Consider the following 57,671-nt stretch of genomic DNA (forward strand, 5'->3'; position numbering starts at 1 on the left):
GATACCAAGATTGACCAAGATGGCGACGGCAACACCGTGGCGATCACCAGCATTACCGATGACACCGGCGCCTCGGGCAGCGACTTCATCACCAACGACAACACCTTAGTGTTCAACGGCACGGTCGATTTGGGTGACAACAGCACCTTGGCCGTCACCATCAATGGCGTGATCTACACCACCGCCAACGGCTTGGTGATTGATGCCAGCGGTAACTGGAGCATCGACTTAACCGGCACCACCTTGGCCGATGGCACTTACCCTGTCAGCGCCACGGTCACCGACCTAGCCGGCAACAGCAAAACCGTCACCCAGGACGTGGTGATTGATACTACCGCCCCAGCGGTCAGCATCAGCATCACCGAAGACACCAACAATGACGGCCTGCTCAGTAGTGCTGAGCTCGACGGGCAAGTAAACTACGTCGTTACCCTCGGCGCCGGCACTGCCCTGGGCGATACCTTAGTGATTGTCGATCAAGACGGGAGCGAGCTGTTTAACGGCCCTGTCACCCAAGCCATGCTCGACAGCGGTCTGGCGCTGGCAGTGAATGCTCCAGCAGACGGAGCTACCCTAACCCTAACGGCCACTGTCACCGACCCTGCGGGCAACAGCTATTCCGCCCACGACAGTGTCACGATTGATACCACCGCCCCTAATCCTCCAACAGTATTAATCGTTGATGACGGTATACCTGGTGATGGTGTACTTACTCAATCTGAGATTAGTAATAATGGTGCTGGTGTTCAGATCGAAGTTAATATTGATGCCACTGACTTTTTAGCTGGAGGGCATGTTAATTTAACGATCAATAACAGTGCAGTCATAACCTCAATTGAGCTTAAAATAGTCGATGTTGGTAACGGGGTTATCGAACTACAATTTGCTGATGGCACTCCCGCAACAAACTTCAGCTACAGTAATGGTATCATTAGCTGGACAGAGTCAACCCCTGAAGCAGGTCAAGATATTACAATCTATGCGACCCAAACGGATGCGGCGGGCAACACTTCAAGTCAGGGCTCAGATACTGCAACGGTCAATTCAGTACCAACGATTAACGTACTTAATAACGTAATTGTTTCAGAGGAAGGTTTGCCCCTAGGTCTACCTGATAGCACTGGAGATACCGATTCGACTAATAGTCCTGACGCCTCTGGGACAGTAAGCATACAAGATAGTAATAATGATAATCTGACCGTTTCACTTTCTGGCCCATCAGGATTATTCTCTGGTGGCCAAGCAATTCAATGGAGTTGGGACCCTGTCACGCAAACTTTAACGGGTTATATTGGTACTGCAGGTGAGGCTTCATATACCGAAATTATGACTGCAACACTGACGCCACCGGTTAATGGTAGTTCAGGAAATTGGACCTATGATGTCACGCTTAAAGGTCCCGTCGATCATCCAGATACTGAGACTGAAGACACCTTGTCAGTCAATATCGGTATCAATGTTGATGATGGTCATGGTGGAACATCAACTGGAAGTTTCAATGTCACCATTGAAGATGATGCGCCAGTCATATCACCAATTGCAGCAGTGCAAACCACAACGACAAGTATTCCTGATTCATTGGTGGGTTCATTCTCACTCACAGGTTACAGCGGCAACAATAATTCATTAGATTTCAATGGGTTTACAATCAGTGCAAGAGGATTCACTTCATCAACCAACTCAAATTTAATTGGCGCAGCTATTTTTGGTAGCGAGAGTGGAATAGGCGTTAGTAGTGTTGGCGCTCCTTACCATAATCTAGAGAATGAGGTCGATTTCCGTAAATTTGCCGATGGCAGTTCTGCATCAGAGGAAATCATCATTACCCTAGATCCAGGGACTATTGCCTACGGCGTGAATATTCAATTTGCCAAAATGTTTGGTGGCGAGCTAGAGGTCGGCGTTGTCGAATTTTGGCGAGACGGTCATTTAGTGGCAACTCAAACATTTAGCTCGGATGCTGATAGCGGTAACTATGCTGCTAATTTCGAAGCCTTGCAAGGCGGCTTTGACACTATGATAATCAAGGCCACTGATAATGGTCAGGGTAAAAATAGTAACGATAATAGTGATTTCACAGTTACAGCTATTGAGTTTTTAGGCACAGCAACCCCACCAGCAATCGCCTTTGCCTCAGGAACTGTAAGTCCTGATTGGGGCGCAGATGGTAAAGGTTCACTCACCTTACAAGGTAGTAATGAAACCAATTTATTCACGGCAACAGGTAGTGCAATCACTATAAGCCAAACTGCCAATACCTTAATAGGGGTAGATGCAGCTGGCCACTTGGTATTCAAACTAGAATTCACCCCAGGAACGGGTCAATGGGACTTCCATCAATACCAAGAGATGCTACAACCAAGCGATGGCAATATTGACTTTAACGTAAGAGCAACAGATGGGGATGGCGATCATACAGATGGTACTTTCTCTGTTATTCCACAATTTTATGTTGATACAACGCCACCTTCTGCACCTGAAGTACGCATCATCGATGATGTAAATGATGACGCGTATTTGACGAGTACTGAGATAGGTAGTAATGGCGTTCAAATACAGGTCAAAATTAATGCTAGTGACTTTAATACTGGCGGCAGCGTACATCTAGAAATCGATAATGCAGGTAATAGCAGTACAGTAGACCTCATTCTTGACAATGGCGTGCTGAAATTTAGTAATGGTGCTCTAGCAACAGGTTACACCTATACAAATGGTGTTATTACTTGGACTGAATCAGCTCCTTCTGCTGGCCAAGCAATCTCTGTCATCGCGACTCAAATTGATAACTCTAATAATGAATCGGCTGAAGGCACGGATAATGCTACTGTTATTGATGCGACTGACGATCGCTATACCATCGACGAAGATCAGCGACTAACGGGTAATGTTCTTACTAATGATCAAGTCGGCAATCTGAATATCACTAGCTTCAGAGTCAACGGTATACAAACCAGTTTTAACGCTGGCCAAACTGCGACACTGGCGGTTGGTAGCTTATTAATGCAAGCCAATGGTGAATTTCAGTTTATACCAAATGAAAACTGGGCCGGTGGTATGCCAAGTGTCACTTACACCACAAATACAGGTTCCACTGCAGCACTTGATATCACTGTTTTACCTATAGCAGATAAGCCTGTCGTTAACGTTATTCTGACTGATAATGGCATACCGCTATACAGTAACTTTAAGACTTCAGGAATCACTACCGAACAATTCCGTACGGGCGATTTTACTACCGCACCATTTAATACTGGTACGCGTACTATTGATAATACTTCCGGACAAGATCAGTTGCTCGGTACTGGGGGTAACGATCATCTTGTCAGCGCAAATGGCGGCGGTGATCTACTCTACGGTATGGATGGTGATGACATACTCGTCGGCAGTGATGCCGTTCAAGGTGACTCTCTCTATGGCGGAACAGGAAATGATGTTCTTGTTGCTGGTCTAGGTAATGACGGGCTCTACGGTGGTGCAGGAACAGATATCGCCGTACTTCTTGGCAACCGAGCCGACTACATAATAGAGAAAGGCACAGGCTACTCTAGCAATGATCGTTGGTTCAACTTCTTTGTAACTGAAAATGGCATCGGTGTTACTAAGGCCCTGCATGATGTTGAGTATGTGCAATTCAAGGATGGCATATACGCGATCAATCAAATCACAGGTGAACTCACATTAGAACAGCCTACAGCAGTAGACTATCCAATCGAAATTAATGTGTCACTTACAGATCGAGACGGTAGCGAAAGCATCGATAGCATTCAGCTCAGTGGTTTACCCGAAGGCACCTTACTCTACAGCAGTAACGGTACATTGATGGGGACTGCAGATGCAGACGGTAATATTCTTCTAAATCATGGCAGCGTATGGAACAGTGCATCCTTAGATGTCAATCTGACAGGATTAACATTAAGGGTTCCTGGTGAATATGCAGGTCAAGTCAACCTCGTTGTCGAAGCAGTATCAAGAGAGTCAGGTACAGACCTGACCAATACTGCAACAGATGCAGATAGCGTCATTCTTAGCTACTTCAGTGGTCATGAAGGAGAGCCTGGCGATCAAAATCTTAACTTTGGTAATGAGCACAACATTGTGGTCGGCGATTTAGACGGTAGCGTTATTTTGCCAGGTCAAAACTACAATATCGCCTTTATGGTTGATAGTTCTGGCAGTATAAATAGCGCCACGTTGAGTACTATGACTGATCAATTAGCGCAGGTATTTGAAACACTTAAAGCCAGCGCAGGTTCAAATGGTGCTGGGGTTGTAAAATTATTCCTTGTCGACTTTGACTCCCATGGCAACAAGAGTATTAGCGTAGACTTAAGTTCGCCAAATGCTCTGTCCCAACTGCAAACTATATTACAAAGCATGGTTTCAGGTGGTAACACTAACTATGAAGACGTATTTAAAACTACGGCAAATTGGTTTAATAGTGCAGATGCAACAGGAAATGCGGGAGCAACGAACCTGGCTTACTTCATTACTGATGGACAAGCAAATAGATACAATACGAATGAGGGATCAAATCCATTGATAGATGATTGGATTAATAACTCTAAAGATGTTTATCTCAATACTCTATTACAAAATGGTTATATACCAGGACAAGTATATAAGTCTAATAACTACACGATTATTAATGCAGCTGGTGAAGTGTTTAAAATAGATACGCAAGGAAAATCTAGCCTGATTGGTTATATGCGCCCTAATGGTACTGGTACCTATGAATACTCAAGTCTAGGAAACAATAGTGGTAGCATTGATAGCCAATCTCAAAGTGGTTTCGCATTCTTATCAGCCCTTGGCGTCACAGTAGCTGCAATCGGAATGGGTTCAAGCTTAAACAATAGTGACTTACTTCCTTACGATTCGGACGGACATATCCAAACGGGTGTCAACGCTGAGGATTTAGCTGATGCGATCATTGGTACTCCAATTACCCAACTGCCAGGATCTGATACCATCAACGGTGGTAACGGCGACGATATACTCTTTGGTGATGCCATCAACTTTAACGGTATCAGTGGCCAAGGTTATGTTGCCATCAAAGATTATGTTGCTGATCAGCTAGGGGTAGCTGCAGTAACCGATGCCCAAGTACATAGATATATTACTGAGCATGCATCTGATTTTGACCAATCTGGTGCCAGCGATAAGGCAGATGTTCTTATCGGCGGACAAGGTAATGACATACTTTATGGGCAAGGTGGGAATGATCAGCTTTACGGCGGTAATGGTAATGATCTTATATTTGGTGGTGCTGGTAACGATACTATTATTGGTGGCCTAGGAAACGATAAACTAACGGGTGGGACTGGTACTGATACTTTCGTCTGGCAGGCTGGCGAGTCAGGAACAGACCATATCACTGACTTTAATATCCATGAAGATAAATTGGATTTACGCGATCTACTTCAAGGTGAAAATACCAACACGCTAGACAGCTATTTGAATTTCAGCCTTAACAGTAGTGGCTCTACAGTGATCGATATTGATGCCAATCAAGACGGTGTCTTTGAACAACATATCATCCTTGATGGTGTTAATTTGTTCGACGAATATGGCAGCACTAACGATGCTGGTATAATTAATGGCTTACTGGGTAGTAATAATAATGGTCCGCTAATCATTGACTCTCAGCCTGTCACACCAGAACCTGCACAAGGAATCGCGCCACTGGATACTAATCCACACCATAATATTATTCCTTAAATAAAATCAGTTCAGATGGCCTATAGAAATATAGGCCATCATGACCGATACTTGCCATAACCATATAAAAATCCAAAGGATAAGTAATTAGGTGTCAGCTGCAGCTTCTGAAAAAATTGACCAATGGACCATTTCGGCCTCGCAAAGAGTCTTAGTGGATCCGCTGCTGGATTGTTTAGTGTTACTCACTGAGCATTTTGGCAACCCGTGCTCAAGCGACTCGCTTGCGGCAGGTTTACCTTTGTCAGGTGCGGTATTAACACCCGATTTATTACCTCAGGCCGCGTCGAGGGCTGGCCTAGCGGCGAAGTTATCCCGAAAAGGCTTAAACGAAGTATCACCCATATTGCTTCCTTGCATTTTGTTATTAAAAGACAAGAAAGCCTGCATATTGCGTGAACTCGATGTTGAGTCCGATAAAGCGATTATTCAATTACCTGAGACAGGTGGTGAAGAGACGCTGACAATTGAGTCGCTCGAAGCCTTATATGTAGGATATTTATTCTTAGTTAAACAAGAATACCGTGGTGACATGGGCTTTGATGTTTATCTACACGATAATAAAACCCACTGGCTAGTCCAAACCTTAAAAGATTCTGCACCCATTTATCGCGATGCATTAATCGCTTCTGTATTAGTGAATTTGTTCGCCTTAGTTTCACCTTTATTTATCATGAATGTGTATGACAAAGTCGTGCCCAATCTTGCCTTTGAATCCCTGTGGGTGTTAGCGATTGGCGCTTCTATTGCTTATCTGTTTGATCTTGTCATGCGGCAGCTCAGAAGCTACCTGATTGATGTAGCAGGTAAAAAAGTAGACATCATAGTATCTTCTCGCCTCTTCGCAAAAGCGATTGGTATCCCCTTAGAAAAACGCTCCCCCAGTATTGGCGGTATGGCAAAACAATTAGGCGAATTCGATAACATCCGTGAAATTTTAACCTCGGCGACGATCACAACCTTAGTCGATCTCCCCTTTGCACTATTTTTCGTCATCATTATCTATATTGTTGCTGGAGATCTCGCTGTTGTACCCGTAATTGGTGGCATGATCATTATTGCTTTTACACTGTTTATTCAACCTAAGCTCAAAGCGGCCATTGAAGAAGGTAATAAATTCTCTAGCTTAAAACATGGCCATTTAATTGAAAGTTTATCTGCATTAGAGTCAATTAAGGCTAATGGCGCTGAAGGCATAGTACAAAAAAGCTGGCAACAAATGATTGGCCATAGTGCTAACTGGCAATTAAGGTCAAAAAAACTCTCTAACGCAGTATCGAATGTAGCTAACTTTACCGTGCAATTTACGGTTGTGTGCGTGGTGATTTTAGGTGTGTATCGCGTAGCGGATAATGCGATATCTATGGGCGGTATTATTGCTGCGGTCATGTTGTCGAGTCGAGCGATCTCCCCCATGGCACAACTTGCAGGATTAATGACAAGAGCGAACCATACCGCTAGTGCATTGCGCCAACTGAATGAAATAATGACTCAGGAGGATGAGTTTGAAAACAAAGGACACTTAGTCAGCAAGTTGAGGTTACTTGGTAAGATTAATGCTGATCATGTCGGATTTAGCTATCCTGGCTCCGAAAAACCCGTGTTACATCCTATGTCATTGACGATTAATCCAGGTGAACGTGTTGCGATTATCGGCCGTAATGGTTCAGGAAAAAGCACATTAGCAAAACTACTTGTCGGGCTATTCCAACCAACAAACGGCAGTTTGCGCTACGACGGTTTAGATTCGGCGCAAATCCACCCGAGTGATTTACGTCGTAACTTTGGCTATTTACCACAAGATGTCACCTTATTCCACGGCACAATTCGCGATAATATTTTATTTGGTACACGCCAAGTCACTGAACATCAGCTAATTCGTGCTGTGCAACTGTCTGGTGTCAGTCAATTCACCAATCTCGAAGCCGAAGGTTTAGATCAACAGGTTGGCGAAGGCGGCATGTCACTCAGTCGTGGTCAAAGGCAAACCGTTGCCCTTGCACGTGCCACACTCAATGATCCTCCAGTACTACTGATGGATGAACCCACTGCTAGTTTAGATGCAAGAGCGGAGCAGCAGTTTATTCGTTCAATGCAAAATGTCAGTAAAGATAGAACCTTAATTCTTATTACCCATAAAATGCACCTATTACAGCTTGTTGACCGCATTATCGTACTCGAACGGGGTCATGTGGTTGCCGACGGACCCAAAGCTGAAGTGTTAGAAAAACTCAATTTTGGCCTTGTGAATGGTGAGGCTAAAAGATGAGTAAAAATTTAACAGCAAACGATTTAGACATGGTTGATGACGTCTATGGCGCCATGATGACCGACGCGCCTAGCGGTCACAGATTAATTATTTGGGCACTTGCTGCCATGGTGGTATGTTTTTTACTCTGGGCTGGGTTTGCGCAACTAGATAAAGTCACCACGGGCACGGGGAAAGTCATCCCTTCATCACAAGTGCAAGTCATTCAAAGCCTCGATGGCGGCATAATGCAAGAGCTCTACGTTCGAGAAGGAGAGATTGTGACTAAAGGGCAACCTTTAGTCCGTATTGATGACACACGTTTTCGCTCAGACTTTGCGCAGCAAGAGCAAGAGGTTTTTGGCTTACAAACCAATGTGATTCGGATGCGTACCGAGCTTGACAGCATTCTAATATCTGACATGACTGCTGATTGGCGTGAACAAGTGCTTATCACAAAAAAAGCGCTTATATTTCCTGATAATATCATTGATGTTGAGCCAGCTTTAGTAAAAAGACAGCAGGAGGAATATAACGGACGCTTAGATAACTTAAGTAATCAACTTGAAATACTCGTGCGTCAAATTCAACAAAGACAGCAAGAAATTGATGATCTTGCGTCGAAAATCACAACCTTAACAACGAGTATGCAACTGATTTCCCGCGAACTTGAACTTACTCGTCCTTTAGCCAAAAAAGGAATTGTACCTGAAGTTGAACTGCTCAAACTCGAGCGGACAGTTAACGACCTACAAGGCGAACTCAATTCAATGCGTCTACTTCGCCCTAAGGTCAAAGCGGCAATGGATGAAGCCATCCTCAAACGTCGCGAAGCCGTATTCATCTATGCTGCCGATCTACGTGCGCAGCTCAATGATACCCAGACTCGCCTCTCTAGGATGAATGAGGCGCAGGTAGGTGCACAAGATAAAGTCAGTAAAGCCATTATCACCTCTCCAGTTAATGGCACTATAAAAACTACACATATCAATACACTCGGTGGTGTGGTGCAGCCCGGCGTCGATATTATTGAGATAGTGCCGTCAGAAGATCAATTACTAATTGAAACCAAAATTTTGCCTAAAGATATTGCCTTCTTACATCCTGGCTTACCGGCCGTAGTTAAGATTACCGCCTATGACTTTACGCGTTATGGCGGCCTAAAAGGCACCGTTGAACATATCAGTGCAGATACATCTCAAGATGAGGAAGGTAATAGCTATTACCTCATCAGAGTTAGGACCGTAGAGTCCAGTTTAACCAAAAACGATGGCACACAGATGCCAATTATCCCGGGGATGTTGACTTCTGTCGACGTGATTACGGGACAAAGATCTATACTTGAGTACATCTTAAATCCAATTTTAAGAGCAAAGGACACTGCGCTCAGAGAGCACTAAGCTTTTTATAAACCGGGAGGTTGGTCATGAAGATTCCAGCAAAACAACAATTTCAATATTCAAAGATAGCCGTTGTACTGTCATTTATACTATTACCGTTATCGGCTCAAAGTCAGACGCTAGAACAAGCTGTGGCACATACGCTCGATACCAACCCTGATTTACGTGTTGCCTTCAATCGCTTTAAAGCGCGAGAAGAGCAAGTTAATCAAGCGATAGCAGGTTATATGCCGACTATTGATATCAATGGTGGTTATGGTTATGAACAGACTGATGGCGTATCGACCCGTAGACGACCAAATGTAGGTGATGTCGATAGTGATGGCGTGGCCGAATTAAACCGCGGAGAGTTTGGTGTTAGCTTAAAGCAAATGCTTTTTGATGGTTTTTATACCAGCAGTGAAGTTGATCGTTACAGCTTCGAAGCTAGTGCAGACCAATGGGCACTACTTGCAGCAGCAGAAGACATGGCGCTTGATGTCAGTAAAGTGTACCTCAACTATCTACGCAGTGATGAAGTACTCAGATTGGCGGAAAAAAACCTTAATAGCCATAAGGATATATACGACCAAATTAAGCAACGTACTGATTCTGGTTTAGGTTCTATTGCGGATTTATCTCAAATAACCGGACGTCTTGCACGTGCCAATGCTAACGTTATTTCTGCTCGCAATAATTTACTCGATGCTAAAGCACAGTATATTAAAATTGTAGAAACAGCGCCAACAGACCTAATATTACCCGTGCCAGATGCCGATATGTTACCTAAGGATCTCGGCTCAGGCATTACCACTGCACAGGAAAACCATCCCATTCTGAAATCTGCCGCAAATGATATCCGTGCAGCAGAGAATGAACGTTCTTCAGTCCAAGCTAGCTATTATCCCCAGGTTTCTTTAGAACTAAATGGCAACTGGAATAATGATATTGGTGGTGAAGATGGCGTGAGTAACATTCCAAGTCAGAATGTTGGAGGTTACAGCAATGATTTAGTTGCCATGGTTCGCGTAAGATACAATCTATTCGCTGGCGGTAAAGATTTAGCTCGCGAAAAAGAAACCGCTTATAAGTTAGGTGAAGCCAAGGAAATCCGTCAACGCGCTCAACGTGAAGTAGTTGAAGGCGTTAACTTGGCTTGGAACGCATTTGAAATGCTAACACCACAAAAGCAGTATATTCGTGATCATGTTGTGGCTGCAAAGGACACTCAATCAGCTTATGCACAACAATTTAACTTAGGCCAACGTAGTTTGCTCGACTTGCTCGATACCGAAAATGAACTGTTCGAAGCACGTAAAGATTATTTACAAGCCGAATATGATGAAATCATTGCCAAGTATCGGGTTCTCAACTCTACTGGACGTTTATTAGACTCACTCAAGGTCACTCGCCCAGAAGCATGGCGTGGAGAGCATAACTACGAAGAAGGAGTCAAATAATGAAAACTATTATATTTGGTCTAAGTATCATTCTTTTAGCTGGCTGTTCGATGCGCGATACAGTTAATATTGAAGAAATGACAACAACTCAAGCTTATGATCTATCAGATAAAGATGGTGATGGTGTTATTGAGGCGCGCGAGCGTTGTAATGATACCGCTAAAGGTGCGGCTGTCGATAACTATGGTTGTGGTCAGGTAAAAGCGATCAATGAACGAAAGGAAATAAGCATCTTATTCCCAAATAACTCCGCTTTTATTGCGCCAGAGTATTACCCTCAAATTGAAGAGGTCGCACTCTTTTTACGTCAATATCCAACGACCAAAGTGACTATAGAAGGCCATACTAGTCGTACAGGTACAGATGAGCGTAATACAGCACTGTCTCAAGAGCGAGCTAATGCGGTTACAGCAGTGCTAGCAGAACGTTTTAGTATTGATAGAAGTAGATTAACTGCTATTGGGTATGGTTCTAGCCGTCCCATTATCTTAGAACAGACACCAGAAGCAGAAATCCGTAATCGTCGTGTGGTCGCTGAAGTAACTGGAGATGACACCACAACGGATATGAGATGGACAGTTTACTCGGTCGATGAGCAACAATAGGGGCTAATACGCTAGATTATGAGCGGCAGACTTGATTATAAAAATTCATTATTGAGAGTCTGTCGCTTTAGCCTAATTGCGTCAGCCCTTAGCATATGCTGTTTATATGCAAAGCCAACGCAAAATCTTGATGAAACGAAGATCGTCTCTACTTTAGAAAAAAAGTATGGTGAGCGAGCAGGAATGCGAGCAAGAGCTTGGTTTAAGGTACAGTCTGAAGCGAGCACTATGAGTGAAAAAGAAAAGTTATTGAAAGTAAATAATTTTTTTAATTTATTTAATTTTGTTGATGACATAAAACTCTGGGGGGAATCAAATTATTGGGCAACACCAATGGAGTTTATTGGCGTAAATGGCGGCGACTGCGAAGATTTTTCAATCGCAAAGTACTTCACTTTACTTCAGCTTGGCGTTCAAGAAGATAAGATGCGGATCACTATGGTCAAAGCGACTACCCTTAACCAGTACCATATGGTGTTGGCTTACTATGAGACCCCCGCATCCATTCCTTTAGTCCTCGATAACCTTGACCATACAATAAAACCTGCCACCCAAAGAAAAGACTTACTGCCTGTTTATAGTTTTAACGGTAAACAGTTATGGCTTAACAAAGAACAAGGACGAGGCGTTTTAGCTGGCTCGTCAACACGATTAGAAAAATGGAATGACCTTAACCATAGGTTAGGGGTTGATCGCCTTAGACAGCCTAAATTAAAACTGGAGTAGCATCAAAAATGACACTGTTTAGACAGATTTATTCGCTGCTTTTTAGCCTATTCTTGCTTGTGATTGCAAGTCTTGGCTATGTGCAATTCACAGAGACCCAAAGTTTTTTAACAAAACAAATGGAGTCCGATCTAAACAATGCCAGCACTTCACTCGGCCTAATGCTAGCACCAGCACTTCAAGCGGGGGATACCGCTGCAGCGGAGACCTTAGTGAATGTGATTTTTGAGGGCGGTTACTATCAAAATATCAAGCTGACATGGATGGTCGATGGCAAACAAAAAGAGTGGAATAATCCACTCACCATTGAAGACGTACCACAATGGTTTATTAATCTAAATCTATTTAAAACGATTAAAAAAGAAAGCACTATTACCTCGGGTTGGTTACAACTAGCGCAACTTGAGATCACTGCACATCCTGGTTTTGGCTATCATGAGTTGTGGCGAATAATGTCCAATACTATCATCGTCTTTTCGCTCCTTTTTCTCGTAGCTATTTTTACGGCAAGAGTCGGATTAACATGGATATTAAAACCACTCCATACTCTTTCAGAACACGCAAAGAGTATAGCTGCACGCCAATTCGGCCCCGATATGGCGCTTCCTAAAACCGCTGAATTGAAGGACTTAGTCATTGCATTTAACACTATGTCTGCTCAGCTTAAACAAGTATTTCACTCACTCGACGAAGAAGTAGGCGCATTACGTAAGAAAAACCTTATCGACCCCGCATCTGGCCTGCCCAATCGTCAATATGTGGTGAGTCGTCTTAATGGCTGGCTCAGTGAACCGAGTAGCGGTGTCTTATTCCTCGCGAAACTTGATTGGCTAGAGGAAGTTCACAGTAAATATGGTTACCAAGTTCGTGATGAAACCATACGCCTTATGGGTGAAAAGTTTCAACAACAATTAAACGAAATTGCCCCTTCAGTTATAGGCCGTATTGCCGCCTATGAATTTGCTTTTTTAGTCACCGATGTCGAACACGATCAAATCAGTAAATATTTACAGACGCTCATCCGAACGATTAATCAGGAAATGTCGAAAGCAGGCTGTAAGCCCAATGAAGACTTTGCTATTGGTGTTGCGGAGCGTATTGGAAAAATGGATGTCTCGGATATTTTAGCCCAAGCCGATAATGCTCTACAAAAAGCGCGCCAAGATAACAAAATATTCCATTGGTTTGCAACGACCGAACAACAGCTATTCACTCGTGAACAATGGCGGGATAACCTTAGTCATGCTATCAGTAATAAGAAATTTAAGTTTAGATGGCAGCAGATTCAGTTTTGCGATAATGATGGTGTAGCGCAACGGGAACTATACTGCCAATTAGAACTCGGTGATAAAATCGTCCATGCAGGGCAATTTATGCCCTATATTGAATTATTATCACTCGGAGCCTTACTTGATAAGTGCTTAATTGAAACAGTCTATGAACAAAAGCTACTAGAACGAAACTATGAACCTTTAGCTATCAATTTAACGCATCAGAGCATCAACGATTCGCAGTTCCATGAATGGTTAAATCACTTTTTGCGAAATGCTACCTTCGTTGAACGTATCTGCTTCGAAATTCCTGAAGCTGGAGTCTATAGTAATCTCCAATCTTGCCAGCTGTTATGTAACATCATTCGTGATAATGGTGCTAAATTCGGTATTGACCATTTTGGACGTCAATTTGGTTCCATGGCCTATTTACAAGAACTGAGACCTAGTTACGTGAAACTCGATCAATCCTTCGCGTACTACGATGAGACGCATCATAATAGTGAACTGTGCCGCGCGTTAATTAACGTAGCGAAAGGATTAGACATTCAAGTGATTGTGACGGGGATCCAAGAGAAAGCTCAACTAGAGCGCTTTAACGAGCTTAGGACAGATGCTTATCAAGGCTTTATCGCTCCTCCCGTAAACCTTGATTAACTGATATGAATCAATAAACGTAAATAGTAAAAAGCTCCTTCGGGAGCTTTTCTTTTTTGTTGTATGAGAACACTACAGCATCAATCTTGGCCTGATTCAATGACCTAAACGTTAAAATGCGTAACCTATAATTGCTCCAATAGAAGGCTACTTAGGGATTAGGCCTAATAAATTAAATTTAATCATATGAATAGCTATCGACAACGACCGCTACAACACCAAGATATTGTTCAAATATAGGATATAAAAAAGCCCCAGAGTTTCATTAAGAACTCTGAGGCTTTTCTATTTATTGGTCGGTGATAGAGGATTCGAACCTCTGACCCTCTGGTCCCAAACCAGATGCGCTACCGGGCTGCGCTAATCACCGTAAATTATTAACTATTTACTTAACCCTAGGTTAAATTCGCTAGCTATGCGAAAAATTTGGTCGGTGATAGAGGATTCGAACCTCTGACCCTCTGGTCCCAAACCAGATGCGCTACCGGGCTGCGCTAATCACCGAAATTTTATAACACGTAAATGAAATGGGGTGACTGATGGGGCTCGAACCCACGACAACCGGAATCACAATCCGGGACTCTACCAACTGAGCTACAATCACCATTGAATTTCACTTACTACGCTAACCTTAAAAGCTCACAACCATTAACGGAAGTGGTGCGCCCAAAAGGATTCGAACCTTCGGCCTCACCCTCCGGAGGGGTGCGCTCTATCCAGCTGAGCTATGGGCGCTCGCCTTGGTTAGCGCCGCATATACTAGGGTCAAATCCCCCTTGAGTCTATAGCTGTTTTGCAATTATTTTACTGACTGCTCAAGTTTTATCATATTGGCTGACATTTCAAGCAAAATGCTGCCTAAATATGGCTTGGATGTTACAGTATTTCATGTTAATTATAGAGTCAGGCAAAATAACCCATATATTTTAACAGTGAGTATCATGTTTAAGGATGAAGATGAAACTAGCCAACTTCGCAAAAATGAAGTTGATTGCTTACGTAAAAGAGTTATTCGCTTAAAAAAATTAGCGCATAAATATAAGCATGCTGAGATCATTCAAAACGCACTACTCGAAATCTCCAATATTGCGACCCACGCAGCTTCACTCGAAGAATTCTATATCGGGGTACATCGTCACCTAAAGCAACTCATTCCAGCTGATAATTTTTTTATTTCAACTCTTGATATCAGCACTGGCGAACTCGCGATTCCATTTTTTGCCGATGAGAAAGATGCTCATCCTGCCGAGCTTTACCCTGAACAGTCACTGTCAACACTACTGCAGCAAGGATTAACTGGTTACGTTGCTAGGACTGGGGAAGCGTTGCTATGTAACAATGATAAAGTCAATGCGCTGGTTGCTGCGGGGGAAATCCTTAATTTAGGTTCCCCCTGCCATCTCTGGCTAGGTGTCCCGATCAAACATGATGATAGCGTCACTGGCGTGTTAGTCGTACAAACCTACGACACCAATATTAGCTATGGCGAAATTGAACTCGAGTTAATGACGTTCATTTGCCATCATATCGCGGGTGTAATGGAGCGACTAAAACACCAAGAACAACTAGAGCAAGCCATTAAGCTAAGGACCAAAGAATTAAGCCAAGCTTACGATAAATTAAAACTTGAAGTATATGAAAGACGTAGAGCTGAACGCTTACAAAAATCACTATTCGAGATTGCTGAACTCGCTAGCTCCAGTGCCGATAATCCCGATTTTTATGCCCAATTACATAATATTATTCGTCACCTTATTCCTGCAAATAACTGCTATATCGCGCTATTAAACGAGGCAGGGACTCATCTCAGATTTCCTTTTTATGTATCGCAATTGAACAATAAGCACCCTAAAACTCGACCAATGCAAGATGGTCTGACTGAATATGTGCTCAAGCATAAGCGGCCATTGTTATTAGACCAAAATGATATTAATGCATTGATTGTATCTGGAGAGATCTACGCCCAGGCACCAACGCTCAATCACACGCAAACTATGCATCAGTGGATAGGTATTCCGCTTTTTATCCATGGCAATATAAGTGGTGCACTAACGATTTATAGTTTTAGCATGACGCAAAATTATCAAGTTAAAGATTTAGAATTACTGACATTCGTATCACAGCACATTGGTTCTGCCATCGAAAAGAAACTTTCAACCGAGTCCCTGCAACGCAGTTATGAAGAGCTTGAAGAGAAGGTAAGTGATCGTACCAAAGCCTTAGCCGAGCTCAATAAAGATCTACAAAAAGAAATTAAACAACGTCGCAGCATGGAAGCTAAGTTAGTTCACGATGCAAAGCATGATGCGCTAACAGGTCTGCCTAATCGTTCGCTATTAATGGAGCGCTTATCACAGTCAATTAAACACGTTCGGCGCCATCGCTTAGAGCAATTTGGCTTACTCTTCATTGACCTCGACCATTTCAAACAGATTAACGATACTATGGGGCATTTAGAGGGCGATAAATTTTTAATTGAAACTGCGAGCCGCCTTAAGTCCTGTATTCGCGATAACGATACTTTGGCGCGCCTGGGTGGCGATGAGTTTGTGATTTTACTTGATAGCATCAACAACATAAACGACGCAAAAGAAGTGTCTGAACGTGTGATTCAAACTATATCGCAACCCTATAGGCAGGGCAGTTTAGAGTTTAGTTCTGGTGCCAGTATCGGCATCAGTATTAGTGGTAATCATAAGGTCGATACAAGTGAATCTTTGTTACGTAATGCCGATACTGCCATGTATCAGGCAAAAGCGAATGGTAAAGGTTGTTATGTTATTTTTGATGATAATTCCCAGTATCAACAGACGCTGGATGCCGCACTAGAAACTGATTTTAGACATGCGTTACACAATGCAGAAATTACCCTAAGTTATTTATCAGTGGTCGATTTCAAAACCGGTCAAATATCTGCGTTAGAAAGCCGTCTTTTATGGCAGCACCCACGTAGAGGCTTATTGCAACAAGAACAGCTTAATGCGCTTGCCGAACAAGCGAATCTCACCGTTGAATTAGATAAATATACGATTAACATCATAAACAGTAGCTATTCAGAACTACTCACACAATATACGGAGTCGATTGAGTTACACGTTATGCTGTCAAGCCAGCATCTTAAACATCGACATGTGCTACGTAGCCTGAAAAACACTCTTAAGCAGACACAATTAAATTTGAATAATTTGTGGTTATTCTTCAACGAAAAAGCTTTAGTGCAAGAAATCGAAAACCACATTAATGGCTTTGAATTATTACAAAAAACCGGAGTAAAACTGGGTATAAGTCATTATGGTAGCGGCCATAGCGCATTGAATAGTTTATTATTTTTACCGATTAAAGGTTTAAAAGTTGATGCGAATATCACTAAACAATTACAAACTGAACAACAGATCAAGTTAATGTCTGTGTATCAAAAAACAGCATCGACCTTAGAACTGCAAATATTTGTGGATGGGGTTAATAGCCTAGACCAAATACGTATTTTCAGTGAATTAGGCTATCAATTTGGTCAAGGAACGGCGTTGGATCACACATTTACTTTAAATGAGGGTCAACAGCCTGAATTTATTCAGCTTGAATATGCTTAGCAAAAAATACTTAAGCAACCCAAACACTCATCGCCTACTTTTTAAACATATCTCTTAAGTTAGAAATGTTTGCCCGCCCAGTTTGCATTCGTTCCTGCTCCGTTTGTTGTGGTTTACGGTTTTCCCACACCACATCATCTTGCGGTAACTCCAGTAAAAAACGGCTTGGCTCACAACGCATGGTTTCACCAAATTGTCGCCTTTCACGGCACAGGGTAAACCAGAGCTCTCGCTGAGCCCGCGTGATCCCCACATAGGCTAAACGGCGCTCTTCATCGACATTATCTTCATCTATGCTGGATTGATGCGGCAAAATACGCTCCTCAACGCCAATCATAAACACAAACGGGAACTCTAAGCCCTTAGATGCATGTAAGGTCATCAGCTGCACTTGATCGCCGCCTTCATCCTCGCTATTGCGCTCCATCATGTCTCTGAGCGTCAGTCGAGTAACCACCTCAGGTAAAGTCATTGGCTCATCTAACTCATCACCTGCAAGCATCTCAGTGACCCAACGGTAGAGCTCAGAGATATTCTTCATGCGCATTTCAGCCGCTTTGGCACTGGTGCTGGTTTCGTACAAATAGTCTTCGTAATTGATCTTACGGATCAAATGTTTTACCGCCTCCACAGGCTCACCGCGCTGGGCATGATCGCCCGTTTCTACGATAAAACGACCGAATTGATATAGCGACGACATAGCTGCAGGCGGCAAATGATGATTGAGATCTGGCTCAAAAATCGCCGCAAACATTGAAATGTGCTTCTCGTTAGCAAAATTACCTAAGCGTTCTAAGGTCGATGGACCTATGCCACGTTTCGGTAAGTTAACGATGCGCAGGAAAGCATTATCGTCGTCAGGATTCACCACGAGTTTTAGATAACCCATGATGTCTTTAATTTCAGCACGGGCGAAAAATGAAGTGCCACCGCTCAATTTATAGGGAATACGGTTGGTCATTAGCGCGCGCTCAAGCAACCGCGATTGATGATTACCGCGATACAAAATCGCATAATTGCCAAACTGGGTACGGCCGACAAACTTATGCCGCACAATTTCTGCCACTACGCGCTCAGCTTCTTGTTCTTCATTTGCAGCAAATAACACCCGCAGTGGCTCGCCGTAGGCCAACTCACTAAACAGCGCTTTATCGTAAACATGGGGATTATTAGCAATAAGTATGTTGGCAGCCCGCAGGATCCGCTGGCTAGAACGATAGTTTTGCTCGAGCTTAATCAACTTAAGCTGAGGAAAATCTTTACCCAATAGCACTAGGTTTTGTGGTTTAGCGCCGCGCCATGAATAGATAGATTGGTCGTCGTCACCCACCACGGTAAAACGCGCCCTTTCACCCACTAACAGCTTTACCATTTCATATTGGCTGGTATTGGTGTCTTGATATTCGTCCACCAACAAATATTGAATTTTCGTTTGCCAGCGGGTACGTACTTCTTCGTAATGCCGTAGCAACAGAGTCGGCATCAAAATTAAATCATCAAAATCTAAGGCGTTATAGGCCTTCATGTGCTGAGCATAACGCTGGTACAACATGGCAAATAACTGCTGTTGTTCATCTTTAGCAATTTTACGCGCCTGTTCTGGAATGATGAGGCCACCCTTCCAGTTAGAAATCGTACTGGCAAGCGACTTAAGTAAATCTTTATCTTCTTCTAATTCATCTTGAGTCAACTCTTTGAGCAATGCCAAAGTATCTTGGTCATCAAACAACGAAAAGCCCGGCTTTAAGCCTAAGACCTTATGCTCACGTTTAATGATTTCCAGCCCCAAGGTATGGAAGGTTGAAATCCACAGGCCTCTAGCCTCTTTGCGTCCCATCGATTGTGCAACCCGCTCTTTCATCTCACGGGCAGCCTTGTTGGTGAAAGTCACCGCCGCAATATTGCGTGCCTTATAGCCGCACTTTTCGACCAAATAACCGATTTTATTGATAATTACGCGAGTTTTACCACTGCCCGCACCCGCCAGTACTAGGCAAGGGCCTGAAACATAATGAACAGCATCGTTTTGGGCGGGATTGAGTTTCATCTTTGCGCAATATCCAAACAAGTCGACAGAAAGGAGTGGGATCATAGCAGAATTGGCGGTTTTAAGGTTAACAAATCCCCCCTTTCGCGATGCAAAAACAACAGTGTTTATTGGCGTAGGCGTGATGTAAAGCGCAAGAACAACACTGCATGACTATCAGACATCAGCTTTACTTTTGAAACCTAACGCACTGAGTTACAATCAAGCTATTCAGTCAAGAGGCGGACAAGATTATGATCAATTCTAAGAAAATCGAAGAGATGGCAAAACAACTGAGCGAAAGTTTACCCAGTGGTCTGAAGCAATTTGCCGGTGAGTTTGAAGAACGCAGTAAACAAGTGCTGCAAAATCAATTACTCAAGTTAGACATGGTTTCCCGCGAAGAATTTGACGTACAGCAACATGTATTACTGAAAACCCGTGAAAAGTTAGAAACCTTACAAGCTCAAGTCAATGAGTTAGAAAAAAAGATCAACGCGGCAGACTGATTTTATTTGTATGTTGTCATAAAGCACAGTCAGCTAAAACGCACTGTGCTTTTTTGCTAGTTAACACTTAGCACATAGCCCTATAGGGAAATCATACAACTTACCCATCATATTCACTCACGGCACTATTTAACGCTGTACTGTAAACCTCATCCAATTGATTCACCCTCACTGCGTTTTCTAAGGCCATTACAGTAAGCGAGGTTAAGGTTAACCCTTAACTCACCATTTTTTAAAGATTTTTTATTGGCTATACCATTATCACGTTGTAGCCTATAACGTTTATTAAGAGACTAATATTTTGACCAAAAACGTTTATCTTCTGCGTCGTTTAGGCTTAGCTTGGCTACTACTGATGATTATTCCTGGATTACTGTTACTGACACGGTATCAGCTGTTTCCGTTAATCGACCTACAATCCAACTTAGCAACTCTCTTATATTGGATAACGTCAACGGGTACTGCCCCATATGGCATTGCCACCGTTGTATTCGTGCTACTGATAGGCTATCGCATGATGCCTAAAGCACTCTTTATTAGCTTCTTTTTAGCCATTAGTCTCAGCCAATTATCGAGTTTAGCCTTAAGTCACACGCTGAAACCTTACTTTAAGGAGCCTAGGCCGAATTTGGTTTTCCTCGCCCAACAAGATTTACCTAGCGATGCGCAGCTTTCACTCGATAGTTTTTATCAACTAGATAAACCAAGCCGTTCAACGGCAATTGCGACCGCACTCGAAGGGCTAAAGGTCGTTAAACCTGAAATAAAATTTACCCCTCGCATTCACCAACATTGGCAAAATGAAGTGAGCTATTCGTTCCCATCTGGGCATACCATATTTGCTGTAACGCTAGTGCTCACCGCTGGCTACTACCTACTACTAGCTGGATTGCCCCGCTTTACGCTAGCGTTAGTCACTTGGGCATTACTAATGGGGCTAAGCCGCATGTTATTAGGTATGCATTGGCCACAAGATGTGCTGTTTTCAACTATTCTCGCGGCTTTCACCAGTGGGTTTGGTATTTTTATCGTTAATAAACTCCGCCCGTTCAAACGGTATATGCTTGAAAAATCTATCAGTTAGCTTTGTCTCCACTGTCGATTAAAAGCCATTAATTTCGTACACCTTGGGCTAAGAACAGCCAAGGTGAGACTGATGCAAGATAATCGGCTTTATAATCTCAAAGCACTATTTAAACGAGATTTTTGGAAAAGTGGGCTAAAACTGGCACACTGGTGGCTAACTCCGCCAAACCGCAATTTTCAATGACTGAAACTCAGCAGTATAAACTCGACCAACTCGATTTAACTATTTTGCGCTTACTGCAAACTCATGGGCGGCTATCTAACCTCGAACTGGCTAATAAAGTTGGCCTATCACCGCCCCCTTGTTCGCGCCGTGTAAAAGCCTTAGAGGAAGCTGGTTATATTGCCGATTACGCCACTCGTCTGTCGGCGGAGAAGTTTAACCTGCATTTGACCGCCTATATCCATGTGCGGATGGAAAAACACACGCCAGATATTTTGAATCAGTTTGAAGCTAATGTTATCGCCTATGAAGAAGTCCAAGAATGCGCGCTCATCACAGGTTCAGAGGCCGATTATCAACTCACTGTGCTGGTGCAAGATATGGCGCACTTTCGCACCTTCCTGTTAGATAAACTCACCACAAATGTGCATATCGCCGGCGTACATTCCAGCTTTGTGCTAAAAAAGGTCAAAGACCACACCGCGATCCCCTTAAGTCATATCAACATTCAGCCATAAACCACGGTAAAACTCCCATGGCGTTTAAATATTAATAAAATATCTGTCATCGCGTGTTTTACAGACCAAAATGCACCATTCATTGAATTTTTATCATCGCAATTATTCGCTAACATTAGGCCCCCAGCCACAACTGCTAGCAATTTAATCTCACAAAAAGCCTAAAGGCGAAATATAACGTCAAAAAAGTACCAATTATTGAGATAAAGCGGCTAATTAACATCACATTAACGCACTAATATTGCGTTGAAATTCTGCTTTATCCGCCTAAGATACGCCTTCTTTTTACGGGAGGCACAATGCAAGCGGCCAATACAAGTTCAACTAATCACTTCAGTTCACGCTTAGGTTTTATCATGGCAGCAGCCGGTAGCGCCGTTGGCGTAGGCAATATTTGGGGCTTCCCCACCCAAGCGGCCACTCATGGCGGAGGGGCCTTCTTACTGGTTTACCTCGTGCTGATTTTTATTCTAGGTATTCCCATGTTGATGGCCGAACTCATGATTGGTCGCCACGGGCAAACTAACCCCGCCGATGCGATGGGCAAACTCGGCTTTAACGCGCTAACCCGTAACTTAGGCAAGACCATAGGTTTGGTTTCTATCGTAACTGCAGGATTAATTTATACCTTCTACAGCATTCTTTCAGGCTGGTTCATTAGCTACGCCATAGCCCCCATTGCCACGGCTTTAGGCTCGAACGATACTGCGGCATGGCTAGTAGATTTCTCGCTGTCACGTAATCTGCTGTTTACGCTAATTTTTAGCACACTGGTGTTTTTGGTACTACTGCAAGGCGTGCAAGAAGGTATCGAAAAATGGTCGAAACGCCTAATGCCGTTACTACTGATCATGCTTATTGCAGGCGTGACGTATATCTTCACCCTTAATGGCGCCAGCGAAGGGATTAATGCGCTATTAACACCCAACTTTGCCAAGGCTTTAGCACCAGACACCTTGATCAGCGCACTCGGACAAACCTTCTTCTCCCTCACCATAGGCACAGGTGCCATGATGGTTTATGGCAGTTATCTGAATCAAAAAGAAAATATCGCCAAGCTAACCGTCTGGGTCGCTTTTACCGACAGTGGCATCGCCTTTCTCGCGGCTTTTTTAATTATTCCTGCCATGTATGTCGCCCAGCAAAATGGCGTAGAAATTTTTAATGCCGAGGGTAAATTACTCGATTCAGATGCGTTGGTGTTTACCGTTTTACCCGCTTTATTCTCAACCTTAGGCGACACGGCGAACCTCATCATCAGCGTAGTGTTCTTTATTCTGCTAATCATCGCAGGCTTAACTTCTGCTATCTCAATCGCCGAAGTGCCGACGAGTTATGTGATGCAAAAGTTTACACTCAGCCGCCAACACGCGACCTTGATCATCGGCTTATTGTTGACGTCATTATCCCTATTACTGGCGGTATTTTTTGATGCGCTATTTAGCTTCATGGTCACGCTCACCACCCAAATAGCCCAGCCATTAGTTGCACTCGGCATTGCAATTTATTTAGGTTGGATTTGGCGTCAAACACAGCTAATTAGGGCCATACGCGAGCAAGAACATGTCGATAGCTCGGGGCTTTTCTGGCGCATCTGGCCAAGGTATGTGAAGTATGTTTGTCCAGTGTTGATTCTGGCAATCGCCATCAGGCAGTTTGTTTAATAAAGTTGAGTGGCGATATCGGCTCAAATTTATTAATAAATACAAGCGCCGCATCATTAGAGAGGGAATAAAGACAGCAGCCTTAAAGGATTAAGGCTGCTTTGAGTGCGAACTGATTACTGCTCAATACCCACGATTAACCAAGGTGAGTTGGCTTGCGTTACGTTACGCTCTAAATGCCATACTTCCTTAATTTCCTCTTCTACGCCTTCAACGGTATCGCGATAGCGGCCGCTAAATTTAACACTCACTTCCGCAAGATTTGCATTGTGTGTGGCGCGTACCAGTTCAGCATCCAAAAACATCACTTCTGTGTGCTGGTCACCGGTTAATTCGCGGCGTTGACTATTGAGCTCATTGTAAAGTTCAATCGAAACATACTCTTGGATCTTACTTAAGTCGTTTTCATTCCACGCCAGTTGTAGCGTTTTGTAGTGGCTGCGCGCGCCTTCTAAAAAGCCTGGTAAATCAAAACCTGCTGGCAAATCAAACGGAACATCGCTTGCCGCTTGGCCAAAACCATTACTACCGCTGTTAGCAGTCCCTGTTTGCTCTGCTGCTTCACGCTGCATATTAGGGCTTGGTTGGCTCGCACCCGCATAGGCCGGCCTTTGCTGCGCACCTGCTTTTGAGGCCATCACAGTACGGACGATTTTAAATAGCACAAATGCCACCAACGCCATGATCAAAATATCCATAATTTGAATATTTTCAAAGCCACCGCCCATAAACAGCGCAGCTAGTAGGCCGCCAGCTAATAAACCGCCTAACATGCCGCCCATCATCCCTTTTTTACCCGGCGCGCCCGCTGGTGCCGTAGTAGGAGTGTTAGTCGCCGCAGGCTGAGCCGGAGCTGTTTTATGGCTTTTGCCAATAGACTTACTACCGCCGAATTTTTTTGCTTCTACAACTGGGCTAGTAACCAAACTAACCGCAAAAATCATCGCCAGCATAATAAATAACTTTTTCATTTATAGGATCTTTATATAACCAGAGGTGCTGGCATCATAACGGTGTGACATTATATGTCAACTATGAAAAAGCGGAGGCTAATTATCTTGTGCATATTTAGGGAGTTTCGATTAAGCACTGACATTCCCGTGACTCACTGGCTTTAGTTATAAAAAAGATTCGACGAAGAGTACCTCAAAAGATGTGTACGTTCTGACTCTGTGACGTGAGAAATGATTAAGCACTGTCATTCCAGTGACGCGCTGCAAGCACATCCCTGTGTGCTCGACCGTGACATCCCTGTCACGAACGGTCACCTACATGCCAGTGCTTAATCCCGTTAACTATTGTGCATCCTGCGAGATAGGCCACCCGAAGTCCAATACCCAGACAGAGGTAACCATCTCAGCGGCCATATCTTTTGAATCAAGATTTAGAATAATCGCCAAGAGGAAAGATATGCCTGTACTATCTTTTTGCCAAACACTTGATTCTGAAAATAAATCAAATGTCCCTTGGCTTATAGGCACAACATAGCAATTTTACCCCAATCAGTGTAATGTAGTTTAATGTATACATTATATGTTGAGGTTTATTATGAGTGTCATGTCAGTACGCTTATCCGATGAAAGCGAGCAAAAGCTGGTACAACTAGCCCAGTCAACCGGTAGAACAAAATCTTGGTTGGCCAATCAAGCAATTCAAGATTATTTAGATAGAGAAGCATGGCAGATTGCCGAAATTCAAACGGCATTGCGTGAAGCTGATGACGGGGATTTTGTGCCTGAGAACGAGATGAATGCGAAGTTCAAGCACTGGGGGAACAATGCAGGTTAGATGGCTGCGTAAAGCCGCGCAAAATCTTGAAGATGCCCATGATTACTTTGCCAAAGACAACCCTATGATCGCCCAAGCATTCGTGCAAGACGTTTATCGCTTGGTGAACTTATTGACGATTCAACCCGCTATGGGCCGCGCAGGGCGCGTGACAGGCACAAGGGAACTGGTGGTGCAGGATTACCCGTTCATCATTCCGTACAGGGTACAACAAGATGAGATCCACATCTTGCGGGTATTCCACACCCGATTACGCTTACCAAGTCAGTGGTAAAAACCAAATTTTTCACTCCTGCGTATTACCACGCGATTGCAGCAATGATAGAAAGGTCTGATGTTAAATAAGAAGTTTGACACTGTTCTGAATTCTACGAGGGCGCAGCATAAAAACCTCCTTGTTAAATGCTTAAGCAAAGCATAGTCGGGGGTTAACTACCTCGCAATTAACATTGGGTGTCCATTTTTTTTCTTCCGATGTTAATCGGTAAATTTAATTGACCCCAAATTGATGGAAAACTCTTCGCCATACATAGATTCATATATAGCATCAATGTCCACCCCTAATAATGCAATCTCCCAATAAGATCGTTGTAAAGGTGTTGGAGAATCATGCCAGATAAGCCAGATAGATTTACCAACCTCTAAAGTTGTACCTGTACCGATACACGAGAAACTGAATCCAACTTCCACATTTGTTGAAACCAATTCTCCTTTTTGATTTCTGGTTTGTTGAACAGGTAAAAATTTAATAAATTTTTCTGTATTGCATTCATATGACAATCCCGCCCGCTTAATCACAATTTTGTTTATGATGGCAGGCCCTAACCCTGTATTCGTCAGTGACAAACCTATTTTGGGCGCGCCATCGAGCTTTGCATATTCCAATGTTAGCTTAGGTCTTACACTCAATTTGTTGTGTCTAATTGATGACCTAGACTGTTGAATTGATACACCTAGTGCACATAAGGCAATCATTGCCGCCGCAATAGCAACCCAAACGTCACTACTTAGGTTTGATATAACGAAACCTTCTTGAACTAATATCTGTCTCACAATCAAAAGACCTATAACTCCAAAATAAATCAGTTCGGCAACATTCATTCGATTGGGGGAATTTTTCATAGGTTTTAAATTATTGATAGTAGTTTAGCTACTAGGATAATTTAAATTTATAAAATCAACTACTTGCCGCCGGAAAATCCAGCCACCAATATAAATTTAACGGAATTTAACGAACCACCCATTGTTAAATTCTCCTAATAACAAAATTAAGATACCCAAAGCTGGATTCCCGCTCAAAGCATTGCGGGAATGACGGCTAAAAATATCTGAGAATTAAGCAGACTATCAGACATACCAAGGGCTTAACTGGGTTAAGCACTGTCATGGAAGTGACCGTTGGCGGCATGAATGCCGCCGTCGAGCCCTCAGGGATGAGTTCATGGCGTGTCACTGGAATGACAGTGCTCAATCAAACTTCAGTTACCTAAAATCTGGATCCCCGCTCAAATGCAGTGCGGGGATGACGGTGCCGTCGCTTAGCTCAAGACCTCTTCTAATGCCTTGAGGCATAAAGAGACATTCTCGCGGCGGGCGCCAAAGCCCATTAGGCCGATGCGCCATGCTTTACCTGCTAAGGCGCCAAGGCCTGCGCCGATTTCGAGGTTGTAATCCTTCAGTAAACGAGTGCGCACTGCACCGTCATCGACACCTGCTGGGATATAAACCGTATTCAGCTGTGGTAAGCGATAATCTTCGGCGACCACAAAATTAAGCCCTAACTTTTCAAGCCCAGCACGCAGCACTAAATGCATCTCGTGATGGCGTTGCCATGCATTTTCTAAACCTTCGGCCGCCAAAATACGCAGGGATTCATGCAGTGCATAAAGCGCATTAACTGGCGCAGTGTGATGATAACTGCGCTTGCCGCCCGCGCTGGTCCAATAGGCCATGACTAGGCTTTGATCGAGGAACCAACTTTGTACTGGGGTTTTGCGGTTTTTAAGTTTTTCGACCGCAGCTAGTGAGAATGACACGGGTGATAAACCCGGTACGCAGGAAAGACACTTCTGGCTACCTGAATAAATTGCATCGATTCTCCATTCGTCGACTCTTAACTCGACACCGCCAAGGGACGTGACCGCATCGACTATGGATAAACAACCGTATTGCTTGGCTAATGCACACAAAGTTTTGGCATCGGACAAAGCGCCAGTTGAGGTTTCGGCATGTACAAAGGCTAAAAACTTTGCATCAGGATGGGCTTTCAGCGCCGCTTCCACCGCAGCAGGATCGACAGGTGTGCCCCATTCGTTGTCCACCAGCACAGCAATGGCGCCCATGCGTTCGACGTTTTGGCGCATTCGGTCACCAAACACCCCATTACGACAAACAATCACCTTCTCGCCCGGCTCAACTAAGTTAACAAAACAGGTTTCCATGCCCGCACTGCCCGGCGCAGAGACTGCCATAGTCATTTCATTTTTAGTTTGGAAAGCGTATTGAATTAGGCTCTTGAGTTCATCCATCATGCCCACAAACAGCGGGTCTAAATGGCCGACTGTTGGTCTGGCTTGCGCGGCAAGCACTTCAGGGTAAACATCCGACGGGCCTGGGCCCATCAAAATACGGCGAGGTGGATTAAAAGCGATAAAATGCGGTGCTGGTAACATCATGGCTCCTTAATGCGTGCAGGTTGAGGTCTTACTCTTATTATGTGTATTAGGGTATTGGCGAATAGTTAACATAGATACTGTTAGAGTATTCGCTCTTAACTTTATCCAAGCTACCACAAAAAGGCGCGCATGTGCGCTCCTCCTTTAGCCTAAGTGGTCACTATATTAGTTATAAAACAATGGAAAATGCAGTGATAACCAATTGTTTTTTATTTATTTATTTAGTTTATTATTTGCATTTAAGAACAATTGATAAGCTGGGCTGTCGGTTTCCTCTTGATACACAAAATCCAGTTCAGTTAAAAACTGCTGGAATGGCAAGGCATCACTCGCAGGTACTTCAAAACCCGCTAACACTCGGCCAAAGGCCGCACCGTGATTACGATAATGAAACAAACTGATATTCCATTTGCTTTGCAATGTAGTTAAAAATTTCAGCAGTGCACCGGGATGCTCGGGGAACTCGAAGCTAAATAAGCGCTCTTCTAACGGCTCAGGTGGATGTCCACCCACCATATAGCGCACATGCAATTTAGCGGTTTCGTCACCCGACAAATCCTGCACCTCAAAACCATTAGCCTTTAAGGTGGTAATAATGTGCTCTAGCTCGCCTTGGCCGCGGCTTAAGCGAATGCCTGCAAACACTACAGCCAGATCGCGACTGCTGAAACGATAGTTAAACTCTGTCATTACTCGCCTATCGAGTAACTCACAGAATTTTAAGAAGCTTCCTGGACGTTCAGGGACTTTCACCGCTAATACTGCTTCTTTTTGCTCGCCGAGTTCGCAGCGCTCCGACACATATCGCAAACTGTGAAAATTCACGTTTGCGCCGCTTAAAATCGCCGCTAACTTTTCACCATTACCAAAGCCACCTTTACCACTTTCGCCGCTGGCATTTATGCTGACATATTTTTTAAGCCCCGCCAGCGACAAAGCTCCCGCTGGTTCGGCTATAGCACGGGTGTCCTCAAAAATATCTTTCACCGCCGCGCAAATTTCATCCGAGGTGACCGTCACCACTTCATCAACATAGAGTTTAGCGACCCGAAACGGCTCAGTGCCAATGCGTTTTACCGCCACGCCGTCGGCAAATAAACCAACCTGCGCCAGCGTCACTGGCTCGCCTGCCGCCATCGCCGCCTTTAAACAAGCGGCATCTTCTGGCTCTACGCCGATAATTTTCACCTGCGGCATCACGGCCTTGTAATACGCAGCGATACCCGCGATTAAACCGCCGCCGCCCACGGGTACAAATATCACTTCAAGATCGCGCTGCTGCTGCAACATCTCTTGGGCGATAGTGCCTTGGCCGGCTATCACGGCTTCATCATCAAAGGGGGCGATATAAACTCGGCCCTCTTCTTTCGCCAACGCCATCGCAAAGCCATTGGCTTGATCGAAAGCTTGGCCATGTAATACCACGTTGCCACCTAAACGGCGCACCGCATCGACTTTGATATCGGGCGTGGTTTCTGGCATCACAATCACCGCATCCACACCGCGACTCGCCGCCGACATAGCCACACCTTGGGCATGATTACCGGCTGATGCGCACACTACGCCGCGCTGACATTCGTCCTTGGTTAGCTGCGCAATACGGTTATAGGCACCGCGTAACTTAAAGGAATGCACTGGCTGCATATCTTCACGCTTCAAAAAGACCTGACAGCCTAAACGCGCCGATAACTTGTTCATGCTTGAAAGTGGCGTCACTTTCGCGATGTCATACACTGATGACAACAGGATTTTTTGCAGATAGCTCTGTGCCAACTGAAAATGGGCTAAATCCGTCTGAGCTTGCGCTGCAAGTGGTAACATATTAGTCCTCCAGTTTACTGCGATCGCGCACCGCGCCCTTATCGGCACTGGTGGCGAGCATGGCGTAGGCTTTAAGCGCGAGTGACACAAAACGCTCTCGACCGATAGGTTTCCACGCCAATGGGCCAAGACTGTGCATTTTTTCGCGCCGAGCAGCGAGTTCAGCATCGCTTAACGCCAGCTTAATACTGCGCGCCGGAATATCAATTTCGATGCGATCGCCGTTTTCAACCAAGGCGATAGTGCCGCCTGCCGCCGCTTCTGGCGATACGTGACCTATAGATAAACCTGAGGTACCACCGGAGAAACGACCATCGGTAATCAGCGCGCAAACTTTACCTAAACCGCGCGACTTTAAATATGTGGTCGGGTACAACATTTCTTGCATTCCTGGGCCACCTTTGGGGCCTTCATAACGGATAACCACGACATCACCCGCGACCACTTCGCCGCCTAAAATGCCGGCAACCGCATCATCTTGGCTTTCATAAACGCGAGCAGAGCCAACAAACGTTAGATTAGATTCATCCACCCCCGCGGTTTTAACAATACAACCATTTTCAGCCACGTTGCCCGATAACACGGCGAGCCCGCCCTCTTGGCTAAAAGCAAATTCGCGGGTGCGGATACAGCCTTCTTGTCTGTCGTTATCCAGTGTTGGCCAGCGGCAATCTTGGCTAAAGGCTTTAGTGGTTGGAATGCCAGCAGGCCCCGCCATAAAGAAGTGTTTTACCGCGTCATCTTGGGTTTGCATGATGTCGTACTGCGCTAATACTGACTTTAAGGTGCCATCACTGACTGTACCGCCCGCAAAAGTGTCACCCTTGTTGGCCGCCACATGGAACACATCGGTATGCAGTAATCCCGCTCTATCTAGCTCGCCTAAAATCCCCATTACGCCGCCTGCGCGGTGTACATCTTCCATATGGTATTTAGGCGTTGAGGGAGCTACTTTACAAAGGTGCGGTACAAGGCGCGACATACGGTCGATATCCGCCATGGTAAAATCAACATCGGCTTCCTGCGCTGCCGCCAATAAATGCAATACTGTGTTAGATGAACCGCCCATGGCGATATCAAGCGTCATGGCGTTTTCAAAGGCTTTAAAGTTGGCGATATTACGCGGTAAGGCCGACTCATCATCTTCATGGTAATAGCGTTTTGCCAGCGCCATCACGCGCCGACCAGCCTCTAAAAACAGCTCACGGCGATCGGCGTGAGTCGCCAACATAGAGCCGTTACCCGGCAAAGATAGACCTAGGGCTTCGGTTAAACAGTTCATCGAGTTAGCGGTAAACATACCAGAACAAGAGCCGCAGGTTGGGCACGCACTACGTTCAATTTTGGCACTGTCTTCATCGCTAACATTGGTGTCGGCGCCTGCAATCATCGCGTCGACTAAATCAAGCTTGATAAGTTTATCCGACAGCTTAGTTTTACCCGCCTCCATCGGCCCGCCAGAAACAAACACCACCGGAATATTAAGCCGTAGCGCCGCCATTAGCATGCCGGGGGTAATTTTGTCGCAGTTAGAGATACACACTAAGGCATCAGCGCAGTGGGCGTTGACCATGTATTCCACACTGTCGGCAATTAACTCGCGCGATGGCAGGCTGTAAAGCATGCCGCCGTGACCCATAGCGATACCGTCATCAACGGCGATGGTGTTGAACTCTTTTGCAATACCGCCCGCTTCTTCAATGGCGCTCGCAACGAGTGAGCCCATGTCTTTTAAGTGCACATGGCCCGGTACAAACTGGGTAAAGGAGTTAGAAATCGCAATAATTGGCTTACCAAAATCACCGTCTTTGACCCCTGTAGCGCGCCATAACGCACGGGCACCCGCCATATTGCGGCCTTCGGTACTGGTAGCTGATCGTAACTTTGGCATTGACTGTATCCTTTATCTTAAATCGAAAATGGTATGCTTAATTCACATGGCGAATACAGCGTTGGCTGCACTGCCCTTATTTATAGCGCCCGTGTCAGCCCTAAAATCGGCGGCTGAAATCGAGCTTAACGCAACGACTTATGCACTGGCCGTTTGTTGCAAACTCATCGGCAACAACACCTTACACAAGGTGACATCAATTAGCTTATTCAGTTGATTACTTAGGAGTTCAATGGCGCGATCGCTATCAACCTCCATATCCAGCGACAGGCTAGCATCGTCGTTCATGCGCATTTGCATTTGGGTGATGGTAAAACCACGGTGACGCGTCACACGCAAAACACGCTCAAGCACTTCGGGGCGTTGTTGAACCGTTAACTCCAGAGAGTAGATCATGTTTGTTTCTCCATTTCGTCCATCATATCGCTGTTTGATGCACCGGGGGGCACCAGTGGCCAAACGTTAAAAGCATCGTCAATTGCAACGTGTAACAAATACGGACCCTTTGCCGCTAACATCTCGGTTAAGGCTTCTTCCACTTCGTCGGAAGAAAAAATAGTACGGCCGGGAATATCAAAGGCCGAGGCCAGCAAGACAAAATCTGGGTTATCGGATAAATCCGTTTCACTGTAACGCTCTTCAAAAAACAGTTGCTGCCACTGTTTCACCATGCCGAGCTTTTGGTTATCAACCAGCACAATTTTTACCGGCAGCTTACGGCGTTTGATGGTGGTCAGCTCCTGCACATTCATCATAAAAGAACCATCGCCAGAGACTGTGACCACTGTGGCATCAGGGCGCGCCACTTGAGCGCCAATCGCTGCAGGCAAGCCAAAGCCCATAGTGCCTAAACCTGCGCTGGATAGATGATCCTCAGGGCGGCGAAACCACATATGCTGGGCAACCCACATTTGGTGCTGGCCTACATCGCAGCACACAACGCTGTCCTCGGGTAACTTATTGGCTAAACGGCGCAGCAGCGCAGGGGCGTAGATCAAACTGCCGGGGTGTTGATAATCCCATTGATGCTTACGGGATAAATGCTCAACCTCAGCCTGCCAAGGGGTGATGTTCATCGGCATGGCTAAGGCAGGCAAGATTTGGCGTAAATCGCCGGCGATTGCCACCTCTGGCATACGCAATTTGCCTAGTTCAGCGGCGTCGATATCGAGATGGATCACTTTGGCTTTATCGGCAAAGCTCGCTAAGCGGCCGGTAACTCGGTCGTCAAAACGGGCACCAACCACAATCAGCAAGTCGCAATCCTGCACCGCTAAGTTAGCGGCCTTGCCGCCATGCATGCCTAACATGCCTAAATAACCAGACGTGCCGTGGGTAATACTGCCAAGACCTTTCAAAGTTGCCACCGAAGGTATACCAGTGACTTTGATAAACTCACGCAGTTGATCCACCGCGCCCGCCATACCTACGCCGCCACCTACATACAACATGGGCTGTTTAGCTTCTGCCAACAGTGCACGGGCGGCGTCGATGTCGCTCATCTGGGCTTGGGGTTCATTTATAATCGCAAGTAGAGGTGTGCGGTATTCCAAGTGGGCGATTTGAATGTCTTTAGGGATATCCACTAGCACAGGGCCTGGGCGACCCGATGCGGCGATTTCAAAGGCTTGATACAAGGTTGGGATCAGGTCGTTAACGTCTGTCACCATAAAACTGTGCTTAGTGCAGCTCAGTGACATGCCTAGCACGTCGATTTCTTGAAATGCATCGGTGCCGATAACCGCGGTGGAGACTTGGCCGGTGATGGCCACAAGAGGCACTGAATCTAATAATGCATCGGCTAAAGAAGTGATGAGGTTTGTCGCGCCTGGGCCTGAGGTCGCAAAGCACACACCGGTTTTACCACTGGCTCTGGCATATCCTACCGCGGCAAAGGCGGCGCCTTGTTCGTGACGGCTGAGTAAGTGTTCGACAGGGCTTCCATAGAGGGCATCGTATATTGGCATAATGGCACCACCGGGATAACCAAACACTGTGGTTACGCCATGTGCTGCTAACACTTTTATTACCGCGTCTGCGCCTCTGATCATCTGCCCTGGTTCCATATTCTCTCTCGCTACGTTAGTCCTGAATTGCCGAAATCGACGCTAGTATTGACTCTTTTTATACCTTTTCAAACTTTGACCCTAAAACTTGAGCCCTGAAACGAAGAACCCCCCAGTCCTTTCGGAGCGGGGGGTTCTTTTGAAACTTCTAACCTTTTAGGTCTATCAGTTCGCCATGCGCCGCCCCCGCTGTGATTTAATAATCACGACGGTAATAATCACGAGAATGAGCTTGGCAGCTTGGTTAAACATCAATATGGATCCCTAATCGGTGTTTTTAAAATGGTTCTCTAACATCGAGAATGACTTGAAAGTTAGTTTCGCTTTGGGCCTTGCCCTACCGCGAGCTATTAGCTTTACCATAAAGCGACAGCCAAACACAATAAAAATATTTTTTGTCAAAAAAATTCAGCTTCCCTGCCGAGACAATGCAAAACAACAAAGTAAAACGTTAACTATTGATACTTAGTGGGCGCCATTCACCTACTGAGCATTTACTGACTTAACTGTGTCGTTTTTGCCCGCTCGACCACTGACTGAACAGGAAAAATGTGTACGTAAACGATTGTAAAATCTGATCTTCAATCTGTTGAGGTCGGTTGAGTAGCAAGCGATGTTTCAGCCTTCTACTCAAGCGCGACCCCAATCAACTAAGCTTCAACAATACTTTTCATATCAGTCATATAGCCACGAAGCTCAGCGCCAACATATTCCACCGCGGTTTCACGAATCGCTTCGTTAACGGCGATGAGCGTTAAGTTGTCGACACTGGTTGCGCTGTCCTTTAGACCAGCACCTAAATACTCAGATGACATGGCATTAACGTAATCGCGCAGCATAGGCACCGCAGCGTGGTTAAACAGGTAGCAACCGTATTCGGCGGTATCTGAAATCACTACGTTCATTTCGTACAAACGCTTACGGGCAATCGTGTTGGCGATGAGTGGAGTTTCATGCAGTGACTCGTAATAAGCCGACTCTTCCACGATACCCGCAGACACCATAGTGTCGAACGCCAGTTCCACACCCGCTTTGATCATAGCGACAAGGAAAATACCTTTGTCGAAATAGGTTTGTTCGTCGATATGCTCGCTCGATACGGGCGCATTTTCGAAACCTGTTTCGCCAGTTTCGGCTCTCCAACGCAGTAGGTTCGCATCATCGTTCGCCCAGTCTTCCATCATAGTGCGAGAGAATTCGCCGCTGATGATGTCATCCATGTGCTTTTCAAATAATGGCTGGAGGATTTCTTTTAAATCTTCTGCAATTTCAAATGCTTTAATCTTGGCAGGATTAGACAAACGGTCCATCATGTTAGTGATGCCGCCGTGTTTCAGCGCTTCAGTGACCGTTTCCCAACCTTGCTGGATAAGCTTGGCCGCGTAGCCTGGCTCAACGCCATCGGCGATCATTTTCTCGTAACCTAAGATGGCGCCCGTCTGCAACATACCGCACAGAATGGTCTGCTCGCCCATCAGATCTGACTTCACTTCAGCGATGAAAGACGACAGTAAAACACCGGCTCTGTCTCCACCCGTTGCGCTAGCGTAGGCTTTAGCAATCTCTAAGCCGTCACCGTTTGGATCGTTTTCTGGGTGAACCGCTATAAGGGTAGGTACACCAAAACCACGTTTGTATTCTTCACGCACTTCAGTGCCTGGGCACTTAGGGGCGACCATCACCACAGTGATATCGGGACGAACTTGCATGCCCTCTTCAACGATGTTGAAGCCGTGTGAGTAAGACAAGGTAGAACCTTGCTTCATCAGTGGCATAACAGCGTTAACCACGTTGGAATGCTGTTTGTCCGGCGTCAGGTTAAGTACCAGATCCGCCGCGGGGATTAATTCTTCAAACGTGCCGACACGAAAACCGTTGTCGGTCGCTTTTTGCCATGAGGCACGTTTCTGTTCAATCGCTTCAGGACGCAGGGCAAAAGAGATATTCAGACCCGAATCACGCATGTTCAAGCCTTGGTTAAGACCTTGAGCACCACAACCTAAAATAACAATATTCCAATCTTTGATGTAGTTACAGCCGTCGCTAAACTCAGAACGATCCATGAAACGACATTGGCCAAGCTGTGCTAATTGTTGACGTAAATTCAGAGAGTTAAAATAGTTAGCCATCTGATATACCACCTATAAGTCAGAAATTTTGGACGCAACCAAACTAACATAATGTTACGGCTTGGTTGTGATTGAAATCACTATAACCCATGCTTATCATTGCTTAAAATGATATATTCGGAACTTCATATTGCATTATGCGCAACGTCAACAACAATGACAGCCCACGTAATATCGGCTTAATAAACCTAACGGCGATAGACAAACACTCAAATGTGGCGTCATTCAAGCACAGGGTAAACAGGATAAGATCATGGATATTCGTACTCTCAAATTGTACCTGCACTTATGTGACAGTTTGCACTTCGCCAAAACGGCGGAGCAGATGCATGTGAGCCCATCGACCTTAAGCCGGGCATTGCAAAGATTAGAAGAGGAAGTTAACGCTAAACTATTAGAGCGGGACAATCGCAGTGTGACCTTAACCCATGCGGGGCGCGAATTTAAGCTATTTGCCGAACAGACTTTTAATCATTGGGAGACGCTTAAACACAGTATAAGCCTCAAACAGGATGTGCTGCGCGGTCGATTAAACCTGTATTGCTCGGTCACTGCCGCCTACAGCCATTTACCCGCTTTGTTAGATTTATTTCGCCAAGAGCACCCATTTGTCGAAATTGCATTAACCACAGGAGATGCGGCTAACGCCTTGGTTGAAGTGCAGCAAAATCGAGCCGATATTGCCATTGCTGCCCTACCAGACCCATTCCCCAGTAGCTTACACTTTGCCAAAATTGACGATGTGCCGTTATCAATTATCGCTCCAACTATTCGCTGCGCGGTACAACAACAGATTTCTCAACATCCCATTGATTGGTCGAACGTCCCCTTTATCATTGCTGATCATGGCCCTGGACGACGCCGCGCCGATAATTGGTTCAAACAAATGGGTATTAGCCCCAATATTTATGCCCAAGTGTCGGGCCAAGAAGCGATTGCCTCTATGGTGGCGTTAGGCTGCGGTATCAGCATGAGCCCTGTGGTGGTGATCAATAACAGCCCTGTGCGGGATCGTATTCAGCTATTATCGTCGCCCGTTACGATAGAGCCATTCGAGTTAGGTTGCTGCTGTAGGGTAAAACGTTTGGCAGAACCCATCATCAATGCATTTTTAGAGGTGATTAAAACGCCTGCAATGTAAAGAATCGAATTATTAATTACGCCTAAGCTGACGCGACCCTTTGCAGCTAAAATGTTAGCCAAAATGAGTCGCATCACCGCAGGTTAAATATCGGGGGAATTAAGCTTGTCAGTAGAAATCGGGTCAATTCGAGTCACTAATAGCTGGTCGACTTTATAAGAGTCGATATCAACCACTTCAAACTTATAGCCTGCATAGTTAACAAAATCAGTACGCTTAGGGATTTTACGCAGCATATACATCATAAAACCGGCAATCGTTTCATAGTTTTGATTATGCGGAAATTCTTCAATGCCAAAAGCGCGCATCACGTCAGTAATCGGCGTAACCCCGTCCACCAGCCAAGAGTTGCTATCGCGGGCAATAATTTGCTCTTCACTCTCATGTAATGACCAAGCCCCCATCACCGCGCGCTGTAAATCGTTAGTAGTAACAATACCGACCACGAGGGCATATTCGTTAATCACTACCGCAAAATCGGCACGACTATTTTTAAAGTATTCCATCGCCTCAGATAGGCTTAACGTATCAGGAATAATCAAGGTGGTGTGGACTAGGCTGGTATCCTTTAAGGTAATGTTTTCACCATTAATCACTCGAATTAATAGCTCTTTAGCATCGACAATCCCTTTGATCATATCGAGCTGACCATCACACACTAAAAACTTAGTGTGTGGATCTTCAGAAATCTTACGTTTGATATCTTCTTCACTATCTTGCAGTAAAAAATACACTAAACTTTCGCGGGCTGTCATCGCTGAAGTAACAGAAACGGTTTGCATTTCAAACACATTCTCCATCATCTGCTGATCGCCGCGATCGAGTGCCCCAGCCTCTGCACCCGCATTCATTACCGCATAAATATCATCTGAAGTAATGGCATCGTTACGAATGGTAGGAATTTGCAATAGCTTAAAAATACCACTGGCCATACCGTTAAAAACCCACACCAATGGGCGCAATAGCACAATACAGAAAGACATAGGTCCAACAACAGCTAAGGCGACAGGCTCAGGCATTGCCATCGCGATACGCTTAGGCATAAGGTCAGCCACCAAGATAAAGGCACTAGTTACCAACACAAACGAGCATAAAAAGCTCACTTTGCTAAGCCAAGGATCGGTTAACCAAGGAATAAGCAGACCATAGAAATACGGCCGAAATGCCGATTCACCCACGATACCGCCCATAATTGCTACCGCATTAAGCCCAATTTGTACCACGGTAAAAAAACTACCTGGAACGGCTTGTAACTGCAGCACTTTTTCAGCTCGTATATCACCTTCATCGGCTAACTGGCGTAAACGGATTTTGCGGGAAGCGGCAAGCGAAATTTCTGACATAGAGAAGAAACAACTTGCGCCAATCAGGCACAATATAATCATCACGTTATCAAAGAGACTCATGTAACACCTTTCATTTAACACTGGACTAACTAGGACCAACCCGCGCTTTATTGCTCGCGTGTCAGCTGAATTTATTGTATTGAAGCCACAATGATTGGATTAGCGTAGTCGCCCACCCATCGCGCCAACTCACTCTATTACTGATAAATAAACACTAAGATGACAATAAAAAGAGTGCTGTGAGTATATCTGCAAATGCTCAAGTTGTGCGTGACTCGCCTCCGCAGAATACGAATTCTACTGCTAGGATCACACCGCAATATTCGACGATTTTTAGTGACTATCCTCAGCCAGAATTTAGCCGCCGACTTAGCCTAATATACTGAATATTATATTTTTAATTATTTTATTCGGCTCGACGGCACTAATGTATCAGAACTTTGTGACCTTAGTGATTGATCTGCTAGCACATACAAAAAACAATCGTTTTGACTACGCCAACATGGTTTTAGCGATGATTTTAGCTTAGTCGCATTATTTGAAAGACGTTCAGAATTGCAGCATAGACGCTACTAAGAGCGCATCGTCACCTCGATAATCGGCGACATATTATATCCGATCTGTGGGCTAATATTCCTCAGCTTGAATAATTTTTTATCAGAGAAGCAAACTGGCAGCGCAATCTCATATAAATGTTATCAATTGGTTAGCGCGATTAGATACTGTCAATCGCCAAATAATATTAACTTTACAGTTCTAAATTTCATCGTATACAACATATGATTTGAGGAGTTTTTGACTGCGATAGATTAACTCAGCCATGGATAAATTTTACATATACCCATTCGTAGGTGATTGCTATTAGGATCAGAACCATAGGACAGACCGCGCATGTGAAACATATGTAACAACTAAAAGTTTGTTATGTTTTTATTTGTTGAATTAAATACTGTATTGACACAAAATCCTCATTAAACCAAACACAGATAAGGATTCAACATGGAAGAAAAAGTGTTTTTTAATCAAGGAAATGTCAGCGTAAGCAATAGTCGGTTTATTGTTTCAGGTCAAACCTACGCTATAAGTAATGTTACATCGGTTAAATCAGGAATAATATCGGCTTCAAAAGGGGCGGCTGTATTTCTTATTTTTATTGGTTTATGTTGTTTTTTGGGTGGGTTCATAGTGAAAATCATTGGAGTTATTTTTTTAGCTTTAGGTGTGTTCTCTTGAAAGGGAGCTAAAGATAAATACACTGTCATTCTAAATACTTCAGCAGGAGAAAATAAAGCTTTAATGAGTGAAGATAAAGGTTATATAGAATCAGTTATTACTGCTTTGAATAACGCGATTATTAGCCGCGGTTAATTATTCATCACTGGAAGTTAGGGTCAACTTAACTTCCAAGTTTGAATACAACTACACATATGATTTGTATGATATGAATATTACCGTAGAGCCCTCAATAGATAAATTCACGACATGTCACAAACGTCATCGCATTTACATTACAGCGTAATATCAATTTCAAAAAAATAGCCAACTCAACAAAAAAGCCATCATCCTATTTACTGCTACACTCAAATTCTGCGTGAAATGAACCACAAAAGGATTTGTTTATGGCCATTGCCTGCGTTACTACCCGAGCAAGTTGTGGGGTAGAAGCCCCAGAGGTCACTGTTGAAGTACACCTCAGTAACGGCTTACCCGCATTTAATCTAGTAGGCTTACCTGAAGCATCAGTCAAAGAAGCTCGCGAGCGGGTACGTAGTGCACTGATTAATGCTGGATTTGAATTCCCGATGCGGCGGATAACAGTCAACCTCGCACCAGCAGATTTACCTAAACAAGGTGGCCGCTACGATTTACCCATAGCAGTGGGCATACTGGCGGCTTCGGAACAAATTCCGTTGAATAGCCTTAAAAATCTCGAGTTTGTCGGTGAGTTGGCGCTTTCTGGGCATATACGTTATTGCCAAGGATTATTACCGGCGATCATCGCGGCTAAACGCCAAGAACATACTTTAATCCTGCCACTGGATAACCGTCACGATGCCGAACTCGTCGGCTATTCCAAGGTATTATTTGGTTCGCACTTGCAAAGCCTTGCCGCTTATTTACAAGGGCAAACCCAACTGCCCACGTTAGCGCCGCAATTAGAGTGGATAAGCCAAGAAACGCCCGAATCAAATACTTGCCTAAGCGATGTGATTGGCCAATATCAGGCCAAACAAGCACTCGAAATTGCCGCTGCGGGAAACCACAACCTCTTGATGCTTGGCCCGCCGGGTACGGGCAAGACTATGCTCGCCAGCCGCATGATGGCGCTATTACCCGCGCTCAATTATGAGGAAGCATTGGAAGTGGCTGCGCTGCATTCGGTTGCTGGACTCGATATTAAACCACAGTACTTTTTACAGCGGCCGTTTCGAGCGCCGCACCACACCAGCTCAGCTATTTCACTCGTGGGCGGCGGCAGTATTCCCAAACCCGGTGAAATCTCCCTGGCTCACCGTGGCGTATTGTTTTTGGATGAGGTCGCCGAATTTCCTCGAAAAGTCTTAGATTGTCTGCGCGAACCGATGGAAACTGGCGAAGTGGTGATTTCTCGCGCCGCCGCTAAACTCACATTTTTAAGTCGATTCCAATTAATTGCCGCGATGAACCCAAGCCCGAGCGGCGATCTCGATAGTCAACACAGGTCGAGTCCCGAACAAATCCAACGTTATCTTTCACGGCTTTCAGGTCCATTTCTCGACCGTTTTGACTTAACCATAGAAGTGCCAAAACTTCCCGCTGGCACATTAACACAAGCAGCGCCGCAAACAGAAACCAGCCAAGATATCGCCAAACGCGTCAAACTAGCACGCGAGCGGCAACTTGCCCGTGCCGGAGTGCTTAATAGTGAGCTAACAGGAAAACAACTCAAAATATTCAGCGGCATTAGCGATGCCGATTTAATCTTTTTAGAACAAAGCGTAGTAAAACTTGGTCTTTCGGTTCGTAGTTTCCATCGCATACAAAAGGTGGCGCGCACGATTGCCGATCTTGAACAAGTACCTAACACTGAACGTCGCCATCTTGCTCAAGCCTTAGGCTACCGCGCAATGGATAGATTACTCGCCCGCTTATCCCAGCAATATTGAACTCACCTTGAAATAAATGTTAAACAAATGCACCAACTGCGGCGCCTAAGATTGAGCCAAACGCCGACACCGAGTAACATAGGCCTCCAATTTTTGTCAGGGGGCTCGGATGGGGACGCTGTTTTCACAATTCAAAGGCTGTATCGCATTTTTAGGCTACGTTGTTAATACTATCTTTTGGACTATCCCAATTGTATTAATCAGTTTTATAAAACTGATACCTATCAGTCCATTAAGGACTGCAACTAGCCATGTACTCGACTTTTGCGCCAGCGCGTGGATTAGTGTTAATGGTGTGATTGAGCGTTGCTTGCACCCCGTTAAAATAGAACTGAGCGGCGATACCGATTTTTCGACTAAAGAATGGTATATGGTCATTGCCAATCACCAGTCTTGGGTCGATATCTTGATCCTACAGCGAGTTTTTAACCGAAAAATCCCTTTCTTAAAATTTTTTCTCAAGCAAGAATTAATTTTTGTGCCGATTTTAGGCTTAGCCTGGTGGGCACTTGATTTTCCCTTTATGCGTCGTTATAGCACAGCGCAGCTGCGTAAAAACCCTAAGTTAAAAGGCAAAGACATTGAAATTACACGTAAAGCCTGCGCTAAATTCAAGGCTAAGCCAGTGAGTGTGATGAACTTTGTCGAAGGCACGCGCTTCAGCAAAGCTAAACATCAAAAGCAAAATTCGCCGTTCCAACATTTATTAAAACCTAAAGCAGGCGGCATGGCTTTTGCGTTATCGGCCATGGGTGAACAGATCCACAAGTTAGTCGATGTTTCTATTTACTATCCCGATACAGTGCCCACCTATTGGGACTACCTGACGGGTAAAATGCCCAGCGTTAAAGTACACATTAAGATATCGGACATCGATCCCGCCATGCGCGGTGATTATATGAATGATCGTGATTTTAAAATTAGCTTCCAAGAACAATTGAATCAAATCTGGCTGGCTAAAGACCAAGTATTAAACCAACTAGCTAGCCAAGCGAATAAAGAACAAAGGTAACACCATTATGTTGAATTTCTTGCCTGGGCCAGTGTTGTTTATAATTAGCTTTAGTCTACTGATTATAAACACCTTTATATGGAGTTCGCTTATCAGCCTTGGCGGGTTAGTGAAAATCGTGATGCCTACGCAAGGTGCGCGTAATGCAGTATCCAGCGTCATGAATCGTTTCATGTGGGCGTGGGCGAGCTGCAACGGTGGCATTTTATTCTTGATCGCTAAAATTGAGTGGGATATACAAGGGCTTGAAGGGCTGGATAAAAACAGTTGGTATTTGCTGATCAGCAACCATCTCAGTGGATTTGATATCGCCGCGCAAACTTATGTATTACGTAACCATATTCCAATGCTGAAGTTCTTCCTCAAAAATGAGCTAATGTATGTGCCGATTATGGGCCTAGGCTGTTGGGCGCTCGATATGCCATTTATGAATCGAACCAGTCCAGCAAAACTGAAGAAGAATCCAAAGCTTAAGGGTAAAGATTTAGAGACGACGCGCCGCGCCTGCGAAAAATTCAAAAAAATGCCCACATCGATTATTAACTATGTCGAGGGCAGCCGTTTTACCAAACAGAAGCATCAGCGCCAAAACTCGCCCTATCGACACTTATTGCGCCCTAAAGCCGGCGGGATTGCCTTTACCCTATCTGCTATGGGTGAGCAATTTACCAATCTACTCGACATGACTATTGTGTATCCCGATGCGCCTGAGGATATTCTGTTTGGGGTGATGAACGGCAAAGTGAGTAAGATCATTGTGCGCATTAATGCTCTGCCCGTACCTCAGGTTGACCCAGCACGTTATTTTTCTGAGTCTGAGTACCGCGTCGAATTCCAGCGCTGGTTAAATCAAGTATGGGCTGAGAAAGATCAACAAATTGATGACTTACTGCGCGACTATCAAAATGCCGCCACCAGCACTAATAACACTCACATTCAATAACGAACTAAATCATAAATAGAACAGGATCAAACAGCGCCCGCTTCCAGCTTTGCTATATATGCCGCAGCCGCGACTAACTCAAATTCATTAAAGACGGTTATCCCTGCGGCGCAGAGTTTTTCTGCCGTTAATCCTTGCCCAGCAATTAATTGTTTTGTAAAACGGCCATCATAAATCTGCTGATTGCCACAAGATGGACTGCGGGCTTTTAAAACTGCCACTTTAATCCCTTCTTGCTGCGCTAACTTAAGGGCAATATTTGCTCCCAGACTAAAAGCGTGCGTCACATCTTCCCCTTGCTCGGTTAAGATGCGCTGCCCAACTCGCTCAGCTGGCGGTCTAGGCGTCTGCAACCCGCCCGCACATTCGGGACAAATCGCCACAATCCGCCCTTGCTCAAGCCATGTGCGTACAACATCGCTTTCCATCAAATTATGGCCACCGTCGTAACGCACCGCTTGACCGAGTAAACAACTGCTCACTAACACTTTCTCCACTGTCGCCTCCAAGTGTGTTATTCCGCACATAGCATAACGCGAAGGACACACATGCAAAATGCATTTGGAAGATTTACCCCAAAGCCATAAACACCTGCAACAAGATAGTACGGTTAAAACCGCATCATTGTTGACAATTTAATATTTTAAATATTTATAAAACAAAATACTAAACACACAAATAAAAATTAAAAAATATAAAAATCAACAAATAAAGCAACAAACCCTCAAAATATAGACTTACGTCTAAGTAAACACATTGTTGACAATCTGTTCAGGGAGGGCTATTTTTTACCCATTGTAGACAATCCCATTAATAGTGACGCGCTATGTTGAAGCAAGACACGACGTTGATTTCTGATGACACACAAGTTTCCCACCTGCATAAGGTCAAATCGACCTCGTCAGATAAAACGTCGACCACATTAGCCGATCAAATTTTGGTGCAGATCCAAACCAGCATCATCAAAGGCGAATTGCCAGCAGGTAGCAAAATTAATGAGCAAGCGCTAGCCGAAAAATACGGCATCAGTCGTGGCCCAACCCGCGAAGCCCTGCACACCTTAGAAAGACAGCGTTTAGTGGTGCGCTCACCCCATGTTGGTGCCCGCGTCGCACAGCTCACCGTTAGCGAACTTAACGATTTATATCAACTTCGTAGCGTGCTTGAAGGTATGGCCTGCGAGCTCGCTGCCAGTCGCATCACCCCTGAGCAGTTAGCCAAGTTAGAAGATTTACTCGCCTGCCAAGATGCCGCGCTCGCAAAGGGTGATACCTACTTCCAAGAAGAAGGCGATGTCGATTTTCACTACCAAATCATTCAAGCCAGTGGCAATAAACACTTACAGGAAACCCTAGTCGGTGGTCTGTATCACTTGCTACGTATGTATCGTTACCAATGCACCAATAAAAATCGTCCCGTAAAAGCGATTGCCGAGCACAGACGCATAGTCGAGGCCATTGCCCAGCGCGATGGTGAACTGGCAAGTTTGTTAATGCGCCGCCATATCGAACAGGGACGTAAAAATACCGAATTACGCTTAATTGAATTGCAAGCCAATGCCGCCGCAAAAGAAACCTTAGCGAACATCAGCTAAATTCTTACGGCTCACATGCCAAACAATGGATAAATAGAAGGACAAGACCATGACCCAAAGCGCAGGATTACGTTTTCGCCAAGCTCTTGCTAAGGCTAAACCGTTACAAATCGTTGGCACCACCAATGCCTATTTTGCCTTGATGGCAGAGCAAACTGGCTTCCAAGCCTTGTATCTTTCGGGTGCTGGCGTTGCCAATGCGTCATACGGTTTGCCGGACTTAGGCATGACCTCAATGAGCGACGTGCTGATTGATGCGGGTCGTATCACCTCTGCCACACAAGTGCCTTTATTGGTCGATATCGATACTGGCTGGGGCGGCGCATTCAATATTGCTCGCACCATCAAAGAATTTGAAAAAATCGGTGTTGCTGCCGTGCACATGGAAGACCAAGTGTCGCAAAAGCGTTGCGGCCACAGACCTAACAAAGCGGTGGTGAGCATAGAAGAAATGGTCGATCGCATTAAAGCGGCAGTTGATGCCCGTATCGATCCTAACTTTGTCATCATGGCACGTACCGATGCGGTTGCCGTTGAAGGGGTAGAAGCAGGTATTGAACGCGCTCAAGCTTATATCGCCGCCGGTGCAGACATGATTTTTGCCGAAGCCTTAACTGAGCTAGACCAATATCGCCACTTTAAAGCGCAAGTAAAAGCACCAATTTTGGCCAACATGACTGAATTTGGTCAAACCCAGCTATTTAATAAAGAAGAACTGGCGCAAGCGGGCGCCGACATGGTGCTTTATCCACTCGGTACTTTCCGTGCAGCCAACCAAGCGGCACTGAACGTGATGCAAGCGCTGATGAATGATGGTCATCAACGCAATGTGTTAGACACAATGCAAACTCGTAACGATTTGTATAAATACTTGGGCTACCACGCCTTTGAAGACAAGTTAGATCAACTGTTTAGCCAAGATAAATAACTGGCTAACTGCACCCTACAATGCAGCGTAAACAGGAAGTACAACCTTAACCAATAAATGTTGGCGCACTAGCACCTTACCTAAACTGCAATGCATCAACGATAACCAAACAGAGTTAACGGAAGGGAAACATTATGTCAGAAGCTAAAAAACTAAGTGGTGCAGGATTACGCGGCCAAAGCGCAGGCGAAACGGCATTAAGCACAGTGGGCGTATCGGGCAGCGGCCTAACATACCGCGGTTATGATGTGAAAGATCTTGGTGAAAATGCCACCTTCGAAGAAGTCGCTTATCTAATTCTTTACGGTGAGCTACCCACTCAAGCTCAGCTTGACGCCTATAAAACCAAACTCAAAGGCATGCGCGGCTTACCGCAAGCCTTAAAAGAAGTATTAGAGCGCATTCCTGCCGATGCTCACCCTATGGATGTGATGCGTACTGGTTGCTCTATGCTAGGTAACTTAGAAGCCGAGCACAGCTTTAGCCAGCAAAGTGAAATATCTGACCGCTTACTGGCTGCATTCCCATCGATTATTTGTTACTGGTATCGCTTTAGCCACGATGGCGTGCGTATTGAAACCGAAACCGATGACGATCAAATTGGCGCGCACTTCTTGCATTTATTACACGGTAAAGCGCCGTCGGCACTGCATGCTAAAGTGATGGACGTATCGTTAATTCTTTATGCAGAACATGAATTTAACGCATCAACCTTTACCGCTCGCGTCTGTGCTTCAACTCTGTCAGACATGCATTCGTGCGTCACTGGCGCCATTGGTTCACTGCGCGGCCCGCTGCATGGCGGCGCGAACGAAGCGGCGATGGAACTGATCCAAGACATGAAAGATGAAGCCGATGCGCGCGACATCTTAATGGGCAAACTGGAGCGTAAAGATAAGATCATGGGCTTTGGCCACGCGATTTACCGCGACAGCGATCCACGTAATGCCATCATCAAAGAATGGTCAGAAAAACTGGCTGCCGCCAACGGTGACGACCGTCTATACCGCGTATCGGTTGCCTGTGAAGCCCTAATGTGGGAACAGAAAAAACTCTTCTGTAATGCAGATTTTTTCCACGCCAGCGCGTATCACTACATGGACATTCCGACTAAGTTGTTCACGCCAATTTTCGTGTGTTCACGGGTCACAGGCTGGGCTGCACACGTGATGGAGCAACGCTCTAACAACCGCATCATCCGCCCAAGTGCCGATTATGTGGGCGTTGCACCACGCAAAGTCGTCCCCATTGCCAACCGTTAAGCCAAGCTAACGACTCTTGGCGCGAGATTTTTGTTAAAGGACAGTCTCGCGCCAACTTCATTTTCCGAAATGGATGATGTTATGAACACTGCTATCAATACCCAATATCGCAAGCCCTTACCCGGCACCAAACTCGATTATTTCGACACCCGTGAAGCAATTGAAGCCATTACACCCGGCGCGTACGCCAAGCTACCTTATACCTCGCGCGTGCTGGCTGAAAACTTAGTCCGCCGCTGCACACCTGCGGACTTAACCGCCTCGCTGAAACAAATTATCGAATCTAAGCAAGAACTTGATTTCCCTTGGTTTCCTGCCCGCGTGGTCTGCCACGACATTTTGGGGCAAACCGCCTTAGTTGACCTTGCTGGCCTGCGTGATGCGATTGCCGCTAAAGGTGGCGATCCCGCTAAAGTAAACCCTGTTGTACCAACACAACTCATTGTGGATCACTCACTCGCCGTTGAGTTTGGTGGCTTTGATAAAGACGCCTTTGCCAAAAACCGCGCTATCGAAGACAGACGCAACGAAGACAGATTCCACTTTATTGATTGGACGCAAAAAGCCTTTAAAAACATTGATGTTATCCCTCAGGGTAACGGCATCATGCACCAAATTAACTTAGAGCGTATGTCGCCTGTGGTGCATGCTCGCAATGGCGTGGCCTTCCCCGACACTTTAGTTGGCACCGACAGCCACACGCCACACGTTGATGCTCTGGGCGTTATCGCCATTGGTGTCGGCGGGCTAGAAGCCGAAAGTGTGATGCTGGGCCGCGCCTCTTATATGCGTCTTCCGGACATTATCGGTGTCGAGCTCACGGGCAGGCCACAGCCTGGCATTACGGCTACCGATATCGTATTGGCCTTGACCGAGTTTCTACGCGCACAAAAAGTCGTCTCCTCTTACTTAGAGTTCTTCGGTGAAGGCGCAGCAGCGCTGACACTCGGCGATCGCGCCACGATTTCGAACATGACGCCTGAATTTGGTGCCACTGCGGCCATGTTCTACATCGACCAGCAAACCCTTGATTATTTGACCTTAACGGGCCGCGAAGCCGAGCAAGTTAAACTGGTTGAAACCTATGCCAAAACCGCAGGTTTATGGGCCGACAGCTTGACCGAAGTGCACTATCCACGGGTTTTGCGTTTTGATTTATCCTCGGTGGTGCGCACCATTGCAGGGCCATCAAACCCACATGCACGGGTGCCAACATCAGAATTGGCTGAGCGCGGAATTAGCGGCGTAGTCGAAAACGAACCCGGCTTAATGCCCGATGGTGCTGTGATTATCGCAGCAATTACCAGCTGTACTAACACCAGTAACCCACGCAACGTGATTGCTGCTGGTCTGATTGCCCGCAACGCCAACGCTAAAGGCTTAAGCCGCAAACCTTGGGTCAAAACCTCACTGGCACCCGGCTCTAAAGCGGTGCAATTATATTTAGAAGAAGCCAAGCTATTACCAGAGCTTGAACAGCTCGGTTTTGGCATTGTTGGTTTTGCCTGCACGACATGTAACGGCATGAGCGGCGCGCTGGATCCTGTGATTCAAAAAGAAGTGATCGACCGCGACTTGTACGCCACCGCAGTGTTATCGGGTAACCGTAATTTTGATGGCCGTATTCACCCCTATGCCAAACAAGCCTTTTTGGCCTCGCCGCCATTGGTCGTCGCCTACGCGATAGCTGGCACCATACGTTTCGATATCGAAAAGGATGTGCTGGGATTAGATCATGATGGTAAACCAGTCAAACTTATCGACATTTGGCCATCGGATGAAGAAATCGATGCCGTGATTGCGACCAGTGTTAAACCTGAGCAATTCCGCAAAGTGTACGAGCCTATGTTCGATTTAGCCGTCGATTACGGCGAGCAAATTAGCCCGCTGTACGATTGGCGTCCGCAATCTACTTATATTCGTCGCCCACCTTACTGGGAAGGCGCATTGGCCGGAGAGCGCACATTAAAAGGCATGCGGCCACTGGCGGTGCTGGGTGACAACATCACCACAGACCATTTATCACCGTCGAACGCCATTATGCTCGACAGCGCCGCGGGCGAATACCTGCACAAAATGGGCTTGCCGGAGGAAGACTTTAACTCCTATGCCACCCACAGGGGCGATCACTTAACCGCCCAGCGTGCGACCTTTGCCAATCCCAAGCTTAAAAACGAGATGGCAATCGTTGACGGTAAAGTGCAACAAGGTTCACTGACGCGTATCGAGCCCGAAGGCCAAGTGACGCGCATGTGGGAAGCGATTGAAACCTATATGGAACGTAAGCAACCGCTGATCATTATCGCGGGTGCAGACTACGGCCAAGGTTCGTCCCGCGACTGGGCCGCCAAAGGCGTGCGTTTAGCAGGGGTTGAGGCCATTATTGCCGAAGGTTTCGAGCGCATTCATCGCACTAACTTAGTGGGTATGGGCGTGTTGCCGCTGGAATTTAAAGCCGGCGACAACCGCGCGACTTACGCCATCGACGGCACCGAAGTGTTCGATGTCCTCGGCACGCCAGCGCCACGAGCAGATTTGACCGTCGTCATCACCCGTAAAAACGGTGAGCGCATCGAAGTGCCAGTAACCTGTCGTCTCGATACCGCCGAAGAAGTCTCGATCTATGAAGCAGGCGGCGTATTGCAACGCTTCGCGCAGGACTTTCTCGAATCGAATCAGGCTTAAATCGAATCTTGTTTGAGTCAAGCCAGAGTCGGCACTTGAATCGACGCTTAGATATTAGCTAGCTAAACCGAGCGCCAATAACTTCCCCAATTAAGTTACTGGCGCTCATTTGGATTCCATTGGGAGTCCTTTTGGAGTCAATGTATGAATACTTCAACACCCCACGCGCCACAAATCAAAGTTGCTGCGACCTATATGCGCGGCGGCACCAGTAAAGGCGTGTTTTTCCGTCTGCAGGATTTGCCGAAAGCCGCACAAGTTGCCGGCCCTGCCCGTGATGCCTTGTTACTGCGAGTGATTGGTAGCCCAGATCCCTACGGTAAACAAATTGATGGCATGGGCGCTGCCACCTCAAGCACCAGTAAAACTGTGATCCTCTCCCCTAGCACCCAAACCGATCACGATGTCGATTACCTGTTCGGCCAAGTGGCCATCGATAAACCCTTTGTCGATTGGAGTGGTAACTGCGGCAACTTAACCGCCGCCGTCGGCGCCTTTGCCATCAGCAATGGCTTAATTGATACGGCCCGCATTCCACAAAATGGCATCTGCACTGTGCGTATTTGGCAAGCCAACATAGGCAAAACCATTATCGCCCATGTACCCATCACCCAAGGTGAAGTGCAAGAAACAGGGGATTTTGAGCTCGATGGTGTGACCTTTGCCGCCGCCGAAGTGCAAATCGAATTTATGAATCCGGCTGCTGACGAAGATGCCAATTCTAACGGAGGGAGTGGCAGCATGTTCCCGACGGGCAATGTTGTTGATGTGCTAGAAGTGCCGGGTATTGGCAGCTTTAAGGCCACTATGATTAACGCTGGCATTCCCACCATTTTTATCAATGCTGAGGACTTAGGCTACACAGGCGCTGAGCTGCAGGATGATATTAACAGCGACACGGCGGCACTGGCTAAATTTGAAACCATTCGCGCCTATGGCGCTGTGCGTATGGGCCTGATTTCGCATATAGATGAAGCGATTACGCGCCAACATACGCCCAAAGTGGCTTTTGTTGCTAAACCCCAAACCTATGTGTCATCGAGTGGCAAAACCGTCAATGTAAGCGACATCGACTTATTAGTGCGCGCCCTGTCCATGGGCAAACTGCACCACGCCATGATGGGCACAGCTGCGGTAGCTATTGGCACCGCAGCAGCTATTCCTGGCACCTTAGTTAACTTAGCCGCTGGCGGAGACACTAAGGACAAAATAGATGCGGTGCGCTTTGGTCATCCCTCTGGCACCTTGCGCGTCGGCGCAGAGGCGTCAATGGTTGACGGGCAGTGGACTGTGGTTAAAGCCATTATGAGCCGCAGCGCCCGCGTACTGATGGAAGGTTTTGTGCGAGTACCGAGCGATTGTTTCTAATCGTCTACAGGGTTCTGGATTAATAGCTAAAGGCGCACAAGGAAGATAATTCAAATGAAAAAAACAACGGCATTACGACAAATGCTAAGTGGTGATGATATTCACGTCGCGCCCGGTGTTTACGATGGAATGACGGCACGTTTAGCCGAACAGACAGGTTTTAAGTTGATTTACGCCAGTGGCGGCGCGATTGCGAGAAGTTGTGGTTTCCCCGATATAGGCATGCTGAGCTTTAGCGAAGTGTTGCATCGGCTAGAACAGATGGTCGAAGTGACTCAAGTGCCTATCATAGCGGATGCGGATACTGGGTTTGGTAATGCCATCAACGTGAGCCGCACAGTAAAAGCCTTTGAGCGAGCCGGTGTCGCAGCCTTGCATTTGGAAGATCAAACCTTTCCAAAGCGTTGCGGCCATCTGAATGATAAATCTTTGGTGAGTACCCAAGAAATGGTGCATAAGATCCATGTCGCCAAGGACAGCCAAACTGATCCAGATTTTATCTTAATTGCCCGCACTGATGCGATCGCCGTTGAAGGATTCAACGCTGCAATTGAACGCTCACAAGCGTATTTAGCGGCAGGTGCCGACGTGATCTTTGTCGAAGCACCCGAAACCGTTGAGCAAATTGAATTGATCGCTAAACATATTAAGCAGCCTAAGCTCATCAATATGTTCCACAGTGGTAAAACACCGCTGGTGTCGAAGGACAGACTGCAAGCATTGGGATACAAGTTCATCATTATTCCCTCAGACTTACAGCGAGCGACTATCCATGCTTGTCAGCACACCTTGCGCACCATTCTTGAGCAAGGTGACAGTGGCAGTATTGCCGAGCAGATGGTGTCGTTTGCAGAGCGTGAACGGATCATAAATACACAAGCGTATTTGGATCTTGACCTTGACTATGGACGTAACTGAGTCAATGCAAGTTTAACCCTGCCATCTAAACGCTAAAACAGTTCAACCAAAGACCTTGCTTCTCCCCCTTCCGGCAAGGTCTTTTTCTATTCCCCTTCATGATTTTAGTGACTCTGCGCACTGGTTTTCGCTGCATTTGTCGCAGCATCATATGTTGGCCTATCTTAAACAGTGCTAAGATTCTTAAGCTTAAACACGGGAAAAAAAGCTCGTCATAACCAGCACAAAGACACTGAAACAGTATATTTAAGCTATCGCATGATCTGTGATAGAATCGCGCCCATCGATTTTGGTTATTTTTAAACCAAGTCAGTTATTTAAACTAAATTTTTACAACAAAATGGCATTTAAGGTCTAGGCTAAGAACTAAACTAAATAGAAACCTAATCAGGATGGGTCCGTTTTTTGGTAGGGGAAAATTTGAGTCAACTAATCCACAAGCTTGTGCTAAGCGCGCTTTGTATCCTAAGTTTGTGGGGGATATCGTGCAATGGATTAACGCAACCCTTGAGTGCGGCTTTTACACAGCTTAAATTTGAACATATTCGCAGTGAAGATGGTCTCAACCAGAATACAATTACCAGCCTGTTTATGGACAGTGCTGGCATGTTGTGGATTGGCACTCAAGATGGTTTGCATGCCTATAATGGTCATAACTTCAATATTTTCACCCACTCACCCAACGATCCTAACAGTATTTCTGAAAGTTATGTCTCTGACATTATTCAAGATTCAGAAGGCTACATCTGGGTTTCCACGTTCAGCCAAGGAGTCAATCGACTCGATTTGAGCACTGGGACCTTTGAACACTTTGGCCAAGAACAAGGCTTAACCGATCCCCTCACCACTAAACTCAGCATAGTGGGTAATACACTCTGGATTGGCACTAAAGCAGGACTATTTTCCCTATCGATCAAAACTAAACGCATTACCCAAGTGAGTTTAGGTAATAGTGTCGAACCCCATATCACAAGCCTAGCCAATGTTGAAAACACTTATCTGTTAGCTGGAACCCAAGATAGCGGCACCTTTGCTGTCAGTGCAAATACCATCACCCGCTTGAACGTGCCGCAAAATGTCACGGCCTATCAAATTAAAGCGAACTCGGCCTATTCGCTCAGCTTAGCGCTCGGTGGACAGCTATGGCACTACAACTTAGCCTCGCAACAGGGCGAAATCCTTTGGCAGACCGACGATAACGTGCCTTATATCAAGGATTTTATCCAAACTGAACAGGGTGATTTTTGGGTCGTCGGGCCTGAAGCGGGTCTTATTCAACTGGAGAGAAACAACAAAGCATTTAATGCGACTTACCACAGGTATGATCCTAAGCGCACCAACAGTATCAGTGAAAACAACATACTGAGTTTGCTGCAAGATCCCTTTGGTAATTTATGGTTAGGCGCCAGTTATTCGGGCTTAGATAAAATAAATACCCGCCGCCAGTATTTTCAGCATATTTTCGAATACACCCCAGATCTGTCGCAACAGAGTAACAATATTCGCACCTTGTTCCGCAGTAAAGATGATGCCCTCTGGATAGGTACTGAAGGCGCAGGGCTTAAGCGCATATTAACGAACGGGCAATATGAGCACTTTACGGAGAGATTTGCGAACGCCTTAGGGATGCATCAACGCAATTTAAATCTCACCCTGCGAGATATTGATCAAGACAAAGCGGGCGTGCTCTGGTTTGCGACTAACTATGGACTCGGCCGGTTGTCGCCAGAGGGAGAATTCCAATTACTCAAGGTCACTGCAAGTACGGACCAAGGCTCTGAAGCCAATTATATTCGTAATCTAGAAATTGATGATCAAGGCCATCTCTGGGTAGCAACGACTCACGCCCTCTATCGCAAGGCTATAGATAACGATGAGTTTACTTTTATCTCATTGGCGAATATTGACCATTTCTCTCCAGCACAAAACCAACTTTTAATCCTCAGAGCACATAAAGATACGCTATGGATTGGTACACTCGATGGTTTGTTGAAACTGGACATGCAGACGGGTATAGGGAAATCTTACTTCCATCAAGCTGCTAATAAGAAAAGCTTAATCAATAACCGTGTCCGCGATATTTTAGTGACTCAGGCGGGCGAGGTGTGGTTCGCCACCCATGGTGGCATCAGTATATTACCTTCTCAAGATGCCAATGCAGGCTTTACCCATTACACCCGCGATCAGGGATTACCAAGCGATACTATCTACGCCTTATTAGAAGACCAACAACATAATATTTGGTTTAGCAGTAATGCGGGCATAGGCAAACTAAATCCTAAAACCAATCGTGTCATCATATTCAACGAGCAAGAGGGATTACAGGCGCTGGAGTTTAACGGTGGTGTAAAACTGCAAGACAGCGATGGCGATCTCTGGTTTGGTGGCATTAATGGTATCAATCGTTTTAATCCCAAGTTGATTCCGGATCAACGACCCGATGTTAAAGTCGCGCTCACAGGCTATAGCATTGCGGGAAAAGACCATACGATTCTCGATTTAAGCCGCCCCCCTAGCATAGTGATGGACTATAGCGATCAGCTGATCAGTTTTGAGGTGACCTCATTGGATTTCAGCTACACAGGTAAAAATCGTTTTAGCTATTATCTTGAAGGATTTGATAACGAATGGCATGAGCTACCCACAGGCAATGAAATCACCTTCACTAACATCAATCCTGGTCATTACCGATTGCATGTTCGCCATGGCCTACAATACAACTCAGCAGGTGCCTATGCACTGCTTGTCGATCTGAATGTACAAGCCCCCTTCTATCGCACTCAGTTCGCCTACGCCCTTTATTTCTTACTCACATTAGGCTTGCTGGTTTGGATTATTCGCTGGCGTAAAAAGAAACGTCACATACAAAGTGAATTTGAAACCAGTATCCGCGCCTCTGAGGAGCGACTAAAGCTGGCACTGTGGGCATCTGGCGATGGCATGTGGGACTGGAACATACCCGAAAATCGAGTCTATCGTACCAATATGGATGCTTCGATTCCCCATTGGAATAGCAGCAATATTGCCCATGAGAGCATGCACTCAGAAGACAGAGAGAGATTCAAACTTGAGCTAAACGAGCATCTTCAAGGCCGCTCACCTTTCTTCGAAGCCGAGTACCGTGTCGAACGCTCACCGGGTAATTGGGTATGGATTTTAGATCGTGGCAAAGTGGTTGAAAAAGATAGTTTAGATAACCCGATCCGCATGACAGGGACTAACCGTAACATCACCTCTCGTAAGCTGATTGAGAACGAGTTGGTCTTGTCCTCACAAGTGCTCAACAGCATGAATGAAGCCGTTGTCGTAGCGGGCCTAGACTATCGCATTCGCTCAGTAAACCCTGCATTTTGCACGATAACAGGCTACACAGAACGCCAAATCAGCGACAGACATTTTACTCACTTAGCCTTTGGCCGCCAACAGCGTGAATTGTTCAATACCATTGAACAGCAGCTGCTGCGTCATAAACATTGGGTTGGGGAACTGTGGATCCGCAATAAACAACGGCAGGCAATTCTAGTCTGGCTAGAGATCAACCAAGTTATCGACATTAAAGGTGAAACCAGCCACTTCGTTGCGGTATTTACCGACATTACAGAGCGAAAAAAAGCCGAAGAAGATCTGCGTTTCCTCGCCAGTTTCGACACGTTAACTGGCCTACCCAACCGAACCTTGTTCCAAGACAGGCTTAATCACGCGATAACCCAAGCGCATAGAGCGAACAATATCGTCGCCTTACTGTTTTTAGATCTCGACCGCTTTAAACATATCAACGACTCCATGGGTCACCATGTCGGCGATTTACTGCTCAAAGCCGTTGCCAGAAGACTGCAAAATGCAGTGCGCGATGGCGATACGGTTGCACGCTTAGGCGGTGACGAATTTACCATTATTTTAGAAGGAGTGGCCAAAACCAAAGCCGCTACTTTGATCTCAGAAAAAGTGCTCAGAGCATTCCAAACGCCCTTTTTATTAGACGATAAAACGCTGACCATTTCGACCTCTATCGGTATCAGTCTCTATCCAAACGATGCCGACAACGCCGACTCGCTGATTAAATTTGCCGATACTGCCATGTACCACGCAAAATCATCAGGCAGGAATAACTTCCAGTTTTATACTTCTAAATTAAATGAAATTGCCACGCGCCATGTGCAACTCGAAAGTGGGTTAAAACAGGCGATTCAGCGCAACGAGTTGAGCTTAGTTTATCAGCCTAAGTTCTGTTTAAAAGATGGCTCGCTGACTGGGATAGAAGCGCTTTTACGTTGGCATCACACTGAACTTGGCCCCATCTCCCCCGTCGAGTTTATTCCGCTGGCGGAAGAAACCGGCATAATCACCCAAATTGGCCATTGGGTAATCAATCATGCTTGCCAGCAATTAGCCGAATGGAACAGCTTAGGATTCAATGGTATCACTGTCGCCGTTAACCTATCGGCGCGCCAGCTTAAGGCTGATATTATCTCCACCATAGAAGTGGCCTTGGCAGTTTCTGGTCTACCAGCACAATCCCTTGAGCTTGAACTGACAGAGTCGATGATCATGGGCAATCCGCAGGAGTCGGTCAGTATTCTCTCTAAACTCAAAGCCCTAGGCTTGACCATAGCGGTGGATGATTTTGGGACGGGTTATTCGAGCCTAAGTTATCTCAAACGCTTCCCGATAGACACGCTGAAAATTGATCGAGAGTTCGTCAGAGGCATCACCAATCATCCCGACGATGCGGCCATCACCAGCGCCATTATCGCCCTCGCCCACAGTTTAGACCTCAACGTTGTCGCCGAAGGCGTAGAGACCCAAGAACAACTCAACTTCTTGGCGATGCAAGGTTGCGATCAGGTACAAGGTTTCTTACTCAGTAAACCCTTAAGTGCCGCGGACTTTTTAACTTTACTCAAGAATCAATCTAAGCCACAGCCGATTTGATTTGATTTGATTTTGAGGCGAAGCCTACAAATGTCATCGTCAAAATCAGCCACTAAAAAAGGCTCCTAGGAGCCTTTAATCATCACCACAACATCCTTACTTTGCTAAACGTTCAACACGCTTAACCCAGCCTTCTGGACCTTGAATGTGGCCCTTTTGGATTTCGGTATAGAGTTTGTAGATGCGCTGAACATGCTCGCCCACTTCACCATTACCGACAGTGACTATGTGGCCATCTTCAAAAATGTAGGAGCCCACAGCTGAAACCACGGCCGCAGTACCAAAACCACCCGCTTCGATAATTTCACCAGATTCGATGTCGGCGATAAATTGATCAAGCATGACAGTCTCTTGGCGCACTTCACATCCGAGCATCTCACCCAATTCCATGATGGATTGCGAGGTG

37 protein-coding genes, 4 tRNA genes and 1 pseudogene (1 of these 42 running past the window's edge) are annotated in these 57,671 nt (G+C 45.6%); 26 read left to right on the forward strand and 16 right to left on the reverse strand.

Annotation, left to right across the window (positions count from 1 at the left end; genetic code table 11):
* Positions 1-36: 36 nt before the first annotated feature.
* The 7 genes and pseudogenes from BW947_RS14270 to BW947_RS14300 form a co-directional block, all read left to right on the forward strand.
* Positions 37-5,718 (forward strand): annotated as a pseudogene (locus tag BW947_RS14270) (type I secretion C-terminal target domain-containing protein); the annotation flags it as partial.
* 91 nt (positions 5,719-5,809) lie between these two features.
* A complete protein-coding gene (locus BW947_RS14275) occupies positions 5,810-7,987 on the forward strand; it encodes a type I secretion system permease/ATPase (RefSeq protein WP_076500675.1) in 2,178 nt (725 codons plus the stop codon).
* The gene (locus BW947_RS14280; RefSeq protein WP_076500678.1) at positions 7,984-9,366 is read left to right on the forward strand and encodes an HlyD family type I secretion periplasmic adaptor subunit; all 1,383 of its coding nucleotides are present in this window, start codon (positions 7,984-7,986) and stop codon (positions 9,364-9,366) included. The genes BW947_RS14275 and BW947_RS14280 overlap by 4 nt, the downstream gene beginning before the upstream one ends.
* Before the next feature lie 26 nt (positions 9,367-9,392).
* On the forward strand, positions 9,393-10,805 hold the full coding sequence (locus tag BW947_RS14285; protein ID WP_076500680.1) for a TolC family outer membrane protein: 1,413 nt from the start codon (positions 9,393-9,395) through the stop codon (positions 10,803-10,805).
* Positions 10,805-11,410, forward strand: coding sequence for an OmpA family protein (locus tag BW947_RS14290; protein ID WP_076500682.1), 606 nt, complete (start codon positions 10,805-10,807; stop codon positions 11,408-11,410). Before BW947_RS14285 ends, BW947_RS14290 begins: the two co-directional genes overlap by 1 nt.
* A gap of 18 nt (positions 11,411-11,428) precedes the next feature.
* Positions 11,429-12,136 carry a transglutaminase-like cysteine peptidase gene (locus BW947_RS14295; protein ID WP_076500684.1) on the forward strand — a complete coding sequence of 236 codons (708 nt, stop codon included), beginning with the start codon at positions 11,429-11,431 and terminating at the stop codon, positions 12,134-12,136.
* 8 nt (positions 12,137-12,144) lie between these two features.
* Entirely contained in the window at positions 12,145-14,064 is a 1,920-nt protein-coding gene (locus BW947_RS14300) for a bifunctional diguanylate cyclase/phosphodiesterase (protein ID WP_076500686.1), read from the forward strand.
* Between the two features lie 293 nt (positions 14,065-14,357).
* On the opposite strand, the gene BW947_RS14305 is transcribed toward BW947_RS14300, so the two are convergent.
* From BW947_RS14305 to BW947_RS14320, 4 genes are all read right to left on the reverse strand, one after another.
* Positions 14,358-14,434: transfer RNA gene (locus BW947_RS14305), tRNA-Pro, on the reverse strand.
* A gap of 57 nt (positions 14,435-14,491) precedes the next feature.
* Positions 14,492-14,568, reverse strand: a tRNA-Pro gene (locus tag BW947_RS14310).
* Positions 14,569-14,592: 24 nt separating this feature from the next.
* Positions 14,593-14,668, reverse strand: a tRNA-His gene (locus BW947_RS14315).
* A gap of 54 nt (positions 14,669-14,722) precedes the next feature.
* A tRNA-Arg gene (locus tag BW947_RS14320) sits at positions 14,723-14,799 on the reverse strand.
* A gap of 206 nt (positions 14,800-15,005) precedes the next feature.
* Here BW947_RS14320 and BW947_RS14325 point away from each other — a divergent pair.
* Positions 15,006-17,654: a sensor domain-containing phosphodiesterase gene (locus tag BW947_RS14325; protein ID WP_076500688.1), complete on the forward strand. Its 2,649-nt coding sequence runs from the start codon at positions 15,006-15,008 to the stop codon at positions 17,652-17,654.
* Positions 17,655-17,688: 34 nt separating this feature from the next.
* Here BW947_RS14325 and rep read toward each other — a convergent pair whose 3' ends face one another.
* Positions 17,689-19,701, reverse strand: a complete 2,013-nt coding sequence (rep, locus tag BW947_RS14330) for a DNA helicase Rep (RefSeq protein WP_076500690.1) — start codon at positions 19,699-19,701, stop codon at positions 17,689-17,691.
* A gap of 233 nt (positions 19,702-19,934) precedes the next feature.
* Between rep and ubiK the strand changes: the two genes are divergently transcribed.
* From ubiK to BW947_RS14350, 4 genes are all read left to right on the forward strand, one after another.
* A complete protein-coding gene (gene ubiK / locus BW947_RS14335) occupies positions 19,935-20,189 on the forward strand; it encodes a ubiquinone biosynthesis accessory factor UbiK (protein WP_076500692.1) in 255 nt (84 codons plus the stop codon).
* A 301-nt stretch (positions 20,190-20,490) separates the two neighbouring features.
* On the forward strand, positions 20,491-21,273 hold the full coding sequence (locus tag BW947_RS14340; protein ID WP_076500694.1) for a phosphatase PAP2 family protein: 783 nt from the start codon (positions 20,491-20,493) through the stop codon (positions 21,271-21,273).
* Positions 21,274-21,455: 182 nt separating this feature from the next.
* Entirely contained in the window at positions 21,456-21,956 is a 501-nt protein-coding gene (locus tag BW947_RS14345; protein ID WP_076500848.1) for an Lrp/AsnC family transcriptional regulator, read from the forward strand.
* A 299-nt stretch (positions 21,957-22,255) separates the two neighbouring features.
* Positions 22,256-23,620, forward strand: a complete 1,365-nt coding sequence (locus BW947_RS14350) for a sodium-dependent transporter (protein ID WP_076500696.1) — start codon at positions 22,256-22,258, stop codon at positions 23,618-23,620.
* Positions 23,621-23,736: 116 nt separating this feature from the next.
* Here the strand turns inward: BW947_RS14350 and BW947_RS14355 are convergent, their stop codons facing one another.
* Positions 23,737-24,591, reverse strand: a complete 855-nt coding sequence (locus BW947_RS14355) for a Tim44 domain-containing protein (RefSeq protein ID WP_076500698.1) — start codon at positions 24,589-24,591, stop codon at positions 23,737-23,739.
* A gap of 577 nt (positions 24,592-25,168) precedes the next feature.
* On the opposite strand from BW947_RS14355, the gene BW947_RS14360 reads away from it, so the two are divergent.
* Together BW947_RS14360 and BW947_RS14365 are read left to right on the forward strand one after the other, a co-directional pair.
* On the forward strand, positions 25,169-25,408 hold the full coding sequence (locus BW947_RS14360) for a CopG family ribbon-helix-helix protein (protein ID WP_076500700.1): 240 nt from the start codon (positions 25,169-25,171) through the stop codon (positions 25,406-25,408).
* Positions 25,398-25,682 (forward strand): type II toxin-antitoxin system RelE/ParE family toxin, encoded by a 285-nt coding sequence (locus tag BW947_RS14365; protein WP_076500702.1) that lies wholly within the window; start codon positions 25,398-25,400, stop codon positions 25,680-25,682. Before BW947_RS14360 ends, BW947_RS14365 begins: the two co-directional genes overlap by 11 nt.
* A 203-nt stretch (positions 25,683-25,885) precedes the next feature.
* On the opposite strand, the gene BW947_RS14370 is transcribed toward BW947_RS14365, so the two are convergent.
* The 7 genes from BW947_RS14370 to ilvC all read right to left on the reverse strand — a co-directional run bounded on the left by BW947_RS14370 (position 25,886) and on the right by ilvC (position 35,990).
* On the reverse strand, positions 25,886-26,530 hold the full coding sequence (locus BW947_RS14370; RefSeq protein ID WP_143562259.1) for a hypothetical protein: 645 nt from the start codon (positions 26,528-26,530) through the stop codon (positions 25,886-25,888).
* Positions 26,531-26,946: 416 nt separating this feature from the next.
* On the reverse strand, positions 26,947-28,080 hold the full coding sequence (locus BW947_RS14375) for a pyridoxal-phosphate-dependent aminotransferase family protein (protein WP_076500705.1): 1,134 nt from the start codon (positions 28,078-28,080) through the stop codon (positions 26,947-26,949).
* Between the two features lie 216 nt (positions 28,081-28,296).
* Positions 28,297-29,904 (reverse strand): threonine ammonia-lyase, biosynthetic, encoded by a 1,608-nt coding sequence (ilvA, locus tag BW947_RS14380; RefSeq protein ID WP_076500706.1) that lies wholly within the window; start codon positions 29,902-29,904, stop codon positions 28,297-28,299.
* Between the two features lies 1 nt (position 29,905).
* Positions 29,906-31,795, reverse strand: coding sequence for a dihydroxy-acid dehydratase (ilvD, locus tag BW947_RS14385; protein ID WP_076500707.1), 1,890 nt, complete (start codon positions 31,793-31,795; stop codon positions 29,906-29,908).
* Positions 31,796-31,933: 138 nt separating this feature from the next.
* The gene (gene ilvM / locus BW947_RS14390; RefSeq protein ID WP_076500709.1) at positions 31,934-32,191 is read right to left on the reverse strand and encodes an acetolactate synthase 2 small subunit; all 258 of its coding nucleotides are present in this window, start codon (positions 32,189-32,191) and stop codon (positions 31,934-31,936) included.
* Positions 32,188-33,861, reverse strand: coding sequence for an acetolactate synthase 2 catalytic subunit (ilvG, locus tag BW947_RS14395; protein ID WP_076500711.1), 1,674 nt, complete (start codon positions 33,859-33,861; stop codon positions 32,188-32,190). Before ilvG ends, ilvM begins: the two co-directional genes overlap by 4 nt.
* 650 nt (positions 33,862-34,511) lie before the next feature.
* Positions 34,512-35,990: a ketol-acid reductoisomerase gene (gene ilvC / locus BW947_RS14410; protein WP_076500715.1), complete on the reverse strand. Its 1,479-nt coding sequence runs from the start codon at positions 35,988-35,990 to the stop codon at positions 34,512-34,514.
* Between the two features lie 253 nt (positions 35,991-36,243).
* On the opposite strand from ilvC, the gene ilvY reads away from it, so the two are divergent.
* On the forward strand, positions 36,244-37,131 hold the full coding sequence (ilvY, locus tag BW947_RS14415; protein ID WP_076500717.1) for an HTH-type transcriptional activator IlvY: 888 nt from the start codon (positions 36,244-36,246) through the stop codon (positions 37,129-37,131).
* Positions 37,132-37,214: 83 nt separating this feature from the next.
* Here the strand turns inward: ilvY and paeA are convergent, their stop codons facing one another.
* Complete coding sequence (gene paeA / locus BW947_RS14420) at positions 37,215-38,537, reverse strand: polyamine export protein PaeA (protein WP_076500719.1); 1,323 nt, start codon at positions 38,535-38,537, stop codon at positions 37,215-37,217.
* A gap of 939 nt (positions 38,538-39,476) precedes the next feature.
* On the opposite strand from paeA, the gene BW947_RS19090 reads away from it, so the two are divergent.
* The 4 genes from BW947_RS19090 (at position 39,477) to BW947_RS14440 (ending at position 43,578) form a co-directional block, all read left to right on the forward strand.
* Positions 39,477-39,710, forward strand: a complete 234-nt coding sequence (locus BW947_RS19090; RefSeq protein ID WP_425272280.1) for a DUF6232 family protein — start codon at positions 39,477-39,479, stop codon at positions 39,708-39,710.
* A gap of 386 nt (positions 39,711-40,096) precedes the next feature.
* The gene (locus tag BW947_RS14430) at positions 40,097-41,623 is read left to right on the forward strand and encodes a YifB family Mg chelatase-like AAA ATPase (protein WP_076500721.1); all 1,527 of its coding nucleotides are present in this window, start codon (positions 40,097-40,099) and stop codon (positions 41,621-41,623) included.
* A gap of 109 nt (positions 41,624-41,732) precedes the next feature.
* Positions 41,733-42,635: an acyltransferase gene (locus BW947_RS14435; RefSeq protein WP_076500723.1), complete on the forward strand. Its 903-nt coding sequence runs from the start codon at positions 41,733-41,735 to the stop codon at positions 42,633-42,635.
* A gap of 7 nt (positions 42,636-42,642) precedes the next feature.
* On the forward strand, positions 42,643-43,578 hold the full coding sequence (locus BW947_RS14440) for an acyltransferase (RefSeq protein WP_076500724.1): 936 nt from the start codon (positions 42,643-42,645) through the stop codon (positions 43,576-43,578).
* Between the two features lie 26 nt (positions 43,579-43,604).
* Here the strand turns inward: BW947_RS14440 and BW947_RS14445 are convergent, their stop codons facing one another.
* Entirely contained in the window at positions 43,605-44,075 is a 471-nt protein-coding gene (locus tag BW947_RS14445; protein ID WP_425272281.1) for a 2-thiouracil desulfurase family protein, read from the reverse strand.
* A gap of 329 nt (positions 44,076-44,404) precedes the next feature.
* On the opposite strand from BW947_RS14445, the gene BW947_RS14450 reads away from it, so the two are divergent.
* From BW947_RS14450 to BW947_RS14480, 7 genes are all read left to right on the forward strand, one after another.
* Positions 44,405-45,172 carry a GntR family transcriptional regulator gene (locus tag BW947_RS14450; RefSeq protein WP_076500727.1) on the forward strand — a complete coding sequence of 256 codons (768 nt, stop codon included), beginning with the start codon at positions 44,405-44,407 and terminating at the stop codon, positions 45,170-45,172.
* A 49-nt stretch (positions 45,173-45,221) separates the two neighbouring features.
* The gene (gene prpB / locus BW947_RS14455; protein ID WP_076500728.1) at positions 45,222-46,100 is read left to right on the forward strand and encodes a methylisocitrate lyase; all 879 of its coding nucleotides are present in this window, start codon (positions 45,222-45,224) and stop codon (positions 46,098-46,100) included.
* Positions 46,101-46,234: 134 nt separating this feature from the next.
* Entirely contained in the window at positions 46,235-47,362 is a 1,128-nt protein-coding gene (prpC, locus tag BW947_RS14460) for a bifunctional 2-methylcitrate synthase/citrate synthase (protein WP_076500729.1), read from the forward strand.
* 81 nt (positions 47,363-47,443) lie between these two features.
* Positions 47,444-50,047 carry a Fe/S-dependent 2-methylisocitrate dehydratase AcnD gene (gene acnD / locus BW947_RS14465; RefSeq protein ID WP_076500730.1) on the forward strand — a complete coding sequence of 868 codons (2,604 nt, stop codon included), beginning with the start codon at positions 47,444-47,446 and terminating at the stop codon, positions 50,045-50,047.
* Between the two features lie 144 nt (positions 50,048-50,191).
* Positions 50,192-51,415: a 2-methylaconitate cis-trans isomerase PrpF gene (prpF, locus tag BW947_RS14470; protein WP_076500731.1), complete on the forward strand. Its 1,224-nt coding sequence runs from the start codon at positions 50,192-50,194 to the stop codon at positions 51,413-51,415.
* A gap of 54 nt (positions 51,416-51,469) precedes the next feature.
* Positions 51,470-52,333: an isocitrate lyase/PEP mutase family protein gene (locus BW947_RS14475; protein WP_076500732.1), complete on the forward strand. Its 864-nt coding sequence runs from the start codon at positions 51,470-51,472 to the stop codon at positions 52,331-52,333.
* Between the two features lie 405 nt (positions 52,334-52,738).
* Positions 52,739-57,265: an EAL domain-containing protein gene (locus tag BW947_RS14480; RefSeq protein ID WP_076500733.1), complete on the forward strand. Its 4,527-nt coding sequence runs from the start codon at positions 52,739-52,741 to the stop codon at positions 57,263-57,265.
* Between the two features lie 96 nt (positions 57,266-57,361).
* On the opposite strand, the gene BW947_RS14485 is transcribed toward BW947_RS14480, so the two are convergent.
* Positions 57,362-57,671, reverse strand: partial view of a branched-chain amino acid aminotransferase gene (locus BW947_RS14485; RefSeq protein WP_076500734.1) — the 3' end only. It continues 782 nt past the right edge of the window; 310 of the gene's 1,092 nt are visible here — the last part of the coding sequence; its start codon lies off the right edge, out of view; its stop codon occupies positions 57,362-57,364.

The organism is Shewanella morhuae (assembly GCF_900156405.1).
GTDB classification, from domain to species: Bacteria; Pseudomonadota; Gammaproteobacteria; order Enterobacterales; family Shewanellaceae; genus Shewanella; species Shewanella morhuae.

What these genes read in the sequence shown, in the direction of transcription:
- BW947_RS14360 (WP_076500700.1), top strand. Translation starts at nt 25,169, where the DNA reads ATGAGTGTCATGTCAGTACGCTTATCCGATGAAAGCGAGCAAAAGCTG.
- acnD (WP_076500730.1), top strand. Translation starts at nt 47,444, where the DNA reads ATGAACACTGCTATCAATACCCAATATCGCAAGCCCTTACCCGGCACC.
- BW947_RS14430 (WP_076500721.1), top strand. Translation starts at nt 40,097, where the DNA reads ATGGCCATTGCCTGCGTTACTACCCGAGCAAGTTGTGGGGTAGAAGCC.
- BW947_RS19090 (WP_425272280.1), top strand. Translation starts at nt 39,477, where the DNA reads ATGGAAGAAAAAGTGTTTTTTAATCAAGGAAATGTCAGCGTAAGCAAT.
- BW947_RS14280 (WP_076500678.1), top strand. Translation starts at nt 7,984, where the DNA reads ATGAGTAAAAATTTAACAGCAAACGATTTAGACATGGTTGATGACGTC.
- prpF (WP_076500731.1), top strand. Translation starts at nt 50,192, where the DNA reads ATGAATACTTCAACACCCCACGCGCCACAAATCAAAGTTGCTGCGACC.
- BW947_RS14355 (WP_076500698.1), bottom strand. Translation starts at nt 24,591, where the DNA reads ATGAAAAAGTTATTTATTATGCTGGCGATGATTTTTGCGGTTAGTTTG.
- ilvC (WP_076500715.1), bottom strand. Translation starts at nt 35,990, where the DNA reads ATGGCTAACTATTTTAACTCTCTGAATTTACGTCAACAATTAGCACAG.
- ilvG (WP_076500711.1), bottom strand. Translation starts at nt 33,861, where the DNA reads ATGGAACCAGGGCAGATGATCAGAGGCGCAGACGCGGTAATAAAAGTG.
- ilvD (WP_076500707.1), bottom strand. Translation starts at nt 31,795, where the DNA reads ATGCCAAAGTTACGATCAGCTACCAGTACCGAAGGCCGCAATATGGCG.
- ilvM (WP_076500709.1), bottom strand. Translation starts at nt 32,191, where the DNA reads ATGATCTACTCTCTGGAGTTAACGGTTCAACAACGCCCCGAAGTGCTT.
- BW947_RS14290 (WP_076500682.1), top strand. Translation starts at nt 10,805, where the DNA reads ATGAAAACTATTATATTTGGTCTAAGTATCATTCTTTTAGCTGGCTGT.
- prpC (WP_076500729.1), top strand. Translation starts at nt 46,235, where the DNA reads ATGTCAGAAGCTAAAAAACTAAGTGGTGCAGGATTACGCGGCCAAAGC.
- BW947_RS14365 (WP_076500702.1), top strand. Translation starts at nt 25,398, where the DNA reads ATGCAGGTTAGATGGCTGCGTAAAGCCGCGCAAAATCTTGAAGATGCC.
- BW947_RS14475 (WP_076500732.1), top strand. Translation starts at nt 51,470, where the DNA reads ATGAAAAAAACAACGGCATTACGACAAATGCTAAGTGGTGATGATATT.
- paeA (WP_076500719.1), bottom strand. Translation starts at nt 38,537, where the DNA reads ATGAGTCTCTTTGATAACGTGATGATTATATTGTGCCTGATTGGCGCA.
- BW947_RS14300 (WP_076500686.1), top strand. Translation starts at nt 12,145, where the DNA reads ATGACACTGTTTAGACAGATTTATTCGCTGCTTTTTAGCCTATTCTTG.
- BW947_RS14325 (WP_076500688.1), top strand. Translation starts at nt 15,006, where the DNA reads ATGTTTAAGGATGAAGATGAAACTAGCCAACTTCGCAAAAATGAAGTT.
- BW947_RS14285 (WP_076500680.1), top strand. Translation starts at nt 9,393, where the DNA reads ATGAAGATTCCAGCAAAACAACAATTTCAATATTCAAAGATAGCCGTT.
- BW947_RS14345 (WP_076500848.1), top strand. Translation starts at nt 21,456, where the DNA reads ATGACTGAAACTCAGCAGTATAAACTCGACCAACTCGATTTAACTATT.
- rep (WP_076500690.1), bottom strand. Translation starts at nt 19,701, where the DNA reads ATGAAACTCAATCCCGCCCAAAACGATGCTGTTCATTATGTTTCAGGC.
- ubiK (WP_076500692.1), top strand. Translation starts at nt 19,935, where the DNA reads ATGATCAATTCTAAGAAAATCGAAGAGATGGCAAAACAACTGAGCGAA.
- BW947_RS14370 (WP_143562259.1), bottom strand. Translation starts at nt 26,530, where the DNA reads ATGAAAAATTCCCCCAATCGAATGAATGTTGCCGAACTGATTTATTTT.
- BW947_RS14350 (WP_076500696.1), top strand. Translation starts at nt 22,256, where the DNA reads ATGCAAGCGGCCAATACAAGTTCAACTAATCACTTCAGTTCACGCTTA.
- BW947_RS14435 (WP_076500723.1), top strand. Translation starts at nt 41,733, where the DNA reads ATGGGGACGCTGTTTTCACAATTCAAAGGCTGTATCGCATTTTTAGGC.
- BW947_RS14440 (WP_076500724.1), top strand. Translation starts at nt 42,643, where the DNA reads ATGTTGAATTTCTTGCCTGGGCCAGTGTTGTTTATAATTAGCTTTAGT.
- BW947_RS14375 (WP_076500705.1), bottom strand. Translation starts at nt 28,080, where the DNA reads ATGTTACCAGCACCGCATTTTATCGCTTTTAATCCACCTCGCCGTATT.
- prpB (WP_076500728.1), top strand. Translation starts at nt 45,222, where the DNA reads ATGACCCAAAGCGCAGGATTACGTTTTCGCCAAGCTCTTGCTAAGGCT.
- ilvA (WP_076500706.1), bottom strand. Translation starts at nt 29,904, where the DNA reads ATGTTACCACTTGCAGCGCAAGCTCAGACGGATTTAGCCCATTTTCAG.
- ilvY (WP_076500717.1), top strand. Translation starts at nt 36,244, where the DNA reads ATGGATATTCGTACTCTCAAATTGTACCTGCACTTATGTGACAGTTTG.
- BW947_RS14450 (WP_076500727.1), top strand. Translation starts at nt 44,405, where the DNA reads ATGTTGAAGCAAGACACGACGTTGATTTCTGATGACACACAAGTTTCC.
- BW947_RS14295 (WP_076500684.1), top strand. Translation starts at nt 11,429, where the DNA reads ATGAGCGGCAGACTTGATTATAAAAATTCATTATTGAGAGTCTGTCGC.